We start from the raw sequence: 57,228 nt of genomic DNA, 5'->3' as shown, positions 1-57,228 counted from the left end.
CCGCGGCGACGAGCGAAGCCGCGCTCGAATGGATCGACGAGTCGACCGGCGACTGATCGCTCGAAAGCCATAGGTATCCCGATACCCGTCAGCAATCGCCCGGTTGCCTTGACTTCCAGCCCCCTTCTGCGCATTAGCGCTGCCACGACGCCGCTCCCGCCGGGGCGGCGCCCTGCGTTTATACTCACATAAGGTCCAAGCCCCATGAAGGCGCTCATGAAGACCACCAAGTCGGTGAAGCCGGCTGAGGTGGAGAAGAAGTGGCATATCGTCGATGCCGACGGCCTGGTGGTCGGTCGCGCGGCGACGATCATCGCCAACGTGCTTCGCGGCAAGCACAAGACCAGCTTTACCCCGCACGTCGATTGCGGTGACAATGTCATCGTCATCAACGCCGAGAAGGTCCGCTTCACCGGCGGCAAGGCGGCGAAGAAGGTCTATTACAAGCACACCGGCTATGCCGGCGGCATTAAGGAAGTCACCGCAGCCAAGGTGCTCGAAGGTCGCTTCCCCGAGCGCGTGCTCGAAAAGGCGATCGAGCGGATGATCCCGCGCGGTCCGCTCGGCCGCCAGCAGATGCGCAACCTGCGCATCTTCAAGGGCACCGAGCATCCGCACGAGGCGCAGAACCCCGAAGTCCTCGACATCGGCAGCATGAACCGCAAGAACAAGGTGGGCGCATAATGTCCGACAACCGCCAGTCCCTTTCTGACCTCGGCGCCATCGCAGCGGGCCAGCCCGTCGGCGAGCAGCAGCCACAGAACGGCGAAGCCACCACCGGCGAAACGCCTGCAGCTGCTCCGGTGTATTCGAACACCCCGCTGCGCGAGCAGATCATCGACCAGTATGGCCGCGCCTACGCGACCGGTCGCCGCAAGGACGCCGTCGCACGCGTCTGGCTGAAGCCGGGTTCGGGCAAAATCGTCGTCAACGGCCGCGACCAGGAAGTGTATTTCGCACGTCCGACGCTGCGTCTGGTGATTAGCCAGGTCTTCGAAGTCGCCGATCGCACCGATCAGTACGACGTCATGTGCACCGTCAAGGGCGGTGGCCTTTCGGGCCAGGCCGGCGCGGTCAAGCACGGCATCGCGCAGGCGCTTACCCGCTACGAGCCGGTGCTTCGCGCCCCGGTGAAGGCGGCAGGCTTCCTGACCCGCGACAGCCGCGCGGTCGAGCGCAAGAAGTACGGCAAGGCGAAGGCGCGTCGCAGCTTCCAGTTCTCGAAGCGCTGATTCGGCCTTCAAGGCTGCTGAAAGGGGGCGATCCGGCAACGGGTCGCCCTTTTTTTGGCGTCGTGACATTGCCGCCACAGTCTTTGCCCTCAGCGAGCCCGAATACTGCCGATTAACGGTCCATTAGGCTCGCTTGACAAGCGCCCGACGAACAAGTGATTGTTTCCCCATATAAGCGTTTAGGGGGAATATAATGACTTTCACGGGGTTTACTTCGGTTTCGCGTTGCGTCGCCACGCGCCGGGCATTGTTGGGCTCGGTTGCGCTTGCCGGCACTATCGCGGCGATGCCTGCCCAAGCACAGCAAACCGAGTTTTCGGGGCTGCGCGCTGGCTATCTGACGCCGGGCACCGCCGAACTGTCGCCGCACGCCGCGCCGATCTCGATCGGCCTGCCCGATCGCGACGAAGCCGAGCTGGCACCCCATAGCAACGTCACGCCGCCGCCGCTGACGGTGCAGATCGCGCCCGAGCCCGACATTCTGGTCGCCGACCCCGCCACCCCGACCACTGCGCGCGACCCGGTGAACATCACCGGCATCGGCCAGATGGTCACCGATGGCGGCGGCGGATCGGTGGGGTTGTGCACCGGCACCTTGATCAACCCCCGCACCGTGCTGTTCGCGGCGCACTGCGTGAACGGCCGCCCGGCAACCGCTTATGGCCAGGCTTCGGGCGGCACCGGTATCGCCTTCGGGTTCGAAACCAACACCCGCGCCAACGGGCCCGGCCAGACCGACGAACTGGTCCGCTGGCTGCTCGGCGGACCCGGTGGCGCCGGGCGCTTCCAGACCAACGTCGCGCAGGCGCTCTACAATGTGAACCAGGTTGCCTATAACCCGCTGTCGCTCGAGCCCGAAGCCCGCAGCTTCCTGTACGGCGACGTCGCGCTGGCGACGCTCGACACGCCCGCAGCCAACGTCCCGACCTGGGCGGTGCTGTTCTCGCCGCTGCCCGCCCCTGGCACGATCACCGCGCAGAACGGCACGGGCTACAACGTCGCGCAATATGGCTATGGCAACAACGGCACCGGCTCGACCGGCCGCCTCGGCAGCGATTTCCGCCGGCGCTCGGCGGAGAATATCCTCGGTGCGCTGACCGACCTGCAGACCTTCGAGGGCTTCTTGTTCGGCGGGCCGGCCAACGGCCTCACGCAGAACCTGTATTTCCTCGATTTCGACGACCCCCGCCGCGGCCAGGCGGGCGCCAGCCCGTTCGACTTCAACGCCTTCCGCGACAATGCGCGCGTCACCAACGGCGTGGTCACCGAAGGCGGCACCTCGCAGGGCGATTCGGGCGGCCCGCTGGTGTTGCAGAACTTCGCCAAGCAGATGGTGATCGGCGTGCTGTCGGGCGGCTATGACCGCTTCTTCGCCGGCCAGCCGGCGAACGGCTATGGCACCGTCGGCTTCTACCAGCCGCTCTACCTCTATTGGGACTGGATCGCGGGCAACAACCCGTATCACTATGTCACGACCAAGGCTGGCGACGGCGCGTGGACCGACGCGAATCACTGGCTCACCACGCTCGATCCGGCGTACAACGTACTGGTCGGCGGTCAGGTGGTTAATGGCATTCCCGGGCTGACCGGCGAGCAGAAGACCGGCACCAGCGGCGATTTCGGCCAGATCTGCTTCCAGGACCGCGTATCCAGCGAGTGCCTCGACACCCGCACCGGCCAAACGTCGATCACTGCCAACCCGATCGGCACCGCGGGCAACAACGCCGGCAGCGCGGTGGTCGCACAGGATGGCGCGGCGGGCGCCGCGTTCGACGGCGTCGAGCTCGCACCGCAGGCGGCAGCGGTTGCTCCGCCCGCCCCGACACTGGTCAACGGCCTGCCGGGCGCGAGCAACTTCGTCCCCAACAACGTCGATCCGGTCCGCGCGACCGGCGCGCGCGCGCAATATTACGACGTGACGCTCACCGCGGCGGGCACCACGACGCTGTCGGGCGCCAACATCGTGATCGACCGGCTGACGCTCGGCGGCGCCTCGTCGGGGCTGACGATCGCGTCGGGCGCATCGCTCACCACGCTGATCAACACCACGCAGTTCGCCGGCGTCAACACCGTCAACGGCGCGCTGACAACCGTCGGCGACTATACGCTGATGGGTGGCGCGCTGATGGGTAGCGGGCGGATCAACGCGCCGTTCCTCACCAGCATGCTCGGCCGCATCGCGCCAGGGACGATGGGCACCACCGGCACGCTGACGATCGCTGGCAATCTGGTGCTGGCATCGGGGAGCCAGTATCTGGTCGACCTGGGCGGCGTGGGCGTATCCGATCGCGTCGCGGTCGTTGCTGGCAGCGGCCAGACCGGGCTGGCGACGCTCGGCGGCACCGTCGGCTTCCAGACGGTGACCGGCTATCGTCCGCGCGACGGCGATGCCTACACGATCCTCACCGCCGCGGGCGGGGTGACCGGACGGTTCAGCAACACCCCGGGCGCGTTCAGCGCGATCCTGACGCCGATCCTCGCCTATGGTCCCAACGCGGTGACGATGCGCATCCAGGCGGGGCTCTATGCCAACGTCGTCAACCGCTCGTCGCGGGTACAGACCGCCTATGCGCAGTTGCTCGACCAGAACCGCTCGAACTACGCCGCGCTGTCGGGGCTCTACGGCGAATTCGATCTGCAGAACCAGGGCACGATCCGCGCCCAGCTCGAAAACCTGGCGCCGCGCACTGCGCCGCTGATGAGCCAGATGGGCACGGTGGCGACCGACACCGCCTCGCGCTTCTTCCGCGATCGGATCAACAACATCGCCGATGGCGGCCAGGGCGGTACGCTGGCGATGTACGGCAAGCCGGTGCAGCTTGCCTCGGTCGCGGCGACCAGCATGAACCTGGCCGGGATGGTCGACAGCGATGTGGGCAGCGGCGCAATGGTGCAGGAAGGGGTTCTGCCCGATAGCGTCGCGGTGTATCTGGCAGGCGGCTATATCGACGGCAACGGCGTCGGCCTGCCCAGCGTCCAGAGCTTCGGCCGCAACCAGTTCGACGGCTTCTTCATCGCCGCGGGCGTCGAGCATCTGATGGACGAAGCCACGACTCTTGGCTTCGGCCTCACCTATTCGGACCTCAACGGTACCACCGTCGCAGCGGGTGATTCGGCGGGCAGCGAGCTGTTCCAGGGCACCTTCTATGGCAGCACGCGCTATGGCGCACTGGTGGTCGATGCGCAGGCAAGCGCCGGCGTGTTCAAGGTCGACAGCAGCCGGATGGGAGCGATCGGCGCCAACAGCTTCACGCTGACCTCGGAAGAAAACGCCTTCACCTTCTCGAGCGAGGGCGGCATCGGCCTGCTCGCCGAATCGGGGGGCGTCAGCTTCAAGCCGCGCGCGTCGCTGCGCTACAGCCATATCGGCTTCACCAACGTCGCCGAAGAAGGCGGCGGTCCGGCGCTGCGCTACAACCTCGGCAGCTTCGACAGCGTCCAGGGGCGTGCGGGTGCCAGCGCCAATGCGGTGCTCGGATCGGTAAAGCCCTTCGTTTCGGCGAACTATGTCCACGAATTCCTCGACGCGCCCGGCGCGTTCGGGGCGAACTTCGTGAACGGCATCGGCAACGCGGCGCTGTTCTCGCTGCCCTCGACCGATCGCGACTGGGCCGAGATCAGCGGCGGCTTCACCTTTGGCAGCGAGCGCGTGAGCGCGACGATCGCCGCCGAGCGCACGATCGAGCGCGACGACATCCGCAACGCGACGCTGCGCGGGACGGTCGCCATCCGCTTCTGATCGCACAGCAAGACCGAATGGGGGGCGGTTCGGCGACGAATCGCCCCTTTTTCCTGCACACTTGCGGCCAAGCGAGCCGGCATCGCGGCATAGAAGATTGACGCCGCGCGGGAGTTGTTCGAACACCGGCGCGCCCGATCGCCCGATCGGATCGCGATCGGAACGACTTATGACTACGCGTGAAACCACCTCCTATCTGCCGCGTACCGACGGCATGTGGCCCGACGACGTGAAGCGCCGCTTCGTCGATCGCGCCTTCGTCGTCGCCTTTTTCGCGGTGCAATGGCCCTGGCTCGCGCGCAGCCTGTCGGGCGGGTCGCGCGCGGTGAAGCAAGCGCTGCTCGAGCGGCTCGAGCTCGCCCCCGACGCGCTGCCCAACCTTGGCAGCTGGAAGGCCGATACCGGATTCCTGACGCTGATCGTCGATCATATCGAGCGCAACCGGCCCAAGACGGTGCTCGAACTCGGCGCCGGCGCGTCGAGCCTGGTGGTCGCCAAGGCGCTCCAGCAAAATGGCGGCGGGCATCTGATCAGCTGCGACCAGCATGGCGATTTCATCGCCGCGACACGCGAATGGCTGCACGAACATGGCGTCGACGCCGAAATGCGCGCGACCCCGCTGCGCCAGGCGCCGGGCGACTGGCCGGGGATCTGGTACGACCACGGCCCACTGCCCGAGCAGATCGACATGCTGGTGATCGACGGCCCGCCCTGGACGATCCACCCCTATGTCCGTGGCGCCGCTGAGACGCTGTTCGACCGTCTCCCCGTGGGCGGCACAATACTGCTCGATGACGCAGCGCGTCCCGGCGAGCGCATCGTTGCGGCGCGCTGGCGTGAGCGCTGGCCGAACTTCCGCTTCGACCTGGTCAACAAGGGGACCAAGGGAACGCTGATCGGGGTGCGCGAACGGTAGCTTCCGCAAGCCGCTCCCCCTCCGCCCCCTCCGACGGCCGCTGATGCGCCCGCCACCTCCCCCTGGCGGGGGAGGATGAAGGACCCCCAAATCCTCCCCCGCCAGGGGGAGGTGGCAGCCGAAGGCTGACGGAGGGGGCGGACACGATGGCCTTCGGGGAAGCGCGATTAGTAGCGTGCCGTCACGGAGCCGAGCAGGCTATCCCCTCGAGCCGCTCCCCCTCCGCCCCCTCCGACGGCCGCTGATGCGCCCGCCACCTCCCCCTGGCGGGGGAGGATGAGAACCCCAAATCCTCCCCCGCCAGGGGGAGGTGGCAGCCGCAGGCTGACGGAGGGGGCGGACACGATGGCCCTCGGGGAGCGCACAACGCTACCCGAAGGCGACCGCGCTTCCCGCATCACAATCGCTCGTCGGGCGCATCCATCACCCGCGCGATCGTCTCGAACGCGCGCCCCTCGACCCGGATCTCGTTGAACGACGGCCTTGTCTCACGCACGCGTTCGGACAGCGTTCCCGCACCGATCAGCCGTACCTCGCGTCCTTCGTGCCGGTGATCGATGTCGAACGGATCGTGGACATGCCCTGTCAGCACCGCATGCGCGCCCGCCTTCACCAGCGCCGACAGCGCGCGCTCGCCGCCGCGCGTGCTCGCGCGGGTGCGCGTGCCCGCTTCGATCAGCGGGTGATGCGCGGTCACGAACACCAGCCCGTCATCGGAGGCCGCTTCGATCAGCTTCACCGCCTTGTCCAGACGCCGCCGGCTGACGAACCCCTTCGACCAGTCGAGCCGTAGCTGCAGCCGCGCGGTGGTGCGCAGCGGCACGATCGTCACCCCCGCGATGTCGAGCGGCTGTTCGAGCATCCGTTCGAGCGCGCGATAGCGGCGATAGGGCAGCAGCATCCGCTGCACCGGGTTGTACACCGGCAGGTCATGGTTGCCGACCTCGATCGTCACCGGCCGGTCGAGGCTTTCGAGCCACGCCGCCGCCGCTTCGAACTCGTGTGCGCGCGCGCTTTGCGTCAGGTCGCCGGTCATCAGGATCGCATCGGGCACTTCGTCGCGGACGATTCCCGCGAACCAGTCGAGCGCCGACTGGTCCTCGGCGCCGAAATGCAGATCGCTGACGTGAAAAAGCCGAACCGTCATGCCGCTGCTCCCTGCGCGCGTGTCTCGATGAAATGGCGGCCGCTCATGCCGCCGGTGATCCGCATCCCCGGATCGAGCCGCTGCGGCTCGCCGTCGAACAGCGCCAGCACCGGGCGATCGCCCTCGATCCGCAGATGCGCCGACAGCGTGTGCGTCACCGCGCGTGCCTCGGCCCAATCGCCGCCGATCCACCCCCAACCAAGATCGGCGATCGCGCGCCAGTCGCGCGCATCGACTCCGGCGACGTCGATCCCGCGTTCGTCCGGCGTCACGAACACCGCCTGGTAGCGCCGCCGCAGCTTCACCGATCCGCTGACGCGCACGCCCTTGCCGAAGGTCCGCCCCCAGGCGTGCCGCATCGCGCGGACCAGCGCGAACACTCGCCGCTGGCGCACCGCTTCGCGTGCGCGAAACCATTGCGCCGCGGGGCCGATGATCAGCCCGACGAACGCACGATGCTCGCCCGCCTCGATGAACGGCAGCGCCACCCGCCGGTCGTTGTCGTGCGCCGCGGCGATGATCGCGTGCGGATCGAGCGTGTCGTGCAGCCGCTTGGCGAGCAGGTTCATCGTGCCGCCGGGCAGGATCAGGAACGCCCCGTCCCAATCGGCGAGCGCGCACAAGGCGGCGTTGATCGTCCCGTCTCCTGCGAACAGCACGACCGTATCGGCGCCCGCGGAATCCAGTTGCTTGCCGCTCGGCAGCTTCTCATCGGGAAAGCCGGTGCGCCCCGCAATCACCAGGCCGCGTTCGTCGAACACCGCCTCGATCGCGTCGCATTTTTCCTTGGTCGCCGACCCCGAACTGGGATTGGTGATGAACCATAACTTCCGCATCGTCGCCCCTTGCTGCCACGCTCCCAACGTGGCTGGCGGCAGAAGGATGCAGTGCATCGGCCCGCCCAGATGCATCGACTGCAACCGCACCGCCGATCTTTGCGATTGCCGCAATTGCTGCGCTGCAACAATATCGGGGCGAGAGAGGATGTCGATTGAAGGCGAACATTTCCGCCCCAGGGAGATCGCACATGACCATCAAACTCGCAGCAGCACTCGCAGCAACGCTCATCGCCGCCCCCGCGCTTGCCGACGACGTTCGCCAGGACAAGTTCACGCGCGACGGCCAGACCTATGCCTATACGATCGATCGCCAGGAGGACTCCGTCGTCCTCAGCGGTCGCACGCTGCCGCAGGGCGACAATTTCCGCTTCGTCGTGCGCGGCCGCACCGTCCGCGGCAATGTCGAGGGACGCCCGGTGAATTTCCGCATCGACAAGCCGCTGGTCGCGGCACCGATCCAGACCGCAGCGCGCTGATCCTTCACCGCTCCCTCCCCAGCCGGGAGGGAGCGGGTCAGCCGCGCCATTCCTGTCGCAGCAACCCGTACAGCGTCGTATCGCGCACGCCGATATGCGTTTCCCATTCGCCGCGCAGCCGCCCTTCGAGCTGGAAGCCCAGCCGTTCGAGCAGCCCGCGCGACGCCGCATTGTCGGGATCGGTATCGGCATAGACGCGCCGCTGCCCCTCGGCGAACAGCCGGGTGATGACCGCGCTCACCGCCTCGCGCGCAATCCCTGTGCCCCAATGCGCGCGCGCCAGCATATAGCCGATTTCGGTGACCCCGCCCTGCCGCTTCTCCGCCGCGCCGACAAAGCCGATCGCGGTGTCATCGCCCTTCAGGGTCACGATCCAGCAGCGCCAGCCATTGTCGCTCCGTGCGAACGCCTCGCGCGTCTGCTCGATGCTGGTGTGCGGCCCGTGCGACCACCAATGCATCAGTTCGGCATCGGCATAGCTCGGGTGCAGCGCCTCGGCATCGGCGGGGGTGCGCGGGCGCAGCCGCAGCCGCCGGGTCTTGAGCACCGGCGTGTCGCGCGCCGGAACCACGTTCACGCCGCCAGCGCGTCGACCAGCGCGCGCACCTTCTTTTGGCGCCATTGCGGCAGCGGCGCGACCATCCAATAGCCCGCCGGATAGGATTTGGGGTCGCCGATCATCACCACCCGCCCGTTCGCCAGGTCGCTGCGGACGAGCAGTTCTGGCACCGTCGCGCGCCCGAGACCCGCCGCCGCCGCCTCGATCGCAAGCCCGGCATCGGCGACGCGCACCAGCGACAGCGCGTCCTCGGACAGGCAGCCGGGCCACGAGATCCGCGTGTCGGCACCGCCGCCGGGACGTTCGATCGTGACCATGCCGTCGCTCGACAGCGCCTCGCCCTCATGCTCGCCCGGTCCCTCGCCCCAGCGGATCGCCAGGTCGAGATTGGCCTGCGCGAAGTCACCGCCCTCGTCGCCGCCGACCAGCACGAAGCGCAGATCGGGCTCGCGCGCCGCGATCTCGGCGAGCCGCGGCATCAGCCATTTGTTGGTCAGGTCGCGCGGCGCGGCGATCGTCAGCGATTTCGACGACTGCCCCTGCTGCATCGCGCGCACCGCTTCCTCGAACTGGAGGAAGCCTTCGCGCAACGCGCCCAGCCCGCCCTCGCCCTCGGGGGTCAGTTCGAGCCCCTTGGTGGTGCGACGGAACAGCACGACGCCGAGCGTATCCTCGAGCGCGCGGATCTGCTGCCCGACCGCGGCAGGGGTGACCGCGAGCTCGTCGGCAGCGCGCGTGAAGCTGAGGTGCCGCGCGGCGGCATCGAGGACGCGCAGGCCGTTGAGCGGGAGGTGCGTGCGTTTCATCGATTCCCCCTCCCGCTTGCGGGAGGGGTTAGGGGAGGGCATGTCCGGTGAAGCGAGCCTGAAAGACAGGCCCTCCCCCGCCCCCTCCCGCAAGCGGGAGGGGAGAAGAGCGACAACCCCCTCACGAAACCGCCGGCGCGAGCAGCGCGAATTTCGGGATCGTCACGTCGAACGCGCCGCCATCCTCGCCCAGCATCTGGTACGTCCCCTGCATCGATCCCGTAGGCGTCGCCAAATGGCAGCCCGAGACATAGTCGAAGCTGCCGCCGGGCTCGATCATCGGCTGTTCGCCGACCACGCCTTCGCCCTCGACCGAATGGCGCGCGCCGCGGCCGTCGGTGATGATCCAGTGGCGCGCGAGCAGCTGCACCGCCTGCTCGCCCTCATTCTCGATCCGGATATGATAGGCCCAGAACCAGCGCCCGCGCGCGGGCTCGGACTGATCGGGCAAGTACGACACCGACGTGCGCACGATGACCCCGCCGGTCCGCGCCTCGGTGTCGAACAGCGCCTTCACAGCCCCGCCCGGCTCAGCGCCTGGTCGAGATCGGCGATCAGGTCGATCGGGTCTTCGAGCCCGACGTTCAGCCGCAGCGTGCCCTCGGTGATTCCCATCTCGAGCCGCTTTTCCTCGCTCACGCTGGCGTGCGTCGTCGAAGCGTTGTGCGTCATCAGCGAGCGCGAATCGCCGATATTGTTCGAGATGTCGATCAGGTCGAGCGCGTCGAGCAACGCATGCGCCTGGATCCGCCCCTCGACCTCGAACGAGAAGATCGGGCCGGTCATGTCCATCTGCGCCATCGCCAGGTTATGCTGCGGATGGCTCGGCAGCCCGGGATGGTTGAGCCGCGGCACCCGCGGTTCGAGGAAACGACCGACCTGCAGCGCATTCTCGCTCTGGCGGCGGATCCGCAGGTCGAGCGTCTCGAGCCCCTTGAGCACCACCCACGCGTTGAACGCGCTCAGCGTCGGCCCGGTGTTGCGCGTGAAGGGCAGCAGCGTGTTGGTGATGAAATCCTCGGTTCCGCACACCGCGCCCGCGAGCACGCGGCCCTGCCCGTCCATCATCTTGGTCGCCGAATAGGCGACGACATCGGCGCCGAACTCCATCGGCCGCTGCAGCGCGGGAGTGGCGAAGGCGTTGTCGACCACGGTGGTGACGCCGCGCGCGCGCGCGATGTCGCACACCGCGCGCAGATCGACGATGTCCATCGTCGGATTGGCGGGGGTCTCGAAGAAATAGACCTTGGTCTTGTCGGTGGTCGCATCGGCGAATTGCTGTGCGTCGCGGGCATCGACGATCGTCGTGGTGATGCCGAACTTGGGCAGCAGCGTGTCGGTGAGCCAGCGGCACGACCCGAACAGCGCGCGCCCGGCGACGACGTGGTCGCCCGCCTCGAGCTGGCACAGCAGCGCCGCCGTCATCGCCGCCATGCCCGATGCGGTGGCGCGGCATGCCTCGGCGCCTTCCATCAGCGCGATGCGGTGCTCGAGCATCTCGACCGTCGGGTTCTGCAACCGCGAATAGGTCATCCCCGCCTGGTCGCCCGCGAACCGCGCCGCGGCATCGCCCGCGCAGTCATAGGCATAGCCCGAGGTGAGGAACAACGCTTCGGAGGTCTCGCCGAACTCGCTGCGCATGGTGCCCCCGCGCACCGCTTGCGTTGCGGGACGCCACTTGCTGGTGACGCTGCGATCCTGACCGGTGTTGCGCTTCATGCCGCTGCTTTGCCGGGAGAAGCCAAAGGAAGCAAGACAACCTAATCCTCCCCCTTTGGGAGAGGATTGCGTAAGCGGCTGTCATGCGCCTCGCCCACCGCCCGCTTCTTGTCGCCCTGCTGATCGGCCTCGCCGCGCAGGCATTGTTCAGCATCCAGCTCGGCCGCCCGACCAATCTGGTGTTCGACGAGGTCCATTACGTCCCCGCCGCGCGGACGATGCTGGCGCTCGCCGAGCCCGCGAACACTGAGCACCCTCCGCTCGCCAAGGCGCTGATCGCGATCGGTATCGCGCTGTTCGGTGACAATCCGATCGGCTGGCGGGCGATGTCGACGCTGGCGGGCACCGCGACGGTGCTCGGCGGCTTCGCGATCCTGATGCTGGGGTTCGGGCGGGTGCGGGTCGCGGCGCTCGGCGCATATCTGCTGGCGATCAACCAGACGGTGTTCGTCCAGGCGCGGATCGCGATGCTCGACGGGTTCCTGGGGGCGTTCGTCACCTGCGGGATCGCGGCATTGCTGTGGGCGATGCGCGCGCGGCCCGAGCAGAGGATGGCGCGGATCGTGCTGGCGGGGGCGTTGCTCGGGTGCGCGGTGGCGGTGAAATGGTCGGCCGCGCCCTATGTCGCGGTGGCGTGTCTGGCGGTGTTGCTTCTTTCCCCCGTCCGTCCTGAGCTTGTCGAAGGACCGTCCTTCTTCTCGACCGGGGAAAGAAAGAACATTGCTTCGACAGGCTCAGCGCGAACGGGGATAGGTGGCCGCGCGCTCGCCGCCGTCATCCTCGGCCTCACCGCCCTCGCAGCCTATTTCGCCACCTTTACCCCCGCCTTCTTCTATGCCCGCGACGCGCTTACCCTCGCCGACCTGCTCCCGCTCCAGCAGCAGATGTACGCGCAGCAAACCGTGGTCCTTCGCCCCCACCCCTATCAGTCCGACTGGTGGAGCTGGCCGCTGATGCTGCGCCCGATCTGGTATTATTACGAGCGCGACCTGGGGATCATGCGCGGGATCCTGCTGCTCGGAAATCCCGCGATCTTCTGGAGCGGGCTGGTCGCCGTCGCCGCCTGCCTAGGGGCCGGCCTGCGCGGGTCGCGCGCGCATCTGGCGCTGGCGTTGCTGTGGCTATTCTCGATCGCGATCTATGTCGTGATCCCCAAATCGCTCGGCTTCTTCTATTACTATCACCTCTCGGGCATCTTCGTGACGCTAGCGATCCCGCCCGCGCTGATCCTGTTCAAGCGTGGCAACGCCGATCTTTGGTTCGCGACGGCGGCAACCGCGGTCTTCGTCTATTTCTACCCGATCATCGCCGCCGCGCCGCTGCCGAACGACCAGGCGTTCCTGCGCTGGATGTGGTTCGCCAGCTGGCGCTAGCCCGCCGCCCGGCGCCCATACCGCCCCCAGGTGAAGCGCGACGAAAGCGCGAAATTCCACACCGCCCCCACGACGATCCCCGCCAGCGCCGACACCGCCCAATAGTTCGACTGCGCCGAATGCAGATAGGTCGCGACGCCGACATTCGCCGCCAGCCCGACGCTGCACACCAGCGCGAACGACACCAGCCCCGCCAGCAGCTCGCGCGTGCCCTTCAGCCGCCGGTCGCGATAGGTCAGCATGTTGTTCAGGAAGAAGTTGAAGGTCATCGCCACCAATGTCGCGGCGACCTGCCCGCCGATGAAAGCCCGCTCGCCCCAAAGAGCGACGATCGGCGCCAGCACCGCCATATGCACCACCACCCCCAGGGCACCGATCGCGCCGAACATCACGAAGCGCACCGGCACCAGCCGCCCGAACATCCGATCGTAGAGCGCGATCAGATATTCCATCGCGACCACGTGATCGAGCTTGCTTTCGCCTTCGCCGCGGGTGCGGAACATATAGGGCAATTCCTTGAAGTTCAGCGGCCGCGGACTGGCGGTCATGATGTCGAGCAAGATCTTGAAGCCGATGCCCGAGAGCGTCGGCGCCAAGGCGCGCACCAATGGCGCGCGGATCATGAAGAAACCGCTCATCGGGTCGCTGAGATCGGCCTTGAGCACGCGCCGCGACCGCCGCGTCGCCAGCGCCGACTTCGCCACCCGGTCACGATCCCAAGCCCCGGTGCCACCGCCCGCGACGAAGCGCGAGCCGATCACCACATCGAGCGCCGCGTCGGCCGCCAGCGCATCGGCCATTGCTGGCAGCAACGTCTCGTCATGCTGCATATCGCCGTCGATCACCGCCACCAGCGGCGCGGCGGTCGCACACATCCCCTCGATACACGCGGTCGACAGGCCGCGCCGGCCAATGCGCTGGATCACCCGCACGCGATCATCGCCCCGCCCTATCTCGCGCACCGCCTCTGCGGTGCCGTCGGGGCTGTCGTCATCGACGAAGATGACTTCCCAATGCCGCCCCGCCAGCGCGCGATCAAGCGCCGCGACCATCGGCGCGATGTTGCCGCGCTCGTTGAATACCGGAACGACCACCGCCAGTTCCAGCATGGGGCTCATCATAGCTGGGTCAGGATCGCATCGGCCATCGCGCGGGTCGAGAGCGTGCCGCCAAGATCGCGCGTCCGCGCGCCGCCGACGATCGCCGCCGCCACCGCCGCCTCGATCCGGTCGGCTGGCTCGGCCATCCCTAGCGAATGCCGCAGCAGCATCGCCGCCGACAGGATCGCCGCGGCGGGATTGGCCAGCCCCTGCCCCGCGATATCGGGAGCCGAGCCGTGGATCGGCTCGTACAGCCCCTTGCCCGACCCATCGAGCGCGGCCGAGGGCAGCATCCCGATCGACCCCGCGCACATGCTCGCCTGATCCGACAGGATGTCACCGAACAGATTGCCGGTGACGATCACGTCGAACTGCCCCGGATCGCGCACCATCTGCATCGCGGCGTTGTCGACATACATATGCGTGAGCGCGACATCGGGATACTCGACCGACACCTCGATCACCACGTCGCGCCACAATTGCGAGGTTTCGAGCACATTGGCCTTGTCGACCGAGCATAGCCGCCCGCCACGGGTGCGCGCGGTTTCGAAGCCGACGCGCGCGATCCGTGCGACTTCGGCCTCGTCATAGCGCATCAGGTCGCGGCCTTCGCGCAAGCCCTCGGCGGTGGTGCCGCGCGACTTCAGCCCGAAATAGACGTCGCCGGTCAACTCGCGCACGATGACCAGGTCGATCCGCGCGGCGATCTCGGGGCGCAGCGCCGATGCGTCCTCTAATCCGGCGAACAATTTGGCGGGGCGCAGATTGGCGAACAGCCCCAATTCCTTGCGCAAGCCCAGGATCGCCTGTTCGGGGCGAAGCGCACGCGCCAGCCCGTCATAGCGCGAATCGCCCACCGCACCGAACAGCACCGCATCGGCACGCCGCGCGAGATCGAGCGTCGCGGGCGGCAGCGGATGCCCCGTCGCGTCATAGGCCGCCCCGCCCACCGGCGCTTCCTCGAAGCGCAGGTCGAGGCCGAGCGTCTCGAGCACGCGCCGTGCCTCGGCGGTCACTTCAGGTCCGATCCCGTCCCCGGGCAATATGGCGATCAACTGCGGCATGGCTCCCCCTTGTGGCCTCGCCCATGCCTCACGCAACCGCGCGCTGCAACCGTTCGACCAGCCGCCCGCGCGCCGCCAGCACCTCGGCAGCGCGCCCGGTCAGCAAGTCGCGCTCGAGGAAATGCCGCGTGATCGCGAGACCAGCAAACACCTCATTCCAACCTGCCTCGCCGCCCGCCTGCAGGAACGCCGGCAACGCCAGCAGCCGCGCCTCATAGCCGCTCGCCGCCGCGCGGCTCACCGCGCCGCCGCTCTTGGGGCTGACGAACGCCAAATGTTCGCGCGCGCCGGTCACCACGCATTCCTCGAGCGCCAACCCGAACCCCAGTTCGGCGAGCAGCAGCAATTCATAGCGCGCGATGCTTCCCGCCCAGCCGCGCGCCGAGGGCGCCGCCTCGACCGCGTCGACCACCGCATCGAGCGCGGCATAGATCTGCGGATAGGGCTGCGCCTCGGGCAGCAAGGTCGCGGTGAGCGCGGTCAGCCATTCGAGCGCGGCGGCGGGCAGCGCCTCGTCGAACAACGGCGCGCGGCTATGGACCAGCTCGACCGTCAGCGCCGCCAGCTGGACATCGGTACGCGCGCGCCATTCGCCCAGGATCGCGTTGGCGGGCTGCAACACCGGCCGTATCGCCCGCGATCGCCCGCCGCGCACATAGCCCGGCTGCACCCCGTCGCGCGGGGTAAGCGCCCGCACGATCGCCCCATGCTCGCCATGCGGGCGCACCGACAGGACGATGGCGGGGGAGGAAAGGTGCATGGGGTGGGTCTACAGGTGCCGGCGGATGAAAGGGAGGGGAGATGGAAGGCGCCTTATCCATTCCTCCCCCGCCAGGGGGAGGTGGCAGCCCGAAGGGCTGACGGAGGGGGCTGACACCAACACGCCGCTCGTGTCCGCCCCCTCCACCGCTTCGCGGTCCCCCTCCCCCTGGCGGGGGAGGAATTGCGACGCGTACTGCCTCCCCTCAGCGAGAAGAAACCACCAGCTTCAACCGCGCCACCCCCGCGTCGAACGCCCGCAACGCCGCCAGCGCCACCCGGTTCGCCAGCGTCGCGCGCAGCACCAGCCAATCGGCGCAATCGACATGCCCGGTCGAGAATTGCCGCTTATGCTGCCCCTCGCCCTCGGTGAAGTCGAACCGCGCCAGCCCGCCCTCGGCCATCAGATCGCGCAGCGCCTCGGCCTGCAACACGCTCCCGGGCGACAGCGCGTCGAAGCGCTCGGCATGGCCGACATATTCGTACAGCACGTCGCCGCCATCGATCGGGCAATAGAGATACGCCGCCGCCTCGCCACCGACGAACAACAGCCACGCGCGCACCCTATCCGCCGCCGCCAGCCGCAGCATCTCGGCGACGAACCCCGCGTCCCCGGGCAGGCCCATCGCCAGCAATTTCTCCTGATACGTCTCCGCCGCCAGCGGCCGCGCGATCGCCTGAAAGGCTTCGAGTTGGGCGGGCGTCCGATACCGGCGAATGTCGATCGCCCCGCCCGACGCCGCCGCCAGCTTCTTGGCCTTGCGCTTCAACCCCGATCGCAGATTGCCCGACAGCCCGGCGTGATAGGCATCCCACCCGAGCGCCAGGTCGGCGAAGTAGCGTGGGTAACGCTGGCGTTCTGCGGCGAGCATCCCCGGCAGCACGATCGGGTACCCCGCGGGCAGCGAGAGGATCGAATAGCCGTCGGCATCCGCGGGTAGCGGCGGCAGCGCGGGCGGTCGCCCCTCGATCGCATCGGCAAGCGACACCGCGATCCGCACCAGCCGGCGAGGGAACGCGAATACTGTGCGCGCCCCAACACGGAAGTTGAGTGGCAGGTCTCGGACAACCACCCCCGCCGCCCCGTTGGGCATGCTCACGCCGCCCGTTCCTCGACCATGTTCGACCAAAGCTGCTCGGCCTGCCGCAACCGCGTCCGCACCACATTCGGCCCCAGCGGCGCATCGCCCTGCCCCAGCCGCAACCCGCCAGCCTCGGCATACCACGTCGTCGGCATCGCCTCGGCCCGTGCCGCCAGCATCGCGCACAGCGCCTCGAACCGCCGCATATGCACGCGATTGGCGCGCGTTCCCGTCCGCGCCGCCAGCTCGAAGCCGTGGCTGACGATCGTCACCGCCGCATGATCCTCGCGCGCGGCATGGTCGAGCGCCGCGCGCATCTCGGCCACCGACAGCGCGCAGATCTGGAAATGGCGAAGCTTCCCCGGCGCATCCTCGATCAATGTCACCGGGCATTCGATCACGTCGCGATGCCGCACCGGCGCGATCTGCCGCACCGGCAGCGTGATCGCGCTCGGCCACGGATGCTCGGACCCGTTATGGCTGCTGTCATAGCCGAAGCCCAATTCGGCGAGCGCCGCCAGCGTATCGTCATTGGCGGCATAGCTGCCGCTGCGAAACGCCACCGGCTGCGGCACCCCCGCCGCCACCAGCAGCGCCGCCGCCTCGGCGATCAGGTCGCGCTGCTCGGCCAGCGTATAATCGACCAGCTCGAAGCGCGCATGCGCCGTCCCCCCATCGCCCGCCACCGCGCCTGCCCAATTGGGGTGGAGGTGCAACTGCACCTCCTGCCCCGCCGCCAGGATCGGCGCGACGATCGCCTTGACGACGTCGAGCCCATAGGTGCGCGCGGGCATCGGATCGACGAAGAACGTCGCCTTGAGTCCATGTTCCGCGAGCATGCGCAGCTGATAGCCCACCCCCACCCCCGCGGGCTCGATCGACCGCGCGATCTGTTCGGCCACCGGCAGCCCAGCGGCGTGGTGCCGCCACATCAGCTCGGTATCGACGGTGAGGAACACGCGGGTCGTCATCGCCCCCGCGCTATCAGCGCGCGGTGAAGAAAGCGGTAACGCTCAGGCGGTGATCCCCCAGCGGGTATAATCATCGGCGATGCGCGGCGCGATTGCCTGGGCGTCGGCGATATCGGTGGCGCCACCCTTCAGGTCGCCCTGCTTCTGGCGCACCAGGCCGCGCAGATACAGTGCCGCCGCGGTGTCGGGCTCGAGCGCCAGCGCCTCTTCGAGATCGGCGCGCGCGGCATCGAGCCGTCCTGCGCGAAAATGGATCAGCGCACGACTATCGAGCGCGGCGGCAGGATTATCCCCCAGCGCGATCGCGCGGTCGCAATCGGCAAGCGCGGCTTCGAGCGCGACGTTCATCTGCCCGCGCAGCCAGCAACGCTGGTTGAGGTGCCCCACGTCACGTGGCTTTTCGCCCAACGCCGCATCGGCGAGCGCAGCCGCAGCGTCGATCTCGCCCTGGGTCGCCAGCAGATACGCCTTGTGCAGCGTCGCCCATTCGCGCTCGTCGCCTCCCGCGGCGATACGCGCGTCGATCATCGCGAGCGCTTCGTCGTGCCGCTTGGCATCGGCGAGGCGAGCGGTGTGATAGGTCAGCGCGTTGTAATCCGAAGGATCGGCGGCGGTGGCCTTCTCGATCGCCGCGAGCGACTCTGCGTCGCGGCCCAGCACATAGAGAATATAGGCCTGAAAATAGAGGTTCGCCCCACTTGGGTCGATCGCCACCATGCGCTCGACATCGGCCAGCGCGCCCTTCCAGTCGCCCAGCCCCTCGCGCAGGCGCGCACGCGCGTCATAGGCAGTGGCGTCGCCCGGCTCGGCATCGGCGATCGCCTTGGCATACAGCGCGTCTAACCGCTTCAGCCGCCCCTCGCGCACCGCCCGCGCGCGCAGTTCGTGCGTCCGCGGCAGATCGGCGGGCGCCATGATCTTCAGCGTGCGCCGTTCGGCGGCGGTCAGCGCGGCGCGCTCGGCAGCGATCGCGTCGGGCGCGATCTCGCTTCCTGCCGCGCCGATGACGTCCTCCATATTGGCAACGCCCTGGTCGAACGAGAAGCTGCGCGTGACGTTCATGCCCCCCAGCCGCGGGGGCAAGGTCCGATCGCCTTCGATCGTATATCCCTTCCCGCCATCGGGCAGCAGCACGCGCCGGGTGAACGACATTTTCTCAGGACCGCCGGTCGCGACCGGGATCGTTTTCCACACGGTGCGCGATCGATCGGGATTGAACTGGATCGTGTTCACCGCATAATCGATCGTCCGATAGCGGCGGCCCTCTTCGCGCCCCCAGCCGGCGGGCGCGATCCCCTCGATCTCGACCGACCCGGTATTGGCGGCCTCGTCGAAGCTCAGCCGGTGCGACACGACGCGACCATCGCCCACATTCTGATTGGCGATCTGCGTCGCCATCGCCTCGCGTTGGTCCTCGGTGCCCTGCGCGGTTACCATCCGCATCATTTCGGCGCCCTGCCCGCGCATCGTCATCCTGAGGCGATAAGGCGCGGGCAAGACGATCCCCGCGGTCTGATCGATTTCGAGCCAGATCGCGACATCGGGACGCGCAGGCACGCGCATCGGCAGCGACATCAGCCCCGCCCCCGCCGTGCGCAGCGGCAGCACGTTGCGGAACGGCGGGGTGTCGTCGATGTCCGACAGGCGCGCGCCCTGCCCGGTGCCGTCGAGCCATAGCGAGGCGCCGTCGATCTCGGCGCGCACCAGTACATGATCGAAGGCCCCCGCCGATGGCAGTCGGCGCGGCACATAATCGCCGCCGTCGCTGCTCGCCAGCACAGGTTCGGCTTCGATGTCGAGCGCGCGGAGCATCGCCAGCAACAGCAACGTCTTGGCCTTGCAATCGCCATAGCGGACGCTCCAGGTCTGCGTTGCCGCCTGCGGGGTGTAATTGCCCCCCGCCATGCCCTTGAACAGATAGCGGATCTCACCCTGCACTGATTGCAGCGCCAGCGCCGCGCGCTCGCGCGGCGTCTTGCCCGCCGCCTTGATCCGCGCGACCTCGGCGGCGAGCGGCGATCCGGGGGCAATTGCCCCGTCGGTGGCATATAGCGGCGCAAAGGTGCGCGACACCGCCTGCCAGTCGGCAAAGCTGCTCGCCTCGACCATCGGCAGGGGACGTAGGCGGAGCGGCATGTCGTCGGGCAGATCGGGCAATTTGGGCAACGGCCCGACCAGCTCGACCTCGTCGAACCCGCCGGCGTTGCGCGGCGTCAGTTCGGCGCCGTCGAAATAGCTTCGCAGCGCGACCGGCGTGGCTTTGTCCCACGACAGGCGGTTGCGCGCGAACGCCGCCGTGACGGGCTTGGTCAGCACCGGCATCGACGTCGAGGTCTGGCCGCCGAGCACCGGGTCCTTGCGCGTGATCGTAAAGGCGAAGTCGAGCACGTCGCCGACGCGCATCCCCTCGGCGTTCATCGTCGCGGTCAACATGCCCGTGAGCATTTTGCGCTCGAGCCCCAGCTCGCGCTGGATCACCGCAAAGCGTTCGCCCTTGGCAAGCAGGTCGATCGTCTCGCCCGCGCGCAGGATCCGCGCGTGATGGACGATCAGGTCGCCCTGGTCGGGCAGCCATTCGAGGCGCAGCGTTCCGGCTTCGTTGAGCATGCCGGCATTGGCGATCAGCACCGCGCTGCGGACATAGGCGAACACCCCGCCATCGGCGATGCGGTGCTGCTGATCCGAAATGAGCAATTGCGGCTTGTCGGCAGGCAGGTTCGCGGGATCGGGGGCCGGCGCTTCCTTCACCCAGGCAGGCGCTGGCTCATACAGCGGCTTGTCCCCCGCCCATGCCGATGTCGCGCCCGCAACCAACGCAAACGGTACTGCCAACTTCCGCAACATGACGACGCCCCCCGGCCTAAACCACGCGCCAAGCCTAGCGGGGGCCGTTCGGGTTGCAAGAGCGACCGGTCAGAAATGTCGGCCGAGCCCGCAGCGGGCGCCCCTCACCGCGCGTGGAAAAAGTCGTGGATTCCCTGTGACATCGCCTTCGACACGCCCGGCGCCTTCGACAGATCCTCCAGGCTCGCGGCGCGCACAGCCTTGGCGGTGCCGAAGTGCATCAATAGCGCCTTCTTGCGCGCGGGGCCGATGCCCGGCACGTCGTCGAGCGGGCTGGTGGTCATCGCCTTGGCGCGCTTGGCGCGGTGCGCGCCGATCGCGAAGCGGTGGACCTCGTCGCGTAGCCGCTGGAGGTAGAACAGCACCGGCGAATTGACCGGTAGCTGGAATTCGCGCCCGTCCATCATGTGGAACACCTCGCGCCCGTCGCGGCCATGGTGCGGCCCCTTTGCGATGCCAACCACCGTGATGTCCTCGATTCCCAGTTCCTCGAGCACCCCGGTCACCGCATTGAGCTGCCCGCGCCCACCATCGACCAGCACCAGATCGGGCCAGTCGCCCTTTTCGCGATTGGGGTCTTCGTCCTGCGCGCGCGCGAAGCGGCGGCCGAACACCTCGCGCATCATGCCGAAATCGTCGCCCGCGATCGTCTCGGGACGCTTGATGTTGAACTTGCGATACTGGCCCTTGCGAAAGCCCTCGGGCCCCGCGACCACCATCGCGCCCAGCGCGTTGGTCCCCTGGATATGGCTGTTGTCGTACACCTCGATCCGGTCGGGGCTGTCGGGCAGGCCGAACAGTTCGGCGACCTCGCGCAGCAGCCGCGCCTGAGTCGTCCCCTCGGCCAGCCGCCGGTCGAGCGCCTCGACCGCGTTGCGCCGCGCCTGTTCGATCAGCCGCCGCCGGTCGCCGCGCTGCGGCACCGAGAGCGACACCTTGAAGCCCGCGCGCTCGCTCATCGCCTCGGCAAGCAACTCGGCCTCGGCCAGCTCGCGGTCGATCAGCACATTGCGCGCGGGCGGCACCTCCTCATAGAATTGCATCAGGAACTGGCTGAGCACTTCGTCCTCGGGCACGTCCTGGACGTGCGTCGGGAAGAAGGCGCGGTGCCCCCAATTCTGCCCGCCGCGGATGAAGAAGGCCTGGATGCCGATCGCGCCATCCTTCGCCGCCATCGCGAAGATATCGGCATCGCCGACGCCCTCGGCGTTGATCGCCTGGCTGCCTTGGATGAAGGTCAGCGCCTTCAGCCGGTCGCGCAGCACCGCGGCGAGCTCGAAGTCCATCTTCTCGGCGGCCTCCTGCATCTGCGCGCCCAATTTGCTCTGCACCTTGGTGGATTTGCCGCCCAGGAAATCCTTCGCGTCGCCGACGAGTTCGGCATAATCCTCAGTGCTGATCCGGTCGACGCAAGGGGCCGAGCAACGACGAATCTGGTGGAGCAGGCACGGGCGGTCGCGATTGTTGAAGAAGCTGTCGGTGCACGACCGCAGCAGGAACAGCTTCTGCAGCGCGTTGAGCGTCATCCGCACCTGCCCCGCGCCAGCGAACGGCCCGTAATAATCGCCCTTCGACCGCCGCGCGCCGCGATGGAGCTGGACGCGCGGGAAATCATGGTCTCCGCGCAGCAGGATGAAGGGGAAGCTCTTGTCGTCGCGCAGCAGCACATTGTACGCCGGTCGATAACGCTTGATCAGCTGCGCCTCGAGCAGCAGCGCCTCGGCCTCGTTATTGGTCGTGACGATCGTCATCGACCGCGTCTGCGCCACCATCCGCTGCAGCCGCTTCGTCAGCCGGGTGACCTGGGTGTAATTGGTGACCCGGTTCTTGAGCGCCTTGGCCTTGCCGACATACAGCACATCGCCGCGCGCATCCTGCATCCGGTACACCCCAGGGCGCACCGGCAGCGTCGCGACGACATTGCGGATCGCCGCGACGCCGGCGTCGAGATCGGGCGCGTCGCTGCCTTTGACGGCGAAGGTGGCCTTGTCTTCGTTGAACCGGTCGGGAGTGTTGGGGGACGACATTGGGGGGATTTAGGAGGTAATCCCCCCAATCGCTACGCCTTCCTCCCCTCCCTGGAAGGGAGGGGCTGGGGGTGGGTGCCGCCGAGGCACTCGGCGGCGACGCCAAGGACAAACGTCGCGGCGCCTTCGGGGTCGGTCAGGACGTCGTTGTTCCAAAGCCGCACCACCCGCCAGCCTGCCGATTCGAGCCATGCGGTGCGTGCAGCGTCACGGGCCGCCGCGTCATGGTGCTGGCTGCCGTCGAGTTCGATCGCAAGCCTTGCTTCGCGGCACGCGAAATCAACGATGTACGGGCCCACTACCAACTGCCGAGTGAACCGCGGTCGATACGGCGACAGCAGACGCCAAAGTTTGCGCTCTGCCGGGGTGGCGGCATTGCGCAGGTCGCGCGCGCGAGCGGTCATCAATCGCGGAATACGTCGCATGAGGCCAGCGTAGGACGGCGAGCCGCGCTCGCCTACCCACCCCCGGCCCCTCCCTTTCAGGGAGGGGAGCAAGCACCGCCTAACATCACCCCATCCGCGCCCGCGCCACGCGTTCGAGCACCGTCAGCGGCATCGCCCCCATCGTCAGCACGCCGTGGAACGCCTTGGGATCCCACGCCGCGCCCGCCTTGGCCTTCGCCTCGTCGCGCAGCCGGGTCCACACCGTGTGGCCGATCTTGTAGCTGCACGCCTGGCCGGGCCAGCACGTATAGCGATCGATCTCGCCCTGCCCGCGCCCGCGCGCGATCCCGGTGGTGGCGAGGAAATAGTCGGTCGCCTTTTCGCGGCTCCAGCGCTTCACGTGCAGCCCGCTATCGACCACCAGCCGCGTCGCGCGGAACAGCAGCGACTGGAGATAGCCGACCTGCCCCAGCGGATCGCCCTCGTACATTCCCATTTCGTCCGCCAACTGTTCGGTATAAAGCGCCCAGCCCTCGCTATAGCCGCTATAGCCGCCGCGGCGGCGGATCAGCGGGATGTCGTCGCTCTCGAGCGCCGACATGACCTGCAGATGATGCCCCGGCACACCCTCGTGGTAGCTGAGCGTCGCCAGCCCGAACTTGGGCCGGTCGAAGGTATCGCGCAGGTTGATGAAATAGATTGCGGGCCGCGTCCCATCGAGCGACGCCGACTGGTAATACCCCCCCGGCGCGCCCGCCTGGATCGCCTCGGGCACCCGCCGCACCTCGACCGGCGCCTTGGGCACCACCGCGAACTGTTCGGGCAGCCGTGCTTCCATCGCCTTCACCTGCGCGCGCAACTGCGTCAGCAGCGCCTCGCGGCCCGGATCGGTGTTGGGGAACAGCTGGTCGGGGCGCTTGTTGAGCGCCACCAGCCGCTCGCCGACGGTGCCGCTGCCCATCCCCTGCCCCTTGAGGATCGCATCGATCCGCCCGCTGATCTCGGCGACCTGTTCGAGCCCCAGCCGGTGGATTTCGTCGCCGGTCAGCTCGGTGGTGGTCGCCGCGCTGGCGGCGGCGGCATAATAGGCCTCGCCATCGGGCAGCCGCCACACGCCGGCATCGTGCGTCGCGCGCCCGCGCAGCTCGGTCACCAGCGCGCGCTGGCGGTCGAGCGCAGGATAGACCCGCTCGGCCATCAGCTTTTCGACCTCGGCGGCGCGCTCGGGCGGCAGGTTCGCCGCCTTGAGCTTGGCAGCGAGGTCGGTGACCGGGCCGCTTTGCCCGGCGGGCTTGTCGCGCGCCTGGCCGAGCTGCTTGAGCGTCGTGTCGAGGATGAAGTCGGGTGCGAACACCCCCTTGGCGGCATCGGCGCGCTGGCGCTGCGTTTCCTGGTCGATCACCCCGCCGAACGCCGCGACTCGCGCGACATAGGCGTCGGCATCGGCGGCGCTCGCGACGCGGTGGGTGTTGCTGAGGAAATCGGGGACGTCGCGATAGGCGCCCGAAAGCTGGCTGAGCACGTAGGGCGAATAGCGCCCGCCGTTCGAGCCATAAGCGAAGCGCTCGCTTTCGACCACGCGATCGAGCTGATAGCCGACGACTTCGTAGTCGAGCTGCGCCGCGGGCGAGAGCGCCGCGCGATCGACGGTCTTGAGCTCTGCCCGTTCGCGCTTGGCGCGCGCGAGCTGGCGTTGGTCCTGCGCACGCGACGCGTCGGACAGCTTCGCCTTGAGGCCCGCGCGCGGACCGGTGTCGAGCCCGAGCGAGGTCGCGCCCTCGGGATTATCCTCGAGGCGCGCGTAGAAAAAGGCATCGAGCATCGCGCGCAGCTTCTGGTCGGCGGCATTGCCCTGCGCCAAGGCAAACCCGGGCAGCGCTGCGGCGGTGCCGGCAAGCGCGGTGGTGCCGATGAACTGGCGACGATCCATGCTGTAACTCCCTTGGGTGGTACCGCCGGGGTAGGCCAGGAGAGCGCCGTCTGTCACCCCCCGCGCGCGGCGAGCGCGATCAGCCCTGCGCGCTGAACTTGGTGCCGACGACCCCGATCACGATCAGCGCCATGAAGGCCGCCTGGAGCGGCGAAATCTTCTCGCCGAAGAAGATCGTCCCGCCGATGATCACCCCCACCGCGCCGAGTCCGGTCCACACCGCATAAGCGGTGCCCGCAGGGATGCCGCGCATCGCGAGAGCAAGCAGCCCCATATTGACGAACGACAGCACGATCGGGACCGATCCCGCGAGCCAGGTGCCGCGATCCCCCGCCCATTTCAGGCTGAGCGCCCAGATGATTTCGGTGCAGACCGCGATGCCCAGGATGATCCAAGCCATCCCGGCGCCGCTAACGGCTTGTCCTGTCGTCAAAATGATGTTTCCTTGTCAGCATACAGCCGAGGAGTCGTACCGATGTCGCTGTCTCTAGTCGCTGCACTGGCGCTGATGCAAACCGCGGCGCCAACGCCTGCCCCCCCGCCAGCCCCTGCGTCCGACAGCGATATCGTCGTGCGTGGCAAACGCACCGCCGCCGCGCTCGCTGCCTGTATCGACCGGCAGTGCCCGACCGAAGACGATGTTCGGCTGTCGATCGCGCATGCCGAGTCGCAGTTCGCCGAGGGCAAATATCGCGACGCACGATCGACGCTGCAGCAGTCGATCAGCCGTAACCGCGACGCGGCGTCGCGGCTGCCGCGCCATGTCGCCGCGTTGCACGAGGCATATTCGACCGTGTCGCTCCACTATGGCGACATGGACGATTATCAACGCGCCATGAGCAACCAGGCAGAAGTCTTGCGCAGCTATTTGCCCGACAGCGCCACCGAAGTGCAGTTGCTGCCCATCCGCCTCGGCGACGCCAGTCTGAAGCGCGGCTACACCTATGAGGCCAGGCGGCAATACCGGTCTGCCGAGCGCGAGTTTCGCGAGCGTGGCGAGCACAGGCTTGCAGCGGTAGCGGCGCTGCGCCGCGCGACCCTCGACATCGCGCAGGGCAACCCCTCATTGGCACGCGAAATTCTGCGCGAGGTCGATACCGGGCCAGCCGCTAACGATCCGGCGATACGCACCTATTCGGCCGTGCTGGCGACGCGCGTCGACATCTCGAAGGGAGACGATGCGGCGGTCGACCGCCTGTTGACCGCATTGCGTACCGACCCCGCCGGGCCGCCGCTGTTGCTGGACGAGGCGGTGGGGCCGGCGTCGCTCGCGTCGGCCAAGCGCCCGACGCAGCGTGCGCTCGAACTGCGAGCCGAAATGATGCAGGCCAGGGGTTCGACGCCGATCCAATGGGCAGACATCGGGTTCATGGTTGCGCCCGACGGCAGCGTCGGTGATGTCGAGGTGCTGCGCGGCAACCGGATCCTCGGCTGGACCAAACCGATCGTCGAGCAGGTAGCATCGCGCCGTTATGCCCCGATCGCGCTCGAGCCGGGGCATCCGGGCCTATACCGCGTCGAGCGCTTCACGCTTCGGGCGTCGCGTGCGGTACAAACGGGATCGATCATCAAGAGCCCGACAGGCCCGGTCACGCTCGAGATACTAGACCTTACCCGGTCCACCACCACTACCCCGCCGGCCTGACCGACCGCCAGCGGGCCGGCATCAGTTGACCCGGCCAAGCCCCGCGATCGTGCGGTCGACCAACGCGCGGTCGGCGGTCGCGCCGTGCTTTTCGGCGATGATCGCTGCCGCCGCCTTGGCCGCAGCGTCGGCTGCGCGGATCCGAACGTCGGCGATCGCCTGACGCTCGGCGGCCGCGATCTTGTCTTCGGCCATGCGGGTGCGGCGGCGCACCAGCGTCGCGGCGTCGATCTCGGCCTTGGCCATCATCGCGGTCGCCTCTTCGTCGGCATGCGCGATCATCGCCGCGGCGTCGACCTCGACGGTCGCCAGCTTGCGCGCATATTCGGCGCGCAGCGCTTCGGCCTCGGCGCGAAGCTGCTTCGCCTCGTCGAGCCGCGACCGGATTTCGCCGATCTGCTTGTCGAGCATCGCGCCGATCAGGCGCGGCACGCCCTTGACCAGCAGGATGATCAGGAAGACCGCCATCGCCGCCGACACCCAGCCGGTGGGGTCGAGGAAGAACAGCGTAGGATCGGCGTGTGCGCCCTCGGCGCCAACGCTCTCGATCGCGACCGCGCCGGTCTCGGGCATGCCCTCGGCCGACAGGCTGGCGTTCGATGCTTCGGAATGGAGCACTGGGTCAGCCATGCATCACCACCTTCACTGCGCCGCGCGCTTCGTCTTCGCTCACCGGTGCGCCCGATACCCGCGCGACGATGTCGCGCGCTAGATCGGCGGCAATGCCCTCGATCTCGCCCGATGCCGCTTGCGAGGCCGCAGCGATCTGCGCTTCGGCGGCGGAGACCCGAACCTGGTGCTCGGCGTCCGAGGCGGCGAGGGTCGCCTCGGTCCGTGCGGTAGCCTGCGCCTTGGCAGCAGCAAGCTTCTGCCGCGCCGCCTCGCGCGCCGCATTTTCCTGCGAACGCCAATTCTCTTCGTCGGCATCCGCCGCGACGCGCGCCGCCTCTGCCGCCTGCAAATCGCCGGCGACCTGGGTGTCGCGATCGTCCATCGTCGCCTGCACCTTGGGCACCATGCCCCGGCCGATGATCAGATAGGCGAGCCCGAACGTCAGCACGACCCAGAAGAGCTGGGACGCGAAGGTTGCGGCGACTTGTTCGATTTGCGGCATTCGAAAAATGTCCTTGGGGGCAGCGCCGGACGAGCCGGCACTGCCCGCGAAATCAGGCGACGAAAATCAGCAGCACCGCGACGACGAACGCCAGCAGGCCCAGAAGCTCTGCAGCGGCGAAGCCGATGAACATGTTGCCCTGCTGGCTGGCAGCCGCGCCAGGATTGCGCAGCGCGCCCTGAAGGTAAGCCGAGAAGACGTTGCCCACGCCGAGCGCGGCAAGGCCTGCGCCGATTGCTGCGAGACCGGCACCGAGCAGCTTGATCGAGTCTGCGTCCATGAAATTCACTCCTTGAGAAAAATTGCGGTTAGAAAACGAAAGAAATCAGTGATGGTCGTGCAGATGCTCGGCATCGTTGATGTACAGCGAGGTCAGCAGCGCGAACACATAGGCCTGCACGCCGGCGACCAGAATCTCCAGCGCCGAAACACCGACCATCAGCGCGAAGCTGGGAATGCCGACGAGCAGCCCGGTACCCGCCGACACCGCCGAGGAATTGATGACGAAATACGCCAGCACCTTCAGCAGGATGTGGCCCGCGGTCATCGCGACGAACAGCCGCAGCGCCAGGCTGAACGGGCGCACCATGAACGAGACGAACTCGATCGGCGCGACCAGCAGCAGGACGGGGATCGGCGTGCCCTTGGGCGCGAACAGGCTGAAAAAGCGAAGGCCATGCTTGGCAAAGCCGACGATCAGCACGATCGAAAAGCTCATGATCGCCAGCACGCCGGTAACGGTGAAGTGGCTGGTGAAGGTGAACGGGTGCAACCCGGCCAGCCCCAGCGGCAACAGCCCGAGCAGGTTGGCGAACAGGATGAACATGAACAGCGTGAAGACGTAGGGCACATATTTGCGCCCCGCCTTGCCGATATTGGCGTCGAGCAGCTTGTCGATGAAGCCGACGAATCCCTCGACCATCATCTGGCCGCGACCGGGCACCAGCTGGCGCTTCATGCCGACCAGCATGAACGCCCAGAGCGCGATCAGTGCCGCGACCATGTAGAGCGCACTGTTGGTGAAGGCGATCGTCTGGCCGCCTACCGTGAACATATCCGCGATCGACTGCACCTCGAACTGGTGCATCGGGTCGATCTTGCCTGCCTCAGCCGCCACTGCCGTTTCCAATTTGCCAAAGCGCCCGAAGCATCACTTCGAGCGCCGGTTCGAAATCCTGATGATATTCCTGAACGCGCTGACGATGCCGAGAGCAAGCAGCACGAGCAGGAGCCAGGGAGAGGTGCCCAAGAAATAATCGAGCGTCCACCCGATCAACGCACCGCCAACCATTCCCCCGACCAATTCGGCGAGAACGCGGTTGCCCAGACGATAGCCTTCGCCATCCTGCGCGCGCGTCTCGCCCGATCGGATCGATTCCTGCGTCTTGGCGCGCGCCAGCCGCTCGTCGAGCGAATCAAGGCGTGCATCCTCGGGCAGGGGGTCCGGTCCGGGCTCGTTCTCGGCCATATTCGCTTCTCCAAGCCCCGTATGGGCCGGGCAAGCGCCATGTACCGAGGGCCAAGCCCGCCAAGGCACGCGCCGATTAGGATGGGGGGCGGGCCAAGTCAACCTTGGGGGTGGGATGAGGGCGCGGCTAAGGCAGCCGCTGCGTCAACCCTTTTAACTTTCATTTTGTTGACGCTGGCTGCTTGCCCGCCGAATGGGCGTCGACCAATATTCGCTGACGTCCGCTGGAGCGGGGCATCCGCGCCAAATCACGCGGGCGGATCGGAGGTGAGAACAGCGACAAAAGATATTGCTATTATCATCGTCAGCACTGGCTTGCTGATGGTGGCATTCGCCACCTTGATTCTTCGGATCATCGAGGTGGCCCGCTCTAAGTAGCGGCGGGAGGGGGCCGGCCTGGCAGCTGGCCCCCAAACGAATGAACCCCGACTGCTGGCACAGCCGGGGTCCAGAGATGATCACAACGATCAATCGATATTGCTACGACTCACCTACGCTACGAACGTCGAAAAATCAATCGCCGGCTAACATCACACACACCGCGGATCGCGTTCGGGAGCGCCCGCACCCCGCTGCTTCCAGGCGCCGCTCGGCGTCTGGTACATCTCGCCCGGTTCGGTGCGCGCGATCAGGTTGCAGCCCGACACGAACGCGAATTGTTCGATCGTCGAACCCGCGCCCGCGCGCTGGGTGTAGACCGATTTGCGCTTGATGTTGATGTCGCGAACGATCGCGCGGACATTGTCGGGCGCGTTGCCCACCACGCCCAGATAGCCGTCGGTCTGCTCGCCGATCTGCCCGGCGGCGCGTGCCGCGGCATAGTCGGGGTCGCGCTGCGCCTGCGCGGTACCCGCAACCCCCGCCACCAGCGCCAGGCCGATCATCCATTTCGCGATACGCATCGTCAAAAAATCCCCGGGTTCTGCTGGATCAACGTCTTTGCTTCGCCATCCAATCGGTACACCACCTCCTGGGTGATGTTGATGTTCAGGTTGATGACGATCGGCTTGTCGGGCGCGGTGACATTCACGCACCCGCCGGCCAGCACCACCGCCCCGATCGCCGCACGCTTCGACATCCGAAGCAAGGTCGCGCTTTTCATGGCTTTCATCAATCCTGTTTCGCTCATGGCACATTCTCGCTTGCGGGGGGCTGAACGGGGGGCGCTTCACGCTGCTGCTGTTGTTCGATCAGCGTCGGCAGGTTGCGCTCGATCAGTCGGCTGGGGTCGTAATAGCTCTGCACCGAATCGAGCAATTGGCGAAACGGCGCGCGAATCGTGATGTTGAACACGAGCGGCAGCTTCGCGAGTCGATCGATGATGAAGTTCGATTTGGTGCCCTTGCCCTGGCTGATTCCGGCGAACTGGATCTCGGTCACCATCTCGCCCGACAGCGAACCATTGAGCACCAGGTTCAGCCGATCATAGTCGATAGCCTTGAGCGCCTGGAACGCCAGATTGCCCCAGGTGCCCAGATCTTCCTGCGTCAGCTCACCGATATAGGCGATCGTCCCCCCACCCTCGCGCACCGTCAGGCGGCCATCCTCAATCCGCCCGCCGCGCTCGTCGAAGATCATCGGCAATACGCCGTCGAAGGTGCCGGTGGCGTTTAGGTTCTCGAAATCGAAGGTCTGGAGGAATTGCGCGCCATCGACCCCGCGGACGCGAAACACCATCCGCCGCTCGACCGTCTGGCCGAAATCGAGCACCGTAGGCTCGAGCACCAGCTCGCCGCCGCCGAACGGCCAGCGCCCGCCCTCGACCGCCACCTTCTGGTCGCCGATCAGCTGGTAGCGCACCTGCCCGTTCTCGACCGGAATCCCCGGATTGGCGACCGCGATCGTCGCGAGCTGCGACGGCGCGGTCTTGAGCCCAAGCAGGTCGGTGAAGCGGATCTCGCCCGAAATTCCCTCGACGGGGCCAAAGGCGGCGGCAAGATCGGTACCCGCGGTGCGAAACACACCGTCGCTGGTAACCGACTCGGGGCTCCAGCGTATCTGCCCCGCGCCCGACACGGTGCCGGCGACGTCGGCGATCACGCCGAAGGTGAGCCTGGTGAGCGCTTCGGGCTGGAACGCCTCGGTAAAGCTGATGCCGGTGACGGCGAGATCGGCGCGCCCCGCCCCCGCGCCCAGATCATGGACGATCGTGACGTCCGCCACCTTCACCCCCGCCGCCGGGGTGGTAAGCGTGCCGCTGGCGTCGATGCGGTTGCCCGAGAGCGTGAGCACGAAATCATTCGCCGCCAGGGGGTTGTAGCGCGGTTCGGGCGCGGCATCGGCCACCCGCAATGCCTCACCGTTCAGGGTCAATCGCCCATCGGCAAAGCGCCACGCCCCCGCCCCACCCGACAGATTGAGCGGCACATTCCCGATCACCCCGCTCGCACCGGCAAAGCGCCCGGCCGCACCGCCATCGCGCACCCGGCCATCGAGCGCCGCGATATCGAGCCGCGAGATGCGATCCCCCGCCCCCAATCGCGCAGCGACATCGGCGACGTCGAAGCGCAGCCCGTCGAGCGCGAACACCGCGCGCGCGGCTTCCAGGCGGAGCGGGGTTCCACCGATCGTGCCGCGCAGCACCGGTCGCGCGACGCTGGCGCCACCGCCCACCCCGCCGGGGCCGATGCTGAGCAACGCACCATCGGTCGGGCACAAGGCAAGCTGCGCGGGTGCGAGCAGCAACGCCGACACCCGCAGCCGATCGAACGTCGTCGCCGCGCAGCGCGCGTTTACCGCGAGCCTTTTGCCGCCATCCCAGCGCGCGTCGATCGGCAACGTCAGGCCATCGACCCGCCCGCCCGGAAACGCGCCGCTGAACCGCATCCGCGTCGTGATCGCGGTCGCTCCATTGGGCGCGCGCGAGAAGCGCACCGGGGCCAGCGCCAGCGCCTCACCGCCCGCGGCATAGGGTTCGAAGCGCGCCTCGCCGGTCACCGCCTCGCCAGGGCGCGCCTGGACCAGCCGCACCTCGCCCTGCGGCAAGCCGCCGCCCCCAAGCGTCAGGTTTCCATCGACACCCAGCGCACCGCCGGGCCAGCCGAGCCGCACCCCCTGCCCGCCGCGCAGCACAATCCGCGCGCCGCTGGCGGCGTCGATCGATGCCTCACGCACCACCAGCGCGCCGCGGCTCCCGCGCTGCTGCACCGCGAACCGCAGGTCTATCGCGCTCCGCTTCCCGGCTTGCGCGATGGCATCGGCGAACTTCGCGCCGAGCGCGGCCACCGGCGTTCCCGCGGCGCTACGTGCCAGTCCGCTCGCCTGCGCCAGTCGCGCCGGCGCCAGCCCGACGCGATCGGCGCGCGCACGCCCGGCGAAACGGATCGCGGGGCCTTCGATTCGATACCGCCCGTCGATCGCCAACCCGCTGCCGCGCGCATCGGTGGCGGCAAAACCGCGCGAGGCCAGATCGACCGCACCCTCGGTGCGCGCCACGTTGCCGGCAAAGTCGACCGTGCCCGTCAGCCCCGACAGCCCGCCCGCCGCAGCTCCAGCCCTCGCCACTACGATCTTGGCATTCCCGCGCCAGCGATCGAGCTGCGCGCCAAGCGCGGCGTTGAGCCCCAGCGCGACATCGCGCGCGCGGCCGCTGGCGCCGCAATCGATCGTCGCCGCGCGGATCGGCCCGCGCAGCGTCGGCGCACCCTCGTCGATCGTCAGCGCCATCGCCGCACTCACCCCGCCGCCGGCGCAGCCGTTCACCGCCAGCCGATCGGAGACCGCGGCGATTCGCCCGGCAAAGCCGTCGTTCAGCTGTCCGCGCCCGCTCACGCGAACCCCGACCACACCATGGGGGGTCGTCAACCGCATCCGCGCATCGGCAACATCGACGAACATCTCGGGCAACGCGAACGGCTTGCCCGAAGGCGCAGGCAGCAGCCGGTCGAGCGCGCCGAGCGACAGCTTCCCGTCGACCAGCCGTCCGCGCAGCCGCACCTGCCCCGCCTCGATCCCCGTCACCCGCGCGCCCGACAGCCCAACCTGCGTCCGCACGATCACGCTGTCGGCGACCAGATCGGGGTCGGCGGGGTCGCCGATCACCAGGTCGGTCAGCCTTTGGCTCGACAGGCCGATATCGGCGACGCGATAGCTCGCGGCGATACCGCGCCGCGCCAGTTCGTCGTCGATGAAATTCTCGGCAAGCGGACGCCGCTGGCTCCAGACCGCGATGAGCACCGCCAGCAGCACGATCGCGATGCCCAGCGGCACCCGCCCGCGCCGCGGCACGCCCAGCAGCCGCCACCACCGCCGCGCCGCGACCGCGCCCGGTTCCTGCTCGGCTTGCGCCGTCACGCTGACCCTGTCGCCATCACGCGGCGATCGTTGCGGGGCTGCGCGAGGATGGTCAAGCACTTACCATTCCTCGCCGGAGGCGCTGGGAGGATTTGCACGCCGCGCGCGCTTTGCTACCCCTGCCCCTCGATGGCCGAGCCCCCGCCCGACACGACCGGTCACCGCGCGCGGCTGCGCCAGCGGTTGCTGGGCAATGGCGGCGAGGCGCTGCTCGATCACGAGCTGATCGAATATCTGCTCGCGCTGGCGATCCCGCGCCGCGACACCAAGCCGCTGGCCAAGGCGCTGCTGCGCGAATTCGGCGGCATCGGCGGGCTGCTCACCGCCGATCCGGCGGCGCTGGCGCGGGTGCCGGGGATGGGCGAAACCTCGGCCGCGGCGATCAAGATCGCGCACGCCGCCGCGATCCGGCTGGTGCAGGCGCAAGTGGCCGAACGCCCGTTGCTCAACAACTGGCAGGCGCTTCTCGATTATCTGCGCGCCGACATGGCGCACCACCCGATCGAGCGCGTCCGCGTGCTCCACCTCAACACCCGCAACATGCTGATCCGTGACGAATTGATGAGCGAGGGATCGATCGACGAAGCCGCGGTGCATGTCCGCGAAGTCATCCGCCGCGCGATCGACCTCGGCTCGGCGGCGATCATCCTGGTCCACAACCACCCCTCGGGCGATCCCACCCCCAGCCGCGCCGATATCGATCTGACCCGCGCGATCGTCGATGCCGGCAAGCGACTGAACATCGCGGTGCACGACCACATCATCATCGGCACCAGCGGCCATGCCAGCCTGCGTTCGCTGGGGCTGATCTAGAAGCCCTCGGGCAGTTCGATCGGCCCCACCACTTCGCGATAGCGCGTGATCGCATAGCGATCGGTCATGCCCGCGATGAAATCGGCGATGTGGCGGCTGCGCGCGGGTTCTTCGGCTGGGAGCAGTTCGCGCCATTCCTCGGGCAGGCGGCGCGGATCGTCGGCATAGGCGGCGAACAGCCCCGCCACCACCGCGCGCGCCATGTCGGCGGCGGCCAACTGGCGCGGGTGGTGATAAAGTTCGGCATACATGAAGCGCTTGAGCGCACGCTCCTCGTCGCGCATCGCATCCGAAAAGCCGACCAGGCAGCGCCCCGCCGCGCGGACATCGTCGGCGGTTTCGATCCCCGCCTCGGCAATCCGGCCTTGCGTGGTCGCGATCAGGTCGTTGACCATCAGCCCGATCTGCGAGCGGATCAGCTCGCCGGTCAGCCGATGATCGGGCACGTCGGGCAGCCGCGCCTTCACCGCGTCCCAGCCGCGCGCGATCATCGGCACCGCCATGATCTGGTCGCGCGACAACAGCCCCGCGCGCAGTCCGTCGTCGATGTCGTGATTGTCATAGGCGATATCGTCGGCGAGCGCGGCGACCTGCGCCTCGAGCGAAGGCCAGCGCGTCAGGTCGAGCGCGAAGGTCGAATCGGCCTCGGCCAGCGCCCAGCCGGGGTTCGTGATCGGCCCGTTATGCTTCGCCAGCCCCTCGAGCGTTTCCCACCCCAGGTTCAGCCCCGGCCAGCGCGGATATGGGCTTTCGAGCAGCATCAACGCGCGCAGCGTGTGCCCGTTGTGATCGAACCCGCCCTTGCCCGCCAGCGCGGCGCCCAGCGCGTCCTCGCCGGCATGGCCGAAGGGCGGGTGGCCGATATCATGCGCCAGGCACAGCGCCTCGGTCAGATCCTCGTTCAGCCCCAATGTGCGCGCGATCACCCGGCCGATCTGCGCGACCTCCAGGCTGTGCGTCAGTCGCACGCGGAAGTGATCGCCATCGGGCGCCATGAACACCTGCGTCTTGTGGCGCAGCCGGCGGAAGCTGATCGAATGGACGATCCGGTCGCGATCGCGCTGGAAGGCGTCGCGCGGCCCGCGTTCGCTTTCGCTCGCCTCGCGGTGCAGCCGCCCGCGCGTCGCTGCGGGGTCCGCCGCCCAGGGCGCGCGGGTCATTGGACCGGCAGCTTGGCGATCTTCTGCCCGGCCTCGCTCGTCCATGCGAAGCCACTCAGCCCCGCCTTGGTCAGCGTGTTGACGAAGCCCTGCGCGTCGGCGCTGGTCTTGAACGGGCCGGTCAGCAGACGGTTCGTGAAGCGTAGCGGTGTCGTCCATGCGCCGCGTCCCTTCATCGCCGCGGGCGCCTTGTCGACCAGTTTCTTCCATTCCTTGGGCAGATCGGAGACGTTCGCGCCGCCCGCGACCTGCACCCAATGGCGCGCAGGCTCGGCTGGCGGCTTGGGCGCGGCTGGCTTCTTGGCGACGGCCTTGGGCGCGGGCTTGGCCGCGGCGGGTTTCGGCGCAGACTTGGGCTTCGGCGCTTCGACGGGTTCGGGCTGAGGCGCCGGCGCGGCGACGGGCGGTTCGGGCTCGGGCGGCGCGACGATTTCTGGCTCGGGCGGGGGGCTCGGGGTCGGCAGTGGCGCGACCCCGAGTTCGGAGCCTGGGACGACAATTCCGCGGACGATCGAGGCGAGGATGCTGTCCTCGGCACCCACCGACCGCGACGGCGGCGTGGGGCGGGCCGGAGCGACCGATGGCTCGGCTGCCGCGAGTCGCGGCGCGGCGGGGCTGGGCGCTGCAGCCTCGGTCGCGTCTGCTGTGGTCGGCTGCGGCAGCGAGGCCGCCGCCAGTCTATCGGCGCCGTTGTTGGGCATCGCGGCGGGGATAGCGCCGGCGCTCGTCGGCGGCACCACCGACGATTCGGTCGCAGCCACCGCTACCGGTGCTGGCGTCGAAGCGACCGGCGCGCTCGCCGCAGGGATCGCGCTTTGCGGCGGCGGGCTCGCAGCCAGCTGCGTCACGGGCGCCGGGGTGAAGCCAGGCTGCGGCGTCGCTGCTACGGTCTCGCCACGCTCCGGCGGGATCTCGCGCGCGGCGGCGACCGGCTGCGCATTCGCCGAGGAAACCGTAGGCGCAGGTGTGGGGGCGGCAGCCACCTGCACCGGGGTCGAAGGTACCGGCGTGCGCTGCGGCGTCGGCGTCGCCACGCTCGACCGGACGAGCGGCGCGCGCCGCTCCGCCAGCGGCGTTGCCGCGGCCGATCGCTGCGACCGCGCGGGTGCCGCCGCAACCTGCACCGGTTCGCGGCTCGGCGTCGGCACCGCCGCCGGCTGCCGCTCTGGCATCGCCGGGCCGGTCTCGCGTCGGCTCGCTACCGCAGGAGCAGCCCGCCGCGCCCGCCGCTCGGCCGCCGCGGCGACCCGTGCCGAGCGCGCCGCGGCACGGCGTTCGGCGGCGCTTGGCGCTCGCTCGCTCACCCTTCTTGCCGCGGCGGCACCCGATGTCGTGACCGATGCCAGCGCCACCGGTGCCGCGCGCACGCCGGCGGGCAATGCGGGCAGCGCCGGGGTCAGCGTCGCATCCGCCATCCGCGCGGGGGTCCGTGTGAACTCGCCCAGATGCGCGGCGAAGCCACGGTCGGCGGGGTCGCGGATTTCGGCCAACCGGCGGAACAACGGGATATAGGCGGTGCCGAACCCCGGCATCATCTGCACCGCGACGCGTTCGGCCTCGAGCAGGTTGCCGCCGATCGCCAGCACCAGCGCGCGGGTTCGCCACGCCGCACGGTCCTGCGCGCGCAATTGCGGATCGAGCATCGCGTCGGCCGCCGCCTTGTCGCCCGAGATCGCCAGCGACAGCGCATAGCGCCGCCGCAGCTCGTCGTCCTCGCCCGCCGCCAGCGCGCGGGCATATTCGGCCTGCGCGTGCCGCTGCTGGCCGATCAGGTCATAGGCAAGGCCGCGATCGGCGGCGAAGCTCGCCGGCGGCATCCGCCCGGCTTCGGCCTCGGCGAAGCGGCGCAGCGCCTCGCCCGGTCGGCCCAGCCGCACCAGCGCGCGCCCGCGTCCCGCCGCGATCCGCGGGTCGCGCGGCGCAACCCTTTCGGCGCGGGCGAAGAATTGCAGTGCGGCCGCGGTATCGTCGAGCTGCGCGCTGAGGTCGCCCGCCTCGATCAGCGCGTTGGCGTCGGTGGGATTGGCGGCGAGCGCGCGCATCTGCACCGCCAGCCGATCGGCGATCGGGGTCGGCTGCGGCACGAACCCAGCCTGCCCGCTTGCGCCTTGGCTCGCTTGCGCCATCGCCGCGCCCGGCACGGAGAGTGCGATCGCGGCCAGCGCGACGGACGGACGCAAGATACGAAAATGCTTCATGAATGCACGCGCTATAGCAGGCCCTGGATGAACCGCGACAGTCGCGCGCGCCAATGGCGACCGACGGTGCCCGCCCGGCGACGAGCCGGACGGGCAGCACCGATCACTGGTTGTTCTGCCGATGCAGGAAGCGCGGAATGTCGAGCGGCGCTTTGTCGTCCTCGGTGCCGCGGCTGAGCCCACGACCCGCGTTCGACATCCGCTCGAACAAGGTGCCGCCCGCCTTGGGCGCGGGTTCGGCTACGGGTGCGGGTTCGTTCGCCTCGCCGGTCAGCCAGCGGCGCTTGGGGGCATCGGCCTCGGCCGAGGCAGCGGCTTCGGTCGGCAGCGTCGATTCGGCGCCGAGCACCAGCTCGTCGTCTTCCGCCTGTACCGGCGCGGGTGCCGGCTCGGCCATCGGCGCGGGCGCGGCAGGCTGCGGCTCGGCCGCGACGGCGGCTGGTGCCGCTGCCGGCTCGCTCTTGCGCGGCGCCGAGAAGCTGAAGCTGCGCGTGGTGTCGGCAGGCGTGCTGACCGGCGCGGCCATCGCCTCGCCATCGGCCTCGATGCCCGTGGCGACCACCGACACGCGGATGCGGCCCTCGAGCTCGGGATTGAACGCCGAACCCCAGATGATGTTGGCGTCGGGATCGACCAGCTCGCGGATATGGTTCGCGGCCTCGTCGACCTCGAGCAGCCGCATGTCGTCGCCGCCGGTGATCGACACGATCACGCCCTTGGCGCCGCGCATCGACACGCCGTCGAGCAGCGGGTTGGCGATCGCCTTTTGCGCGGCTTCGATCGCGCGGCTGTCGCCCTCGGCCTCGCCGGTGCCCATCATCGCCTTGCCCATTTCCTGCATCACGCTGCGAACGTCGGCAAAGTCGAGGTTGATCAGGCCGGGCATCACCATCAGGTCGGTGATGCCGCGAACGCCCTGCTGGAGCACTTCGTCGGCCATCTCGAACGCCTGCTTGAACGTCGTGTTGGCGTTGGCGATCAGGAACAGGTTCTGGTTGGGGATGACGATCAGCGTATCGACATATTTCTGCAGCTCTTCGATGCCCGCATCGGCCGACGCCGAGCGGCGCTTGCCTTCGAACGAGAAGGGCTTGGTCACCACGCCGACGGTGAGAATGCCCATGTCGCGCGCCGCCTTGGCGATCACCGGGGCCGCACCAGTGCCGGTGCCGCCGCCCATGCCAGCCGCCAGGAAGCACATATGCGCGCCCTCGAGCGCCTTCTGGACCTGCTCGATCGTCTCCTCGGCCGCGGCGCGGCCAATCTCGGGCCGGCTGCCGGCACCCAGGCCTTGGGTGATCTTGGCGCCGAGCTGGATCCGCTGCGGCGCGGTCGACTGCTTGAGCGCCTGCGCGTCGGTGTTGGCGACGAGGAACTCGACCCCCTGCACGTCGGCGCGGATCATGTTGGCGATGGCGTTGCCGCCAGCGCCGCCGACGCCGATCACGGTGATGCGCGGCGTCAACTCGTCGACGTCGGGCGGCAGAAAATCGATACCCATGGTGTTCTCCCCTGGGCCTCCGAAAACCGGGAGGCACCCAAATTTGTCAGCGGTTGTGCACGAACAATTAACGCGACTCTAGCCGCAAATGCGGCTGCTGTCGCAAATCCTCAATAATTCGACTTGAAAGCGGCCAGCAGTCGTTTGAACACCGCGCCCGTCGATGGTCTAACGACCAACTGGTGCGTGGGTTCAAACGCGCGCAAATCGACCGGGTCGGCCGCAGCGAACATCGCGAGCCCCGCCAGCGTCGCGAACGCCGGCCCCGAATGCGCCTCGGGCAGCGCGGTCAGCCCGCGCGGGCGCCCCAGCCGCACCGTCCGTCCCAGCGCCTGCTGCGCATAATCGGCGATCCCCTTCAGCTCGGCGCCGCCGCCGGTCAGCACGATCTGCCGCCCCACCGGATCGGCGAAGTTGAGCTTGGTCAGCTCGCGCTGGACCTCCTGCATCAGCCGGTCGAGCCGCAGCCGGATCACCGCGATCAGCTGCGCCTTGGTGATCCGCGTCCCCTCGGCATCCTCGTCGCTCGACATCGGCGCGACGTCGATCATGTCGTGATTGTCGCGCGGACTCATGTTCGCCGAGCCGTGGAAGCATTTCATCCGCTCGGCCTGCGCCCGCCGCGTGCCGAAGGCGCTGGCGATGTCGTCGGTGACATCGGCCGCCCCCATCGCGATCGAGGCGAGCCCGGTCAGCACGCCGTTCTGGTAGACCGACACGTTGGTCACTCCCGCGCCGATCTCGACCAGCGCGACACCCAGCTCGCGCTCCTCCTCGCTCAGCACCGCCAGTCCGGTGGCGACCGGCGCGGCGACGATCGACTTCACGTCGAGATGCGCCGAACGCACGCACAGATCGAGGTTGCGCACCGGCGAGCCTTCGGTCGCGACGACATGGATTTCGACCCCCAGCCGGTCGGCATGCAGCCCCAAGGGCTTGCGCACCCCGGTCAACCCGTCGAGCGTGTAGCGCGTCGGCTGCGCGTGGAGCACCATCCGCCCCGCGGGATCGAGCGCGTTGCGCGCCGCCTTGAGCAGATCGTCGATATCGGCCTGCTCGACGCGGTGGCCACCCAAATCGACCTCGAGCTTGACGATGTCGCTGACCAGTCCCCCTGCGGAAAACGCCACCCACACGTCTTCGATCGCGACGCCGGCGATCCGCTCGGCCTGCTCCACCGCCTCGCGCACCGCGACCTCGGTCGCCGCCATGTCGGCGATGTAACCGCGCTTGACGCCCTTGCTCTCGCGCTGGCCGGTGCCGAGCACCACCAGCTCGCCGCCGTCGCCGCGCTGCGCGATCACCGCCGATACCTTCGACGACCCGATGTCGAGTGCGGTAATCAGACCTTCCGGTGCCGTTTTCGCCATGTTCCTGCCCCTGTTACTTCAAACTGTCCGTTCGTGCTGAGTAGAGGCTGAGCTTGTCGAAGCCTCGTATCGAAGCACCCTTGCGCCCCACGGTCCTTCGATACGCCATTTCGACAATCTCAATGGCTACTCAGGACGAACGGTGGTGGGTGGATCCTCACCGACCACCGGCGCAACCTTCTCCACCCCGCTCTTGCGCCGCATCACCAGCTTGGTCGGATCGCGCAGGTCGAAGCGGCTGTAATGCCCGCCCAGCAACCGGTCGCGCCCGTCGAGCTCGGCGAACTTCACCAGCGCCTTGGCGGCAGGCTCCTCTCCGGCGGGCAGCAACAGCACCTCGCCCGACACGAATTGCAGATCCCAGCGCCGATCACCGACCCAGGTCGCCGCACGCACCATCGGGCGAAGCGCGGGCGCCGCCGCCATCAACCGCTGATACGCCGGCTCCTGCGCATTGGCGCCGTCGCCCACCACCAGCGGCAGATTGGGCATCGCATCGGCGCGCACCGGCTCGAGCAGCGTTCCCGCCTCGTCGATCAGCATCAGCTGGCCATTATTCTGCCAGATCGCCGCCGGGGTGCGCTCGACGATGTCGATCACCAGCGTATCGGGCAGCCGCCGCGACACCCGCGCATCGGCGATCCAGCCATAGCGCAGCAGCCGGTCGCGCACCTCGTTGAGGTCGACCAGCGGCATCGCGCGCGATTGCTGTTCGAGCGCGACGGCATAGACCGACATCCGCTCCATCCGCTCGAGCCCGCTCACCTCGACCTGGTCGACTCGAAGCCCGGCGCGGCCCATCCCCTCGGCCACCGCGACGCCGATCGCGCCGGGGACCCCGAAGAAGCTGGCGATGCCGATCGCCCCCGCACCCGCCGCGATCGCGAAGGTCCAGGCAGCGGCGCGGCGCAGCGCCAGCTCACTGACCGGCAGCACCGCGATCGTCCGATCGAGGATCGAGGCCTTCCGCGACCGTTTCGCCGGCTGCTTGCGTTTGGCGGGAGCGCCTCGCTTCTGGGCCGATCGACGCTGCGTCATGCTGCTCACGCCCTCCCCCCTTCGTTCATCGCTTCGTCGACGATCCGCTGCACCAGCTGCGGGTAGGCAATCCCGCGATGCCGCGCCTGTTCGGGCACCAGGCTGAGCGGAGTCATGCCAGGCTGGGTGTTGACCTCGAGCAGGAACAGCCCTTCGGCCCCTTGGCTGTCGTCCCAGCGGAAATCGGCGCGCGAGGCACCCTTGCAGCCGAGCAACCGATGCGCTTCGAGCGCGATCCCCTCGCACGCCTGAGCGATCGCGTCGGGAATGTCGGCGGGATAGACATGCTCGGTCAGCCCATCGGTATATTTGGCGGCATAGTCGTAGAAGCCGCCGGTCGGCTTCAATTCGGTGACGCCCAGTGCCTGGTCGCCGAGCACCGCCGTCGTCAGCTCGCGGCCACGGATGAAGGGTTCGGCGAGCAATTCGTCGAATTCGTTCCACGGCCCCACGCTGTCGCGCGCGATCGGGTTGCCGTGATTGCCCTCGTCGGTGACGATCGCGACGCCCACCGACGATCCCTCGTTGACCGGCTTGAGTACATAGGGGCGCGGCAGCGGGTCGCGCTCGTACAGCTCCTCGGTCGGCACGATCCGTCCGCCGGGCATCGGGATGCCGTGCGGCACCAAAGCCTGCTTGGTCAGCACCTTGTCGATCGCGATCACCGATGCCGCCAGCCCCGAATGGGTGTAGCGCAGCCCCATCAGGTCGAGCATCCCCTGCACGCTGCCATCCTCGCCGGGGGTACCGTGGAGCGCGTTGAACACCAGATCGGGTGCGGCTTCGGTCAGCCGCGCGGCGACGTCGCGCCCCATGTCGATCCGCGTGACCCGATGGCCGAGCGATTCGAGCGCATCGGCGACGCCGGCACCCGACATCAGCGACACCTCGCGCTCGGCCGACCAGCCGCCCATCAGCACCGCGATGTGGAGGTTCTTGTTGTTCACGCGCTACGCCCCACTCGCTGAATTTCCCATTCGAGGTCGATCCCCGACGCCGCCTTCACCCGCGCGCGGACATCGTCGCCCAGCGCCTCGATATCGGCGCTGGTCGCGTCACCGGTATTGATGAGGAAGTTGGTATGCTTCTCGCTCACCTGCGCGCCACCGCGCATCAGCCCGCGACAGCCCGCCGCATCGACCAGCGCCCAGGCCTTCTCGCCCGGCGGGTTCTTGAAGGTTGACCCCCCAGTCTTGCTCCGCAGCGGCTGCGATGCTTCGCGCGCGGCGGCGATCCGGTCCATTTCGGCCTGGATCACCGAGGGTTCGGCGGGGTGGCCGCGGAAAGTCGCCGACACCACCACCGCGCCTTCGGGCAAATCGCTGTGGCGATAGGTGTAGCCCAGGTCGCCGACGTCCAGCGTGTGCCGTTCGCCCGATCGCAGGACGATGTCGCACGCGACCAGCACGTCCTTCACCTCGCGGCCATAGGCACCGCCGTTCATCCGCACGAAGCCGCCGACGGTGCCGGGGATCGACCGCAAAAACTCGGTGCCGCCAATCCCCGCATCGCGCGCGGTCGACGACACCAAAATGCCCGACGCGCCGCCGCCGCAACGAAGCGTGACCGCGTCGATCGCCTCGACCTTGGCGAATGGCTTGCCCAGCCGAACGACGACACCAGGCACCCCGCCATCGCGCACGATCAGGTTCGATCCCAGGCCCAGCGCCATGACCGGCACCGCCGGGTCGAGATCGGCGAGGAAGGCCGCAAGGTCATCGGTGTCGGCAGGCTCGAACAGCCATTCGGCGGCACCGCCGGCCTTGAACCACACGAGCGGCGCAAGCGGCGCGGCGGGGGTTAAGCGACCGCGCGCAGTCCCCCTCCCGCTTGCGGGAGGGGTTAGGGGTGGGGCTTTCTGTTTACCGAAGTCAGCGTCCGCAGGCCCACCCCCGGCCCCTCCCGCAAGCGGGAGGGGGGAAGAAGTAGTGCCGGTCACTGCTCCACCGCCCGGCTGTTAGGCGAGACTTGCGAGGCCGCCCCATCCAGGAAACACGCCCCCCTCACGCCCGCGCCGCCTCGATCGCCTGCGCGAGCCCCGCAGCCCATTTCGTGATGTCCCCCGCCCCCAGGCAGATCACCTGATCGCCCGGCTGCACCACCGCTGCCAGCGCGCTCGCCAGCGCCTCGGGTCCGTCGATCGCCTGCGCCGAGCGATGCCCGCGCCGGCGGATATTCTCGACCAAAGCATTGGCATCGACGCCTTCGACCGGGGCTTCGCCCGCGGCGTAGACCGGCGTCACATAGACCATGTCGGCGTCGTTGAACGCCTGCGCGAACTCGTCCATCAGCCCGCCCAGCCGCGAATAGCGGTGCGGCTGCACCACCGCGATCACCCGCCCCTGCGCGCTCTCGCGCGCCGCCGACAGCACCGCGCGGATTTCGACCGGGTGGTGGCCGTAATCGTCGACGATCGCTGCGCCCCCTCCGCGTGCAAAGGCTACCGAGCCGACCTGGGTAAAGCGCCGCTTCACGCCGGTGAACGCCGCGAACCCTTTGGCGATCGTCGAATCGTCGATGCCAAGCTCGAGCGCGACCGCGATCGACGCCAGCGCGTTCTGGACATTGTGGCGGCCGGGCATCGGCAGCTCGATATTCTCGATCGATCGCGTGGTGCCGTCGCGGTGGCGGACGATCACTTCGAAGCGATTGCCGCCGACATGCGGCGTCACATTGACCCCGCGCACATCGGCCTGTGCGGCAAAGCCGTACGTCACGATCCGCCGGTCGCGCACGCGCGGGATGATCGCCTGCACCTCGGGATGGTCGAGACACAGGATCGCCGCGCCGTAAAACGGTACATTCTCGACGAACTCGACGAATGCGTCCTTCACCCGATCAAACGAGCCGTAATGATCAAGATGCTCGGGATCGATGTTGGTGACCACCGCCAGCGTCCCGTCGAGCCGCAGGAAGCTGCCGTCGCTCTCATCGGCTTCGACCACCATCCAGTCGCTCGCGCCCAGCCGCGCGTTCGATCCATAGCTGTTGATGATGCCGCCGTTGATGACGGTGGGGTCGACCCCGCCGGCATCGAGGATCGCGGCGATCATGCTCGTCGTCGTCGTCTTGCCGTGGGTTCCCGCGACCGCGACGGTCGATTTGAGCCGCATCAGTTCGGCGAGCATCTCGGCGCGGCGCACCAGCGGGATGCGTTTGGCCAGCGCATAGTCGCGCTCCGGATTGCCCGGCTTGATCGCGGTCGAGGTGACGACCACCGCAACCCCTTCGACATTCTCGGCCTTGTGGCCGATATGCACCGGGATGCCGCGCGCGCGCAGGCTTTCGATGACATAGCCCTCGGCAACGTCCGATCCTTGGACGGCGTAGCCCAGGTTATGCATCACCTCGGCGATGCCCGACATGCCGATTCCGCCGATGCCGACGAAATGGATCGTGCCGATATCGGTGCCTACTCCCTTCACGCGACCACCTGCAGCCGCGCGGGGGCATCGGGGTTGAACAACGACGGCTGATCGATCCGCTCGACCAGATCGGCCAGGTCGCGCGCGGCATCGGGCCGCCCGACGCTGCGCGCACAGCGCGCGGCGTTTGCGAGCGCCAGCGTGTCCAGCCCCAGCTTCTGCATCTGCTTGGCGAGTTCGGTCGCGGTGAACAGATGTTGCGGGATCGTCCGCGCGCCACCGGCTTGCGTGATCTCGCGCGCATTGGCGGTCTGGTGATCGTCGGTCGCGCCGGGCAGCGGCACCAGGATCGCGGGGCGGCCCGCGGCGGTGAGCTCGGCGATCGTCGAGGCGCCGGCGCGCGCGATCACCACATGCGCCCAGGCCAGCCGCTCGGGCAGGTCGGGCAGATAGGTCGCGATCTCGGCGGGGATCTGGTGCGCGGCATATTTGGCGCGAACCTCGTCGATATCCTCGATCCGCGCCTGGTGCGTCACCTGCAAGCGGCGGCGGAAATGGACGGGCAACAGCGCCAGACCGTCGGGGACGACGTCGCTCAGGATCGACGCGCCCTGGCTGCCGCCGGTGACGAGCACGCGGAAGATGCCGTCCTCGTCAAGTTCGGGATAGGGCCGATCGCGCAGGTCGAGCACCGACTGGCGCACCGGGTTGCCGATCAGCCGCACCTTCGGTTCATGATCGGGCTTCAGCCGCTCGACCCCCGCATAGCTGGTCGCAATCGCGCTGACCTTACCCGCTACCAGCCGGTTGACCCGGCCGAGCACCGCATTCTGTTCATGGATGATCGTCGGCAGCTTGCAATGGAATGCCGCGGCCAGCGCGGGGAATGCCGGATAGCCGCCGAACCCGACGACCGCGGCGGGCTTGAACCCGCGATACAGTTCGATCGCCATCGAACGGCCGGCGATCATCTTGCGCGCTGCCTTGGCCCAGCCGATCGGGCCGCCGGTGAAGCGCCCGGCGGGCAGCACATGCGTCTGCACATCGTCGAACAATCCGGGGAAGCGCACCCCGCGCTCGTCGCTCACCAGCGCGACATGATGCCCGCGCGCGGCGAGTTCGGCGGCGAGCGCGGCGGCGGGGACCATATGCCCCCCGGTGCCACCGGCGGCGAGGACGTAATGACGAGGATTCACTGTTTGCTCCGTGCGACGCTGTACGGCGATCGCTTCAGATACGGGTTTCGCCGCGTGAAGGCGAGCAATAGGCCGAAGCCGATCGACAGCGCGATCATCGACGACCCGCCATAGCTGATGAAGGGCAAGGTCATGCCCTTCGACGGCGCGATCCCGGTGTTCACCGCCATGTTGATGAGCGCCTGGATCCCCAGCTGCACCGCCAGCCCCGATGCGGCGAGCAGGCGGAACGCATCCTCTTCGTCGAGCAGTTTCACGAACACCCGCACGACGATCGCCAGGAACACCAGCGCGATCGCGGCGCAGGCCATCAGCCCGAATTCCTCGCCGACGACCGAGAAGATGTAATCGGTATGCGCCTCGGGCAGCTTGAACTTGACGATGCCGCCGCCGGGGCCGGTGCCGGTGATGCCGCCGCCGGTGATCGTCGCATGCGCCATGTCGGTCTGGTAATGATCGGTCATCGCCTTGTCGGGATCGGGAAACAGGAAGGCGTCGATCCGGGTGCGCGCGGTGCCGTAGAAGAAATAGGCAGCAACGATGCCCGCCACCGCGCTGCCGATCAGTGCGCCGATCGCCTTGGGGCTGGTGCCCGCGATCATCAGCATCACCATCCACACCGCGCCGAACACCACCGTCTGCCCGAAATCGGGCTGGAGCATCAGCAGCCCGCCGACCAGAGCGGTGAGCCCGCCGGTGATGATCACCAGCGGCAATTCGGGGTCCTTGGCGCGCAGCGACAGCAGCCACGCGGTGGTGACGATGAACAGCGGCTTGAGGAATTCGGACGGCTGGAACTGGGTGAAGCCGAGCCCGATCCAGCGCCGCGCGCCGTTCACCTCGGCGCCGACGAAGGGCAAGGCCATCAGCGCGACGATCAACACCAACGTGCCGACCAAAGCGATCCGCCGGGCAGCGGTGGTCGACAGCATCGAGGTGCCGAGCATGAAGGGGATCGACACCGTCACCCACATCGCCTGGCGCCAGAAATAATACATCGCCGGGAAGGTCTTTTCGCCGTCCGAATAGCGGATCGCCGAGGCGGGCGAGGCGGCCGCGACCGCGACCAGCCCGATCGCGATCAGCAGGAACGCCAGCAGCAGCAATACGCGGTCGATCTCCCAGAACCACAGCCCCAGCGGGGTGCGATTGCCGCGCCCCAGCCGTTCCTCGACCCGGCCGCGAAGCCCCCGCGATGCATTGTCGCGCAGCACGTCGGTCATTCGAGCGCTCCTACCAGATCGACAAAAGCATCGCCGCGCGCGGTGAAATCGCGGAACTGGTCGAACGATGCGCAGGCGGGTGACAGCAGGATCGTGTCGCCCGGCACCGCATTCGCCCATGCTGCGGCGACCGCGGCGTCTAGCGTGCCGGCTTGCTCGACCGCCATGTCGGGAGCGAGCAGCCGTTCGAACAGCGCCGCGGCGTCGCCGATCGTGTAGGCGCGCTTCACGTTGGCGAACCCCGGACGACACGCGTCGAGATCGTCGGTCTTGGCCTGCCCGCCGCAGATCCAGTGGATTCGGTCGAACGCCTGCAACGCCGGCGCGGTCGAGGTGGGGTTGGTCGCCTTCGAATCGTTGACGAAGCGCACGCCGTTCCGGGTCCCGACGATCTGCATCCGGTGCGGTAACCCGCCGAAGCTCGCAAGCCCCGCGTTGATCGCTCGCTGCGACACCCCCAACGCCTCGCACGCGGCGATCGCCGCCAGCGCGTTCTGCGCGTTGTGCGGGCCTTGCAGCGCGGGCCAGCGCGACTGGTCCATGCAGACCCCCGGCGCGATCTTGGTCAGGTCCTCGGCCCGCCCGCCGCGGGCGAGTTGGCGAGCAATGTCGGACGATGCTTCGTCACCGATGCCGATGATCGCGGCGTGGCCCGGCGTCTGCATCGCGAACAACCGCGCCTTCGCCGCGGCATAGCCCTCGAACCCGGCATAACGATCGAGATGGTCGGGGGTGATGTTGAGCAACACCGCCACGTCGCAATCGAGCGTCTGGGTCAGGTCGATCTGATAGCTCGACAGCTCGAGCACATAGACCCCGCCCAGCGGCAGCGCGTCCTGCGCCAGGATCGGCAGGCCGATATTGCCGCCCATCCGCGTCGGTACGCCGGCGGTGGCGAGGATGTGATGGATCAGCGCGGTGGTGGTCGATTTGCCGTTGGTGCCGGTGATCCCGACGACACGGTGCGGCGGCAGCTCGGGGCGCGCTTGGGCGAAGAGCTCGACGTCGCCGATGACGGGCACGCGCGCGGCGGCGGCATACTTCACAAGCGGCAATCGGTTCAGCGGGACGCCGGGTGAAAGAACCAGGCCATCGACCTCGAACTCCTGCCAGTCAGTAAAGTCGTCAATGAAAAGCTGGTGCCCCTCGACTTTTGGATTTCTGATTGCCTGCACCTTTGCAGGATCATCGTCGTGCGCGAGCACCTCCGCGCCGCCAGCCAACAACGCCGCCACCGTCGCCGCGCCCGAACGCGCCAGGCCGAGCACCGCGAAGCGCTTGCCCGCCCAGGCGCGCGCGGTGATCACCGGATCTTCAACGTCGACAGGCCCGCCAGCGCCAGCACCAGCGAGATGATCCAGAAGCGGATCACCACCGTCGGCTCGCTCCAGCCGAGCTGTTCGAAATGATGGTGGATCGGCGCCATCTTGAACACGCGGCGGCCGGTGCGCTTGTAGAAGAACACCTGGATGATGACGCTCATCGCCTCCATCACGAACAAGCCGCCGATGATCCCCAGCACGATCTCGTGATGCGCGGTCACCGCGATCGCGCCGAGCGCGCCGCCCAGCGCCAAGCTGCCGGTATCACCCATGAAGACCGCGGCAGGCGGCGCGTTGAACCACAGGAAGGCAAGGCCAGCGCCCGCGATCGCGCCGCAGAAGATCGCCAGATCGCCCGCGCGCGGCACATGCGGGATGCCCAGATACGCCGAATAGATCGCGTTGCCCGCCAGATACACGATGACCATGAACGCGACGCTCGCGATGATCACCGGCATCGTCGCCAGCCCGTCGAGCCCGTCGGTCAGGTTCACCGCATTGCCGAACGCGACGATCGTGAAGGCGGCGAAGGGAATGTAGAACCAGCCAAGGTCGATCGCGACGTTCGACAGGAACGGCAGGTACAGCATCGTCCCGTTCTGCTGGATGATGATCCAGCTGGCGATCCCCGCGATCAGGAATTCGAGCGCCAGCCGGGTGCGGCCCGATACCCCCGCGGTGCTCGCCTTGCTGACCTTGTCGTAATCGTCGAGGAAGCCGATGCAGCCGAACCCCAGCGTCACGAACAGGCATGCCCAGACGAAGGGGTTGGTCAGGTCCATCCAGATCAGCACGCTGATCGTCAGCGCCGTGAGGATCATCAGCCCGCCCATCGTCGGGGTGCCGCGCTTGGCGAGGTGCGTCTGCGGTCCGTCGGCGCGGATCGGCTGGCCCTTGCCCTGGCGAAGCCGCAGCCAGCCGATGAACTTTGGCCCGATCAGCAGCCCGATGACGAGCGCGGTCGCCACCGCGCCGCCGGTGCGGAACGAGAGGTAGCGCACGAGGTTGAGGCCGCCGGGAAAGTCGAGATACTGGGCGAGCAGATAGAGCATTAGCGGGCGATTTCCTGGCTGCGTCGTTCGGTCAGCGCGCGGACGACCGCCGACAGCCCGAGTGCGTTCGAACCCTTGATAAGGACCGCATCGCCGGGCGCCAGCACTGCTTCCAGCGCGGCGCGCGCGGCGGCGGCGTCGGCGACATGGACGAAGTCGACACGTCCGGCAAGCGCTTGCGCCAGCGGGCGCATCTGTTCGCCGACCAGGATCGCCTGCGCGACGCCTGCCGCCTCGACCGGCTCGGCCAAGCCACTGTGATAGCTCGGGGAATTATCGCCGAGCTCGCGCATTTCGCCGAGCACCGCGATCCGCCGGCCGGGCGAGGCGGCGAGCACCGCGAGCGTCGCGCGCATCGATGCGGGGTTGGCGTTGTAGCTTTCGTCGAACAGCGTCGCGGTGCCGCCGGGCAGCACGATCTCGCTGCGCGCGCCGCGCCCCGGCAGCCCCGCCAGGTCGGCGAGCGCCAGCCCGGCCAGGCCAAGGTCGCCGCCCGCGGCATCGACCGCGGCGACGATCGCCAGCGCGTTCGACACCCAGTGCATTCCCGGCTGGCCGATCGTGAAGCTGAGTTCGCGCTCCCCCACCTGGGCGGCGATGAAGGTGCCTGCCGGCCCCGGCAGCGCCTCGATCGCGCGGACATCGGCGCCTTCGCCACTGCCGAAGGTCACGATGTGCGCGGCATAGGGTCGTGCGGCGGCGATCAGCCGGTCGCGATGCGGGCTGTCGAAGGGGATGATCGCGGTGCCGCCGGGTTCGAGCCCCGCAAAGATCTCGCCCTTGGCATCGGCGATCGCCTCGACGCCCGAGAAGAACGCGGTGTGCGCGGGCGCAACCGCGGTGACGATCGCAACGTGCGGGCGCACCAGCCCGGTCAGCGCGGTGAGTTCGCCGGCGTGGTTCATCCCCATTTCGAGCACCGCGAAGCGGCTGTCGGCGGGCATCCGCGCCAGGCTGAGCGGGACGCCGGTATGGTTGTTGTAGCTCTTGACCGATTTGTGTGTGGCGCCCGGCTCGGCACGGTCGAGCGCGGCGGCGAGCGCCTCCTTGGTCCCGGTCTTGCCGACCGATCCGGTGACCCCGATGATCGTCGCCGCAGTGCGCGCGCGGGCAGCGCGGCCGAGCGCTTCGAGCGCGGCCATCGTGTCCGGCACCAGCACATGCGGCTGGTCGCAAGGCTGCGAGACGATCGCCCCAGCTGCGCCCTGGGCGAAGGCTTGCCCCAGGAACCGATGCCCGTCGGTCGATTCGCCGGTGAGCGCGATGAACAGGTCGCCGGGGCCGACCTCACGCGAATCGAAGGTGACGCCGGTGACGACGAAGTCGGCCGAGGCAGTGCCGCCGGTGGCGGCGGCGATTTCGGCGGCGGTGTAGAGACTCACTTCCCCCCTCCCGCTTGCGGGAGGGGTCGGGGGAGGGCTTGTCTTTGAAACCCATCGATCGCGCGGGAGGACATGCCCTCCCCTAGCCCCTCCCGCAGGCGGGAGGGGGACAAACCCCCGCCCCTCACGCCGCGCACTCGCGCGCCACGCTCACATCATCGAACGGCAGCACCATGTCGCCGACGATCTGCCCCTGTTCATGCCCCTTGCCCGCGATCAGGACGATGTCGGCCTCGCCCGCCTGCGCGATCGCGGCGGCGATGGCGGCGCGGCGGTCGCCGATTTCGGTCGCGCCAGGGGCGCCCTTCAGCACTTCGCGGCGGATGCTCGCGGCGTCCTCGGTGCGCGGATTATCGTCGGTGACGATCGCGACATCGGCGCGTGCCGCCGCCACCTGCCCCATCAGCTCGCGCTTGCCCGGATCGCGGTCGCCACCTGCGCCGAACACGACGATCAGCTTGCCCGCGGCATGCGGCTTGAGCGCGGCGATCGCGGCTTCGAGCGCATCCGGGGTGTGCGCGTAATCGACATAGACCGGCGCGCCGCTGCGCGCGATCGCCGCGCGTTCGAGCCGGCCGCGCACCGGCTGCAACCGCGCCAATGCCTGCAGCGTCGGCGCAACCGCACCGCCGGTCGCGATGACCAGCCCGGCGGCGACCAAGGCGTTGGCCGCCTGATACGCACCGATCAGCGGCAGATTGACCTTGTGGATCGCGCCATCGGCCTCGATCGTCAGCCCTTGCCCCAGCAAGGTCGGATCGCGCCCGACCAACCGCAGCGTGTCGCCATGTTCGCCTACGGTGATCAGCCGGTTGCCGCGATGCCGCGCCAGATCGAGCACGCGATCGGCGTGCGGATCGTCGACCCACACCACCGCGGTGCCGTCATCCGCGAGCACTTCGGCGAACAGCCGCAATTTGGCGGTGAAATATTCCGCCATGTCCTTGTGGTAATCGAGATGGTCGCGGCTGAGATTGGTGAAGGCGGCGGCGCGGACGGGCAGTCCCTCGGTGCGATATTGCGACAGGCCGTGGCTCGATGCCTCGAACGCCAGATGCGTCACCCCCTCGCGCGCCAGCCCGGCGACGTTCGACAGGAAGGTAACGACGTCGGGGGTCGTGAGCCCGGTGGTCACGCGCTCGTCGGCGGTGGTGACGCCCAGCGTGCCGATCGAGGCGGCATGGTGCCCCGCCATCCGCCATAATTGGCGCGTCAGCTCGACGGTCGAGGTCTTGCCGTTGGTGCCGGTGACTGCAGCCGTCACCGGCGGGAACGGCGCGAAAAAGCGCGCGGCCATTTCGGCGAAGCAGGCGCGCGGGCTGTCCTGCGCGATGTGCACCGCGCCTTCGACCACCGCTTCGGGGCGCGCGACCACCGCGATCGCGCCGCTGGCGATCGCCTGGGGGATGAAATCCTCGCCATTGACCCGCGCGCCTTCGAACGCGCCGAAGACGGTGCCCGGCGCGACCTTGCGATGGTCGATCGCAAAGCCGGTGACGTTTTGCGTTTCGGTGCCGCCGGTCAGCGTGCCGAGCTTCATTGGTCGACCTTCTTGTCGCCCGCGGCGCGCCACAGCAGCGGCATCAGTTCGGACACGTTGATGTCGCGGTTCATGTCGGGGACCACCCCCAGCAAGGGACCGGTGCGCGAGATGACGCGGCTGACGACGGGGGCGGCGGTCCAGGCGGCGCCGGTGAAGCCGAAGGTTTCGGCGGTGCCTTTGGGCGAATCGAGCATAGCGATCACCACATAGCGTGGTGCGTCCATCGGGAAAGCCGCCGCGAAGGTCGAAACGTTCACCCGTTTATTGTATCCGCCCGCACCGGGCTTCTCGGCGGTGCCGGTCTTGGCGCCGACACGGTAGCCCGGCGCCTCGCCGCGGCGGCCGGTGCCCTCGAGCACCACCAGCCGCATCAGCTGGCGCATCCGCGCGCTGGTGGTCTCCGAAAACACGCGGCGCCCCGTTGCTGCCTTGCCCTGCGGCACCTTGAGCATCGTCGCCGGCCGCCACGTCCCGCCATTCACCATCGCGGCATAGGCGCTGGCTAGGTGGAGCGGGGTGATCGCGATGCCGTGGCCATAGGCCGTCGTTAGCGTGGTCGAGCGTCCCCAATTGGCGGGCCAGATCGGCCGCGCCTTTTCGATCTCGATATCGGGCGCGGTGTCGAAGCCGAGCTTGCGGAACAGATGCTCCATTTTGGCCTGGCCCATTTCCTCGGCAACCCGCGCGGTCGCGATGTTTGACGAATGCACCAAGGTCTCGGGAACGTTGAGCCAGCGCTTCTGCGCGTGATCGTCGCGGATATGGAAACGACCGATCCGCAGCGGCGCGGTGGCATCATAGCGCTTCGCCATCGACGTCACGACGCCGGTGTCGATCGCCTCGGCCATCACCAGCGGCTTGAAGGTCGATCCCAGCTCGTAGACGCTCTGCGTCACGTTGTTGAGGATGCCGCTGTCGCCCTTGCCCATCCGGTTGGGGTTGAAGCTGGGAAGCGACGCGATCGCCATCACCTCGCCGGTATCGACGTCGAGGATCACCCCGGCCGCCCCCGCGGCGCCGAAGGTCGCCATCGCACGCCCAAGTTCGCTCTCAAGCGCCCCTTGAACGCGCAAGTCGAGCGACAACGGCACCGGCGCGCCGCGCAGCGCCGGGTTGGTCAGCTTGGGATCGAGATGCTTCTCCATCCCGGTGACGCCATGGCCGTCGAAATCGAGCAGGCCGAGCGCGTGCGCCGCCAGCGTCGTCTGCGGATACAGTCGCTCGGGCTCGCGGGCGAAGGCGATACCCGGCTCGCCCAGCGCGTTCACGCTATTGACCAGCTCGGGCAGCGCGCGGCGCTGGAGATAGGTGAAGGTCGATCCCGAGGTCAGCGCGCGATAATAATCGTCGGCACCACGATCGGGCATCAGTTCGGCCAGCGAGTCGGCGAGTTGGCGCTTGTCGCCGATCACCTTGTCGGGGTGGACGCCGATCGACCAGGCATCGATCGTCCGCGCGAGCGGCGCACCGTGGCGATCGACGATATCGCCGCGCACCGGGGTGAGCATCGCGGCGACGTCGCGCCCCGTCGCGGGCTCGGCCGACCAGGCGAGCATCGCCAGCCGGCCGACGACGATCAACACTCCCGCCGCGAACAGCAGCAGCAGGATCATCAGGCGCGCCTGCGCGGTCTGGACCAGCGCGTGCCGGCCCGCGCCGTTGCGCCGGTCGGCGGTCGGAGGCGCCGTCAGGACGATCAACGTCGTTTCACCGTTTCGGATTTTGCGCCGCGCGCCAGATCACCGAGCGTCCGGTCGCTCAACAGCGTGTCGTCGAGCATCGCGACCGCCTGCGCCTTGCGCTCGGTCGGCCGGCGCGAGGGCGCGGCGAGCGCACGCTCGGGGCTGGTGGTCGCGACCGAGGCGAGCGCGATCGGCGCTGCGCTGCGCTTGGGCGCGGCGGCTGTCGCAGGCTTGGCCGCGGGCGTGGTCGGCGTGGATGTAGCGGGCGCAGCCGGGCTGACCGCTGCCAGCTGCTGCTGGTTCGCGCGGTGAAGGTCGTTGTCGTAGAGCCCGGCGGGGACGATGAACGCAGCCTGCTGGACAGTGGCTTCGCCCGGCGTCGCGACATGCAGCTGCGCCAGCGCCTCCTCGCCCGCTACATATTGTTCGGGGCGCGGCGCGGCGAGCGCGAGCACGTCGCCGTTCCAGCGTTCGAGCTGGGCGATGCTCGAGCGCGTCTGGAATTCGGTTTCGAGGTCGCGAATTTCGCGCTGCGCCGACACGATCGCACGCTGCAGGCTTTCGACCCGCGCGCGTTCGGTCGCCACCCAGGACGAGACCAGATAGCAGGGCGGCGCTACCAGCACGCCGCACAGAAACCAGCCAAAGCCCTTCAAGCTCTTTGCCGCCATCAGTTTTCTCCCTGCCCCCATGGGGCTGCCGCGGTACGCCGGGCTACACGCAAGGTTGCCGAGCGCGCGCGCGGGTTGCGCGCGATCTCGTCTTCGCCGGCCCGCACAGCGCGCGCCGGTTGCTCGAAGCTTGGCGGCCGGGGCGACAGCGCCGCCGGCCGATGCCGCGATCCGGCGGGTTCGCTGCCCGACCGTTCGCGAAAAAAGCGCTTCACCAGCCGATCCTCCAGGCTGTGAAAGGTCACCACCGCGAGTCGCCCGCCCGGCGCGAGCACGCGCTCGGCAGCGGCGAGGCCGTCGACCAGCTCGTCGAGCTCGCGGTTGAGGTGGATACGGATCGCCTGGAAGGTCCGTGTCGCGGGGTCCTTCTTGTCGTGCGGCTTGTAGCCGAGCGACCGGCGAACGACCGAGGCGAGCTCGCCGGTGCGGGCAAGTGGGCGCGCCGCGACGATCGCACGCGCGACCCGGCGCGAGCGCGGCTCCTCGCCATAGCGATAGAGGACGTCGGCGATCGCTTCCTCGTCGGCGGTGTTGAGGAAATCGGCGGCGCTTTCGCCCGCCTGGCTCATCCGCATGTCGAGCGGGCCGTCGCCCCGGAACGAAAAGCCGCGCTCGGGCTGGTCGAGCTGCATCGACGATACGCCAATATCCATCGTCACGCCGTCGACGGGCACCGCATCGCGCGCCGCCAGCTCGCTTTCGAGCGCGGAGAAAGGCGATTCGACCAGGATCAGCGCGCCGTCGCTCGCCGCTGCCATCGCCTGCCCGTCGCGGATCGCGTGCGGATCACGGTCGAAGCCGATTACCCGCGCGCCGGCTTCGAGCATCGCGCGGGTATAGCCGCCCGCGCCGAAGGTCGCGTCGACATGCCGCTCGCCCGGGGTGATCGCGAGGCCGGCGATCACTTCGGCGAGCAGGACGGGGGTGTGCGGCGCGGTCACAGCACCACCTTCTTCTGCGCCATGTAGAAGCGGCAGCGATCCTGCAGATCGGGATCGTCGATCTCGGCGGCGAGCAGAGTCTCGGGTGCCCACACCTGGAAGCGGTCGCCGTCGCCCGCGAAGAACGCCCATTTGCCGATCCCGGCGCGCTGGCGCTCATAGGCGGGCAGCACGAAGCGGCCGCTGGGGTCGTAATTGGCGATTTCGACGCGATTCGCGCGGCGCTCGGCCTTTTCGTCGAAGGGGCGACCCTGTTCGGCGGCGAGCCGGCGGAGATGATTGAAATCGTCGTTGAGCTGGCGCGCCCAGGTGACGTCGTAGCACAGCAGGCAGTTCAATGCGGGGTCGCGGCCGACCAGCACGGTGCGCACCGGCGGCTCCTGCGGCGGGGTATTACGGTCGAGCACGACGCGCAGGTCGGCGGGAATCGCGACGCGACCCTTGTCGTCGACCGACTGCAGCGTGAAGCCGTAAAAGAGTTCCCTGTCTGCCACCCGCGCCCTTCATCGGGAGCACACACAGCCTCTCCCCGCCCGAAACCACGACCTGGCCTCGGCTGATATCGGATGACGAAGAGGAACGTGCCCCGCGGCAATTTCGTACCAAATCGAGGGGGTCGCTACAATGGAAATCTATGCCTTTTCGCCCCACTTTGCCCCACCAGCATCCACAAAGGCACTATGTACGCTTTTGGCCTTGTTATGTTCTTTTAAGGCCGTGGAGAATCGGTCCGTAAAGCGTTGCCGGGAAATGAAAGAAGATGCTTAACGCGGCGCCGGAGGTTGCTCGACCACCACGACGTTGACGACCTCGCCCGAGGTGCGGCTCGGCGCGACGCCGAGTTCGGCCAGCGGCTCGTCCTGCGGCGCTTGCGCCGCGACGCTGTTGCCGAGCAGGGTCATGTTGGCGACGACATCGGGCTTCGACGATCCGATCGCCTCGACCGGCGCCTGGCGGTCGACCGAACTGAAGATCGCGCTGGCGATCGTGATCAGCAGCACGACCAGCGCCAGCCCGGTCGTCGCGACCCGGATACGCTGCATTGCCTGGCTCTGGTCGATGGTGGGTGGCATCACGATACCAGGAAAGTAACCATCCCGCCGCGACTTGTCGACCGCGGTGTCAGCGCGGCGCCAGCGCGGCCGGCACCGACAGCCCCTTGGCGGTCAGCCAATCGCGATCGTACAGCGTCGAGAGATAGCGAAAGCCGGTGTCGCACAGGATCGTGACCACCCGGCTGCCCGCGCCAAGCTGCCGCGCCAGCCGCACCGCGCCCGCGACG

Annotated in this window: 53 protein-coding genes (2 of these 53 running past the window's edge); 9 read left to right on the top strand and 44 right to left on the bottom strand. The window is 68.4% G+C overall.

Features of this window, described 5'->3' with window-relative positions; genetic code table 11:
• The 5 genes from cutA to NMP03_RS00860 form a co-directional block, all read left to right on the top strand.
• Positions 1–56: the 3' end of a divalent-cation tolerance protein CutA gene (gene cutA / locus NMP03_RS00880; protein ID WP_256506683.1), read on the top strand. The gene continues 262 nt to the left of window position 1, outside the view; the window shows 56 of its 318 coding nt (coding positions 263–318); its start codon lies off the left edge, out of view; its stop codon occupies positions 54–56.
• Positions 57–204: 148 nt separating this feature from the next.
• The gene (rplM, locus tag NMP03_RS00875) at positions 205–684 is read left to right on the top strand and encodes a 50S ribosomal protein L13 (RefSeq protein ID WP_037526769.1); all 480 of its coding nucleotides are present in this window, start codon (positions 205–207) and stop codon (positions 682–684) included.
• The gene (rpsI, locus tag NMP03_RS00870; protein ID WP_256506682.1) at positions 684–1,232 is read left to right on the top strand and encodes a 30S ribosomal protein S9; all 549 of its coding nucleotides are present in this window, start codon (positions 684–686) and stop codon (positions 1,230–1,232) included. The genes rplM and rpsI overlap by 1 nt, the downstream gene beginning before the upstream one ends.
• 286 nt (positions 1,233–1,518) lie before the next feature.
• A complete protein-coding gene (locus tag NMP03_RS00865; RefSeq protein WP_256506681.1) occupies positions 1,519–4,971 on the top strand; it encodes an autotransporter domain-containing protein in 3,453 nt (1,150 codons plus the stop codon).
• 169 nt (positions 4,972–5,140) lie between these two features.
• Positions 5,141–5,887 (top strand): class I SAM-dependent methyltransferase, encoded by a 747-nt coding sequence (locus NMP03_RS00860; RefSeq protein WP_256506680.1) that lies wholly within the window; start codon positions 5,141–5,143, stop codon positions 5,885–5,887.
• Between the two features lie 397 nt (positions 5,888–6,284).
• Here NMP03_RS00860 and NMP03_RS00855 read toward each other — a convergent pair whose 3' ends face one another.
• Entirely contained in the window at positions 6,285–7,034 is a 750-nt protein-coding gene (locus NMP03_RS00855; protein WP_256506679.1) for a metallophosphoesterase family protein, read from the bottom strand.
• Positions 7,031–7,870, bottom strand: coding sequence for a diacylglycerol/lipid kinase family protein (locus NMP03_RS00850; protein ID WP_256506678.1), 840 nt, complete (start codon positions 7,868–7,870; stop codon positions 7,031–7,033). The genes NMP03_RS00855 and NMP03_RS00850 overlap by 4 nt, the downstream gene beginning before the upstream one ends.
• Positions 7,871–8,061: 191 nt before the next feature.
• Here NMP03_RS00850 and NMP03_RS00845 point away from each other — a divergent pair, with 191 nt between their 5' ends.
• Positions 8,062–8,349, top strand: a complete 288-nt coding sequence (locus NMP03_RS00845) for a hypothetical protein (protein WP_256506677.1) — start codon at positions 8,062–8,064, stop codon at positions 8,347–8,349.
• Between the two features lie 37 nt (positions 8,350–8,386).
• Here the strand turns inward: NMP03_RS00845 and NMP03_RS00840 are convergent, their stop codons facing one another.
• The 4 genes from NMP03_RS00840 to NMP03_RS00825 all read right to left on the bottom strand — a co-directional run bounded on the left by NMP03_RS00840 (position 8,387) and on the right by NMP03_RS00825 (position 11,433).
• The gene (locus tag NMP03_RS00840; protein ID WP_256506675.1) at positions 8,387–8,926 is read right to left on the bottom strand and encodes a GNAT family N-acetyltransferase; all 540 of its coding nucleotides are present in this window, start codon (positions 8,924–8,926) and stop codon (positions 8,387–8,389) included.
• Positions 8,923–9,714 (bottom strand): LysR family transcriptional regulator, encoded by a 792-nt coding sequence (locus tag NMP03_RS00835; RefSeq protein WP_256506673.1) that lies wholly within the window; start codon positions 9,712–9,714, stop codon positions 8,923–8,925. The genes NMP03_RS00840 and NMP03_RS00835 overlap by 4 nt, the downstream gene beginning before the upstream one ends.
• A 121-nt stretch (positions 9,715–9,835) precedes the next feature.
• Positions 9,836–10,231, bottom strand: coding sequence for a Co2+/Mg2+ efflux protein ApaG (apaG, locus tag NMP03_RS00830; protein ID WP_256506672.1), 396 nt, complete (start codon positions 10,229–10,231; stop codon positions 9,836–9,838).
• On the bottom strand, positions 10,228–11,433 hold the full coding sequence (locus NMP03_RS00825; protein WP_256506671.1) for a trans-sulfuration enzyme family protein: 1,206 nt from the start codon (positions 11,431–11,433) through the stop codon (positions 10,228–10,230). The genes apaG and NMP03_RS00825 overlap by 4 nt, the downstream gene beginning before the upstream one ends.
• A gap of 83 nt (positions 11,434–11,516) precedes the next feature.
• Here NMP03_RS00825 and NMP03_RS00820 point away from each other — a divergent pair, with 83 nt between their 5' ends.
• Positions 11,517–12,806, top strand: coding sequence for a phospholipid carrier-dependent glycosyltransferase (locus tag NMP03_RS00820; protein WP_256506670.1), 1,290 nt, complete (start codon positions 11,517–11,519; stop codon positions 12,804–12,806).
• Here NMP03_RS00820 and NMP03_RS00815 read toward each other — a convergent pair.
• The 10 genes from NMP03_RS00815 to NMP03_RS00770 form a co-directional block, all read right to left on the bottom strand.
• A complete protein-coding gene (locus NMP03_RS00815; protein ID WP_256508170.1) occupies positions 12,803–13,924 on the bottom strand; it encodes a glycosyltransferase in 1,122 nt (373 codons plus the stop codon). The genes NMP03_RS00820 and NMP03_RS00815 overlap by 4 nt on opposite strands.
• The gene (leuB, locus tag NMP03_RS00810) at positions 13,924–14,970 is read right to left on the bottom strand and encodes a 3-isopropylmalate dehydrogenase (RefSeq protein ID WP_256506669.1); all 1,047 of its coding nucleotides are present in this window, start codon (positions 14,968–14,970) and stop codon (positions 13,924–13,926) included. The genes NMP03_RS00815 and leuB overlap by 1 nt, the downstream gene beginning before the upstream one ends.
• A gap of 28 nt (positions 14,971–14,998) precedes the next feature.
• Positions 14,999–15,730, bottom strand: coding sequence for a DNA repair protein RecO (gene recO / locus NMP03_RS00805; protein ID WP_256506668.1), 732 nt, complete (start codon positions 15,728–15,730; stop codon positions 14,999–15,001).
• 205 nt (positions 15,731–15,935) lie between these two features.
• Positions 15,936–16,823 carry a GNAT family N-acetyltransferase gene (locus NMP03_RS00800; RefSeq protein WP_256508169.1) on the bottom strand — a complete coding sequence of 296 codons (888 nt, stop codon included), beginning with the start codon at positions 16,821–16,823 and terminating at the stop codon, positions 15,936–15,938.
• Between the two features lie 2 nt (positions 16,824–16,825).
• Complete coding sequence (locus tag NMP03_RS00795; RefSeq protein WP_256506667.1) at positions 16,826–17,782, bottom strand: polysaccharide deacetylase family protein; 957 nt, start codon at positions 17,780–17,782, stop codon at positions 16,826–16,828.
• Between the two features lie 42 nt (positions 17,783–17,824).
• Positions 17,825–20,614 carry a DUF3857 domain-containing protein gene (locus NMP03_RS00790; protein ID WP_256506666.1) on the bottom strand — a complete coding sequence of 930 codons (2,790 nt, stop codon included), beginning with the start codon at positions 20,612–20,614 and terminating at the stop codon, positions 17,825–17,827.
• A gap of 116 nt (positions 20,615–20,730) precedes the next feature.
• On the bottom strand, positions 20,731–22,653 hold the full coding sequence (gene uvrC, locus NMP03_RS00785; RefSeq protein ID WP_256506665.1) for an excinuclease ABC subunit UvrC: 1,923 nt from the start codon (positions 22,651–22,653) through the stop codon (positions 20,731–20,733).
• Between the two features lie 32 nt (positions 22,654–22,685).
• On the bottom strand, positions 22,686–23,057 hold the full coding sequence (locus tag NMP03_RS00780) for an endonuclease domain-containing protein (RefSeq protein ID WP_256506664.1): 372 nt from the start codon (positions 23,055–23,057) through the stop codon (positions 22,686–22,688).
• A gap of 106 nt (positions 23,058–23,163) precedes the next feature.
• Complete coding sequence (locus NMP03_RS00775) at positions 23,164–24,969, bottom strand: DUF885 domain-containing protein (RefSeq protein ID WP_256506663.1); 1,806 nt, start codon at positions 24,967–24,969, stop codon at positions 23,164–23,166.
• Between the two features lie 79 nt (positions 24,970–25,048).
• Positions 25,049–25,369, bottom strand: a complete 321-nt coding sequence (locus tag NMP03_RS00770; RefSeq protein WP_256506662.1) for a DMT family transporter — start codon at positions 25,367–25,369, stop codon at positions 25,049–25,051.
• 75 nt (positions 25,370–25,444) lie between these two features.
• On the opposite strand from NMP03_RS00770, the gene NMP03_RS00765 reads away from it, so the two are divergent.
• On the top strand, positions 25,445–26,614 hold the full coding sequence (locus NMP03_RS00765) for a hypothetical protein (RefSeq protein ID WP_256506661.1): 1,170 nt from the start codon (positions 25,445–25,447) through the stop codon (positions 26,612–26,614).
• A gap of 21 nt (positions 26,615–26,635) precedes the next feature.
• On the opposite strand, the gene NMP03_RS00760 is transcribed toward NMP03_RS00765, so the two are convergent.
• The 8 genes from NMP03_RS00760 to NMP03_RS00725 all read right to left on the bottom strand — a co-directional run bounded on the left by NMP03_RS00760 (position 26,636) and on the right by NMP03_RS00725 (position 33,489).
• Entirely contained in the window at positions 26,636–27,244 is a 609-nt protein-coding gene (locus NMP03_RS00760; RefSeq protein ID WP_256506660.1) for a F0F1 ATP synthase subunit B family protein, read from the bottom strand.
• The gene (locus NMP03_RS00755) at positions 27,237–27,728 is read right to left on the bottom strand and encodes a F0F1 ATP synthase subunit B family protein (RefSeq protein ID WP_256506659.1); all 492 of its coding nucleotides are present in this window, start codon (positions 27,726–27,728) and stop codon (positions 27,237–27,239) included. Before NMP03_RS00755 ends, NMP03_RS00760 begins: the two co-directional genes overlap by 8 nt.
• 52 nt (positions 27,729–27,780) lie before the next feature.
• A complete protein-coding gene (locus NMP03_RS00750) occupies positions 27,781–28,008 on the bottom strand; it encodes a F0F1 ATP synthase subunit C (protein WP_033922931.1) in 228 nt (75 codons plus the stop codon).
• A 45-nt stretch (positions 28,009–28,053) separates the two neighbouring features.
• The gene (locus NMP03_RS00745) at positions 28,054–28,815 is read right to left on the bottom strand and encodes a F0F1 ATP synthase subunit A (protein ID WP_033922929.1); all 762 of its coding nucleotides are present in this window, start codon (positions 28,813–28,815) and stop codon (positions 28,054–28,056) included.
• 63 nt (positions 28,816–28,878) lie between these two features.
• A complete protein-coding gene (locus NMP03_RS00740) occupies positions 28,879–29,196 on the bottom strand; it encodes an AtpZ/AtpI family protein (protein ID WP_256506658.1) in 318 nt (105 codons plus the stop codon).
• Positions 29,197–29,726: 530 nt separating this feature from the next.
• On the bottom strand, positions 29,727–30,098 hold the full coding sequence (locus tag NMP03_RS00735; protein ID WP_256506657.1) for a YdbL family protein: 372 nt from the start codon (positions 30,096–30,098) through the stop codon (positions 29,727–29,729).
• A 2-nt stretch (positions 30,099–30,100) separates the two neighbouring features.
• Entirely contained in the window at positions 30,101–30,325 is a 225-nt protein-coding gene (locus NMP03_RS00730; RefSeq protein WP_256506656.1) for a YnbE family lipoprotein, read from the bottom strand.
• Complete coding sequence (locus tag NMP03_RS00725) at positions 30,322–33,489, bottom strand: YdbH domain-containing protein (RefSeq protein ID WP_256506655.1); 3,168 nt, start codon at positions 33,487–33,489, stop codon at positions 30,322–30,324. Before NMP03_RS00725 ends, NMP03_RS00730 begins: the two co-directional genes overlap by 4 nt.
• Positions 33,490–33,618: 129 nt before the next feature.
• Here NMP03_RS00725 and radC point away from each other — a divergent pair, with 129 nt between their 5' ends.
• Positions 33,619–34,302 carry a RadC family protein gene (gene radC, locus NMP03_RS00720; protein ID WP_256506654.1) on the top strand — a complete coding sequence of 228 codons (684 nt, stop codon included), beginning with the start codon at positions 33,619–33,621 and terminating at the stop codon, positions 34,300–34,302.
• Here the strand turns inward: radC and NMP03_RS00715 are convergent.
• From NMP03_RS00715 to NMP03_RS00620, 20 genes are all read right to left on the bottom strand, one after another.
• On the bottom strand, positions 34,299–35,462 hold the full coding sequence (locus tag NMP03_RS00715; protein WP_256506653.1) for a deoxyguanosinetriphosphate triphosphohydrolase: 1,164 nt from the start codon (positions 35,460–35,462) through the stop codon (positions 34,299–34,301). The genes radC and NMP03_RS00715 overlap by 4 nt on opposite strands.
• Positions 35,459–37,660, bottom strand: coding sequence for an SPOR domain-containing protein (locus NMP03_RS00710; protein WP_256506652.1), 2,202 nt, complete (start codon positions 37,658–37,660; stop codon positions 35,459–35,461). The genes NMP03_RS00715 and NMP03_RS00710 overlap by 4 nt, the downstream gene beginning before the upstream one ends.
• Positions 37,661–37,763: 103 nt before the next feature.
• The gene (ftsZ, locus tag NMP03_RS00705; protein WP_256506651.1) at positions 37,764–39,161 is read right to left on the bottom strand and encodes a cell division protein FtsZ; all 1,398 of its coding nucleotides are present in this window, start codon (positions 39,159–39,161) and stop codon (positions 37,764–37,766) included.
• A 110-nt stretch (positions 39,162–39,271) separates the two neighbouring features.
• On the bottom strand, positions 39,272–40,531 hold the full coding sequence (gene ftsA, locus NMP03_RS00700) for a cell division protein FtsA (protein ID WP_256506650.1): 1,260 nt from the start codon (positions 40,529–40,531) through the stop codon (positions 39,272–39,274).
• 126 nt (positions 40,532–40,657) lie between these two features.
• A complete protein-coding gene (locus NMP03_RS00695) occupies positions 40,658–41,569 on the bottom strand; it encodes a cell division protein FtsQ/DivIB (RefSeq protein WP_256508168.1) in 912 nt (303 codons plus the stop codon).
• 5 nt (positions 41,570–41,574) lie between these two features.
• Positions 41,575–42,483, bottom strand: a complete 909-nt coding sequence (locus tag NMP03_RS00690; protein ID WP_256508167.1) for a D-alanine--D-alanine ligase — start codon at positions 42,481–42,483, stop codon at positions 41,575–41,577.
• 29 nt (positions 42,484–42,512) lie between these two features.
• The gene (gene murB, locus NMP03_RS00685; protein ID WP_256506649.1) at positions 42,513–43,343 is read right to left on the bottom strand and encodes a UDP-N-acetylmuramate dehydrogenase; all 831 of its coding nucleotides are present in this window, start codon (positions 43,341–43,343) and stop codon (positions 42,513–42,515) included.
• A 229-nt stretch (positions 43,344–43,572) separates the two neighbouring features.
• Complete coding sequence (gene murC, locus NMP03_RS00680) at positions 43,573–44,994, bottom strand: UDP-N-acetylmuramate--L-alanine ligase (RefSeq protein ID WP_256506648.1); 1,422 nt, start codon at positions 44,992–44,994, stop codon at positions 43,573–43,575.
• On the bottom strand, positions 44,991–46,082 hold the full coding sequence (locus tag NMP03_RS00675) for a UDP-N-acetylglucosamine--N-acetylmuramyl-(pentapeptide) pyrophosphoryl-undecaprenol N-acetylglucosamine transferase (RefSeq protein WP_256508166.1): 1,092 nt from the start codon (positions 46,080–46,082) through the stop codon (positions 44,991–44,993). The genes murC and NMP03_RS00675 overlap by 4 nt, the downstream gene beginning before the upstream one ends.
• A gap of 44 nt (positions 46,083–46,126) precedes the next feature.
• The gene (locus tag NMP03_RS00670) at positions 46,127–47,353 is read right to left on the bottom strand and encodes an FtsW/RodA/SpoVE family cell cycle protein (RefSeq protein WP_256506647.1); all 1,227 of its coding nucleotides are present in this window, start codon (positions 47,351–47,353) and stop codon (positions 46,127–46,129) included.
• Positions 47,350–48,660, bottom strand: a complete 1,311-nt coding sequence (gene murD / locus NMP03_RS00665; protein WP_256506646.1) for a UDP-N-acetylmuramoyl-L-alanine--D-glutamate ligase — start codon at positions 48,658–48,660, stop codon at positions 47,350–47,352. Before murD ends, NMP03_RS00670 begins: the two co-directional genes overlap by 4 nt.
• Positions 48,657–49,727, bottom strand: a complete 1,071-nt coding sequence (gene mraY, locus NMP03_RS00660; protein ID WP_256506645.1) for a phospho-N-acetylmuramoyl-pentapeptide-transferase — start codon at positions 49,725–49,727, stop codon at positions 48,657–48,659. The genes murD and mraY overlap by 4 nt, the downstream gene beginning before the upstream one ends.
• Positions 49,727–51,109: a UDP-N-acetylmuramoyl-tripeptide--D-alanyl-D-alanine ligase gene (locus NMP03_RS00655; RefSeq protein WP_256506644.1), complete on the bottom strand. Its 1,383-nt coding sequence runs from the start codon at positions 51,107–51,109 to the stop codon at positions 49,727–49,729. The genes mraY and NMP03_RS00655 overlap by 1 nt, the downstream gene beginning before the upstream one ends.
• A gap of 124 nt (positions 51,110–51,233) precedes the next feature.
• Positions 51,234–52,649, bottom strand: a complete 1,416-nt coding sequence (locus tag NMP03_RS00650; RefSeq protein WP_256506643.1) for a UDP-N-acetylmuramoyl-L-alanyl-D-glutamate--2,6-diaminopimelate ligase — start codon at positions 52,647–52,649, stop codon at positions 51,234–51,236.
• The gene (locus tag NMP03_RS00645; RefSeq protein WP_256506642.1) at positions 52,646–54,352 is read right to left on the bottom strand and encodes a peptidoglycan D,D-transpeptidase FtsI family protein; all 1,707 of its coding nucleotides are present in this window, start codon (positions 54,350–54,352) and stop codon (positions 52,646–52,648) included. Before NMP03_RS00645 ends, NMP03_RS00650 begins: the two co-directional genes overlap by 4 nt.
• Positions 54,349–55,005 (bottom strand): hypothetical protein, encoded by a 657-nt coding sequence (locus NMP03_RS00640; RefSeq protein ID WP_256506641.1) that lies wholly within the window; start codon positions 55,003–55,005, stop codon positions 54,349–54,351. Before NMP03_RS00640 ends, NMP03_RS00645 begins: the two co-directional genes overlap by 4 nt.
• Entirely contained in the window at positions 55,005–55,946 is a 942-nt protein-coding gene (gene rsmH, locus NMP03_RS00635; RefSeq protein ID WP_256506640.1) for a 16S rRNA (cytosine(1402)-N(4))-methyltransferase RsmH, read from the bottom strand. The genes NMP03_RS00640 and rsmH overlap by 1 nt, the downstream gene beginning before the upstream one ends.
• Positions 55,943–56,440 carry a division/cell wall cluster transcriptional repressor MraZ gene (locus NMP03_RS00630; protein ID WP_256506639.1) on the bottom strand — a complete coding sequence of 166 codons (498 nt, stop codon included), beginning with the start codon at positions 56,438–56,440 and terminating at the stop codon, positions 55,943–55,945. The genes rsmH and NMP03_RS00630 overlap by 4 nt, the downstream gene beginning before the upstream one ends.
• A gap of 270 nt (positions 56,441–56,710) precedes the next feature.
• Positions 56,711–57,019: a hypothetical protein gene (locus tag NMP03_RS00625; RefSeq protein ID WP_319937638.1), complete on the bottom strand. Its 309-nt coding sequence runs from the start codon at positions 57,017–57,019 to the stop codon at positions 56,711–56,713.
• 49 nt (positions 57,020–57,068) lie between these two features.
• A protein-coding gene (locus NMP03_RS00620; RefSeq protein ID WP_256506638.1) for a cysteine synthase A crosses the window boundary here: on the bottom strand, positions 57,069–57,228 show its 3' end. The gene runs 833 nt beyond the window's last position; the window shows 160 of its 993 coding nt (coding positions 834–993); its start codon lies off the right edge, out of view; it ends in the stop codon at positions 57,069–57,071.

Origin of the sequence: Sphingomonas qomolangmaensis, from assembly GCF_024496245.1 — a bacterium.
GTDB lineage: Bacteria > Pseudomonadota > Alphaproteobacteria > Sphingomonadales > Sphingomonadaceae > Sphingomonas > Sphingomonas qomolangmaensis.
This window is presented reverse-complemented; position numbering and strand designations above follow the sequence as displayed.

Bases quoted from the DNA above. Each gene is read 5' to 3' on its own strand.
- rplM (WP_037526769.1), top strand. From the start codon at position 205: ATGAAGGCGCTCATGAAGACCACCAAGTCGGTGAAGCCGGCTGAGGTG.
- rpsI (WP_256506682.1), top strand. From the start codon at position 684: ATGTCCGACAACCGCCAGTCCCTTTCTGACCTCGGCGCCATCGCAGCG.
- NMP03_RS00865 (WP_256506681.1), top strand. From the start codon at position 1,519: ATGCCTGCCCAAGCACAGCAAACCGAGTTTTCGGGGCTGCGCGCTGGC.
- NMP03_RS00860 (WP_256506680.1), top strand. From the start codon at position 5,141: ATGACTACGCGTGAAACCACCTCCTATCTGCCGCGTACCGACGGCATG.
- NMP03_RS00855 (WP_256506679.1), bottom strand. From the start codon at position 7,034: ATGACGGTTCGGCTTTTTCACGTCAGCGATCTGCATTTCGGCGCCGAG.
- NMP03_RS00850 (WP_256506678.1), bottom strand. From the start codon at position 7,870: ATGCGGAAGTTATGGTTCATCACCAATCCCAGTTCGGGGTCGGCGACC.
- NMP03_RS00845 (WP_256506677.1), top strand. From the start codon at position 8,062: ATGACCATCAAACTCGCAGCAGCACTCGCAGCAACGCTCATCGCCGCC.
- NMP03_RS00835 (WP_256506673.1), bottom strand. From the start codon at position 9,714: ATGAAACGCACGCACCTCCCGCTCAACGGCCTGCGCGTCCTCGATGCC.
- NMP03_RS00825 (WP_256506671.1), bottom strand. From the start codon at position 11,433: ATGAAGCGCAACACCGGTCAGGATCGCAGCGTCACCAGCAAGTGGCGT.
- NMP03_RS00820 (WP_256506670.1), top strand. From the start codon at position 11,517: ATGCGCCTCGCCCACCGCCCGCTTCTTGTCGCCCTGCTGATCGGCCTC.
- NMP03_RS00815 (WP_256508170.1), bottom strand. From the start codon at position 13,924: ATGAGCCCCATGCTGGAACTGGCGGTGGTCGTTCCGGTATTCAACGAG.
- leuB (WP_256506669.1), bottom strand. From the start codon at position 14,970: ATGCCGCAGTTGATCGCCATATTGCCCGGGGACGGGATCGGACCTGAA.
- recO (WP_256506668.1), bottom strand. From the start codon at position 15,730: ATGCACCTTTCCTCCCCCGCCATCGTCCTGTCGGTGCGCCCGCATGGC.
- NMP03_RS00800 (WP_256508169.1), bottom strand. From the start codon at position 16,823: ATGCCCAACGGGGCGGCGGGGGTGGTTGTCCGAGACCTGCCACTCAAC.
- NMP03_RS00795 (WP_256506667.1), bottom strand. From the start codon at position 17,782: ATGACGACCCGCGTGTTCCTCACCGTCGATACCGAGCTGATGTGGCGG.
- uvrC (WP_256506665.1), bottom strand. From the start codon at position 22,653: ATGTCGTCCCCCAACACTCCCGACCGGTTCAACGAAGACAAGGCCACC.
- NMP03_RS00780 (WP_256506664.1), bottom strand. From the start codon at position 23,057: ATGACCGCTCGCGCGCGCGACCTGCGCAATGCCGCCACCCCGGCAGAG.
- NMP03_RS00775 (WP_256506663.1), bottom strand. From the start codon at position 24,969: ATGGATCGTCGCCAGTTCATCGGCACCACCGCGCTTGCCGGCACCGCC.
- NMP03_RS00770 (WP_256506662.1), bottom strand. From the start codon at position 25,369: ATGGCTTGGATCATCCTGGGCATCGCGGTCTGCACCGAAATCATCTGG.
- NMP03_RS00765 (WP_256506661.1), top strand. From the start codon at position 25,445: ATGTCGCTGTCTCTAGTCGCTGCACTGGCGCTGATGCAAACCGCGGCG.
- NMP03_RS00760 (WP_256506660.1), bottom strand. From the start codon at position 27,244: ATGGCTGACCCAGTGCTCCATTCCGAAGCATCGAACGCCAGCCTGTCG.
- NMP03_RS00755 (WP_256506659.1), bottom strand. From the start codon at position 27,728: ATGCCGCAAATCGAACAAGTCGCCGCAACCTTCGCGTCCCAGCTCTTC.
- NMP03_RS00750 (WP_033922931.1), bottom strand. From the start codon at position 28,008: ATGGACGCAGACTCGATCAAGCTGCTCGGTGCCGGTCTCGCAGCAATC.
- NMP03_RS00745 (WP_033922929.1), bottom strand. From the start codon at position 28,815: ATGCACCAGTTCGAGGTGCAGTCGATCGCGGATATGTTCACGGTAGGC.
- NMP03_RS00740 (WP_256506658.1), bottom strand. From the start codon at position 29,196: ATGGCCGAGAACGAGCCCGGACCGGACCCCCTGCCCGAGGATGCACGC.
- NMP03_RS00735 (WP_256506657.1), bottom strand. From the start codon at position 30,098: ATGCGTATCGCGAAATGGATGATCGGCCTGGCGCTGGTGGCGGGGGTT.
- NMP03_RS00730 (WP_256506656.1), bottom strand. From the start codon at position 30,325: ATGAGCGAAACAGGATTGATGAAAGCCATGAAAAGCGCGACCTTGCTT.
- radC (WP_256506654.1), top strand. From the start codon at position 33,619: ATGGCCGAGCCCCCGCCCGACACGACCGGTCACCGCGCGCGGCTGCGC.
- NMP03_RS00715 (WP_256506653.1), bottom strand. From the start codon at position 35,462: ATGACCCGCGCGCCCTGGGCGGCGGACCCCGCAGCGACGCGCGGGCGG.
- NMP03_RS00710 (WP_256506652.1), bottom strand. From the start codon at position 37,660: ATGAAGCATTTTCGTATCTTGCGTCCGTCCGTCGCGCTGGCCGCGATC.
- ftsZ (WP_256506651.1), bottom strand. From the start codon at position 39,161: ATGGGTATCGATTTTCTGCCGCCCGACGTCGACGAGTTGACGCCGCGC.
- ftsA (WP_256506650.1), bottom strand. From the start codon at position 40,531: ATGGCGAAAACGGCACCGGAAGGTCTGATTACCGCACTCGACATCGGG.
- NMP03_RS00695 (WP_256508168.1), bottom strand. From the start codon at position 41,569: ATGACGCAGCGTCGATCGGCCCAGAAGCGAGGCGCTCCCGCCAAACGC.
- NMP03_RS00690 (WP_256508167.1), bottom strand. From the start codon at position 42,483: ATGGGCGGCTGGTCGGCCGAGCGCGAGGTGTCGCTGATGTCGGGTGCC.
- NMP03_RS00675 (WP_256508166.1), bottom strand. From the start codon at position 46,082: ATGGTCCCCGCCGCCGCGCTCGCCGCCGAACTCGCCGCGCGCGGGCAT.
- NMP03_RS00670 (WP_256506647.1), bottom strand. From the start codon at position 47,353: ATGACCGACGTGCTGCGCGACAATGCATCGCGGGGGCTTCGCGGCCGG.
- mraY (WP_256506645.1), bottom strand. From the start codon at position 49,727: ATGCTCTATCTGCTCGCCCAGTATCTCGACTTTCCCGGCGGCCTCAAC.
- NMP03_RS00650 (WP_256506643.1), bottom strand. From the start codon at position 52,649: ATGAAGCTCGGCACGCTGACCGGCGGCACCGAAACGCAAAACGTCACC.
- NMP03_RS00640 (WP_256506641.1), bottom strand. From the start codon at position 55,005: ATGGCGGCAAAGAGCTTGAAGGGCTTTGGCTGGTTTCTGTGCGGCGTG.
- NMP03_RS00625 (WP_319937638.1), bottom strand. From the start codon at position 57,019: ATGCCACCCACCATCGACCAGAGCCAGGCAATGCAGCGTATCCGGGTC.